This is a genomic window from Ruegeria sp. CDSC081 (assembly GCF_059610485.1).
The window spans coordinates 225,843-282,221 of record NZ_JBXWNS010000006.1 but is presented as its reverse complement, the minus strand read 5'-3'; the positions used below and the strand labels follow the sequence as shown (position 1 = coordinate 282,221).

Genomic DNA, 56,379 nt, shown 5'->3' with positions numbered 1-56,379 from the left:
TCCCACCTGGCAGATGCCACGGACGCCGTCCTGTCTCTTCATGCGGGACCGGAATTGAGTGTGGCAGCAACTAAGACCTTTGTGACGTCTCTGGTGGCGGGGCTGTGGTTGCTGGCGGAAATCGCGGATGAGGCAGAACTGAAGCAGGCCATATGGTCACTGCCCGGGTATCTTGGGAAGGCTGCCCAATGCGACTGGACCCCGGCCGCCAATGCGATTTCCGGCCGGTCCCTGTTTACCTTGGGTCGCGGTCCATCGCTGGCGATCTCGAATGAAGCGGCGCTGAAAATCAAAGAGACCTGCCAGATCCACGCCGAGAGCTATTCGACTGCCGAAGTTCTGCACGGGCCGGTCTCAATCGTTGAAGAAGGGTTTCCAACCATTGTGTTCGCCGCCGGTGATGCCGCTGAACAAACAACGGCAGAAGCGGCTGATGCGTTGGCGGCAAAAGGGGCTACCGTTTTTGCCGCAACCTCGGCGGTGAAACGGGCGCAGCCTCTGCCGGTCGTCAGAACGGACCATTGGCTGACCGATCCCATCAGCACCATCACATCGTTCTACAGCATGGTTGAATCGGTCGCCTGCAATCGCGGAATTGACCCTGATGCCCCGCGTCACCTTAAGAAAGTTACGGAAACTGTATGACCTCTCAGACGGTTGTATTCAGAAACGGCGCCTATTTCGACGGCACACACCTGCTGGAGGGGCAGGCGGTTGTGTTTCGCCAAGGTAATTTGTCCGAGATCACCCCGGCAGACGGAACCAAAATCGCCGGGCAGCAGGTCGATCTGAACGGTGATATTCTCTGCCCCGGATTTGTGGACCTACAGGTCAATGGCGGCGGAAGTGTCATGTTCAACGATGACCCTTCTGTCGAGACTATCCAGCGCATTTCTCAAGCGCATAGAAAGCTTGGCGTCGCATCCTTTTTGCCCACCCTGATTACCGACACTGCGGCCAAGACCCAGCAGGCAATAGAGGCCGCGATCAAGGCTGTGGATGTCGGTGTTCCCGGTGTCGCTGGACTGCATCTGGAGGGACCGCATCTTTCGTTGGCGCGAAAAGGGGCGCATGACGCGGCGCTGATCCGCCCGATGGATGAAGATGATCTGACCACCCTGATAGCCGCGGCCAGCCGATTGCCTTGCCTCAAAGTAACCCTGGCGCCAGAAGCTGTGTCTGAGCAACAGGTTACCTCTTTGGCTGAGGCCGGAATTCTGGTGTCTCTGGGTCATAGCGATGCGGATTTTGCGACCTGTCAACGTTATGCTGCGGCGGGCGCGCGCTGTGTCACACATCTGTTCAACGCCATGAGCCAGCTTGGAAACCGCGAGCCTGGTCTTGTGGGGGCGGCGCTGGCCAATGCGGGTTTGTCTGCGGGTCTGATTGCCGACAGTATACACGTACACCCTGAGGTCATGCGGGCGGCATGGGCGGCAAAGACCGGCCCGGCCCGGATATTTCTGGTCAGCGATGCCATGGCTGTTGCCGGAACAGAGGATGCCGAATTCAACCTTGAAGGGCGCCGTATTACCAGAACGGATGGCCGCCTGACGCTTGAAAATGGAACGCTGGCAGGGGCTGACCTGGATCTGACGACGGCTGTTCGCATACTTGTTAAAAATGTCGGTGTCCCGCTGAAGGATGCGCTGAGCGCCGCAACGACCTATCCTGCGAAGTTGATTGGTTTGGACGAATCTTCCAGTAAGAATCTGGCATCCATGATCCGTATTTCGGCGGATCTTGAATCTTGCGAATGGGCGAATGCCGCGCGTTGAATAAGCCGCGCGCTGCCGAAGCGACCCCTGGATTACCGATGCGCCGGGGTCCGTCCCCGGGTGTCATATGATTTTGAATTTCACGTGCGAACTGTGCTTGACGACACCTTGGGCATGGCATAAACCAGCCACCGCTGAGCGGGCGTCGTATACTGGCTATTACCTCAGCCTTCCAAGCTGATGAAGCGGGTTCGATTCCCGCCGCCCGCTCCAAATCAGCCCCAAAAGTCTGCGTCAAATAGCCTTTCGTTTGGGCCATTCGGCTGCACCGCTTGACCCGGCGGGTTGTAGACGCCAAGAAGCGGGATACCGGAATTCGAACACGAAGTAAGGGCCTGACATGGCAAAACCCGTCTCAGCCAGTCCAGCAGCAAAACCCGCACCCGGTGCGGCTGAAGAACGGGCCAGGTCCAGGAAGATCGGTGTTCTGGCTTCGCTCTGGCCATTCATGAAGCCTTATCGTTTGCAAATGATTGGGGCCTCTTTGGCCTTGGTTCTGACCGCGAGCATGACGCTGACATTGCCTTTGGCTGTCCGCCGTGTGGTCGACAACTTTCGGATCGAAGACGGAGAGCTACTGGATTGGTACTTTCTGGCGGCGCTGGGCATAGCCGCGATTCTGGCCGTCGGAACCGGCATCCGCTACGCGCTTGTTACGCGCCTGGGTGAACGCGTTGTCGCCGATATCCGCAAAGCCGTTTTTGATCGCGTCATCGGGATGAGCCCCGAATTCTATGAACGTATCATGACGGGTGAGGTGCTGAGCCGGATCACCACCGACACCACGCTGATTCAATCCGTGCTGGGCTCGTCAGTCTCGATCGCTCTACGCAATATGTTGATGTTTCTGGGCGGGCTTGTGCTGATGCTGCTGACCTCGGCCAAGCTGACCGGGATGGTCTTGCTGCTGATTCCGCTGGTTGTGGTTCCGATACTGGTATTGGGGCGGCGCCTGCGGGTTATTAGCCGGGAAAACCAAGACTGGATCGCAGCCTCATCGGGCAACGCCGGTGAAGCGCTGAGCGCAGTTCAAACCGTTCAGGCCTTTACCCATGAGCAGGCCAGCCGAACTCAATTCGGTGAGATGACCGAAACGTCCTATACTGTCTCGCTGCGCCGAATTCAGACCCGGGCCGTGCTGACCGTCATCGTTATATTCCTGGTGTTTTCCGGAATCGTGGGCGTGTTGTGGATGGGGGCGAATGATGTCCGCAACGGTGTCATGACCGAGGGCGTTCTGATCCAGTTCGTGATCTATTCGATCATCATGGCCGGTTCGGTTGCGGCCCTGTCCGAAATCTGGAGCGAATTGCAGCGTGCGGCCGGTGCGACCGAGCGGTTGGTCGAGCTGTTGAATGCTCAGGACACCGTGAACGATCCCGGCCAGGCGCAAGCTTTCCCCGCGCCCGTGCGCGGCGAGATTCAGTTCGACGATGTGACTTTCCGCTACCCGGCGCGTCCGGATGTCGTGGCGTTGAATGAACTGTCGCTGACAGTCAACCCCGGGGAAACCGTCGCATTTGTCGGCCCCTCGGGGGCCGGAAAAACAACCGTGATCCAGATGATTCAGCGATTCTATGATCCTGACTCGGGACGCGTTTGTTTGGATGGCATTGACCTGCGAGATTTGGATCGTTCCAATTTCCGCCGTCATATGGCACTTGTACCTCAGGATCCCACGATATTCGCAGCATCGGCGCGCGAAAATATCCGATTTGGGCGGCTCGATGCGACGGATGCCGAGGTTGAAGACGCAGCCCGCGCAGCTGCGGCCCACGAATTCATCTCGACGCTGCCCGAAGGCTATGACAGCTTTGTAGGAGAGCGAGGCGTCATGCTGTCCGGGGGACAAAAACAGCGGATCGCCATCGCCCGCGCCATTTTGCGCGATGCTCCGATCCTGTTGTTGGATGAGGCGACATCGGCATTGGACGCTGAAAGCGAGCGCGCTGTGCAAGGGGCTGTCGACAGGTTGCGTGCAGGGCGGACGACGCTGATTGTTGCGCACAGATTGGCAACTGTGAAAAAAGCCGACCGCATCATCGTCCTGGAGAACGGGCAGATCGTTGCGCAGGGAACGCATGACGATCTGGTATCGCAGGATGGGCTGTACGCGCGTTTGGCACGGTTGCAATTTACCGATGGTGTTGCAGCAGAGTAACCTGATGGCGAGATATTTTGTTTTGCGCCCCAGCGTCATTCTACATTCTGGGTTGTTCTGCCGTTAAGCCCTTACTTGCACATGAGCGGGTTTTACTTTCATCCTAGATGAGAGCCTGCGCGTGACGCAGTAAAAGTACAGGGAGGAACTAATGGCATTCGCGGGATTAGACGATAAGGCAAGAATTGAAAATGAAATGCCGTGGGAGGATCGAGACGTACCGGTAACCTTTCATCAGTTACTTTCTCGAACGGCGGCCAAGTTCCCCGACCACAAGGCCATTAGCTTTCAGCTGTTTTCCGGCCCAACCGATAAGGCCGAGACACTGACGTGGTCTGATCTGCTGGGTAAGGTCAATCAGGCCGCCAATCTTTTCAGATCTCTGGGTATCGGTGAAAACGATGTGGTGGCCTATGTGCTGCCCAACTGCAACGAAACTCTGGTGACCCTTATGGGAGGGGCCGTCGCAGGGATCGTGAACCCGATCAACCCGTTGTTGGAGCCCGAGCAAATCGCAGCAATTTTGCGCGAGACGAAAGCCAAGGTTGTTGTGACGCTAAAGTCATTTCCCAAAGCCGATGTTGCACAGAAGGTGGAAGAGGCCGTACGCCACGCGCCCGGTGTGAACACAATTCTGGAAATCGACCTGAATCGCTATCTGACGCCTCCGAAATCGTGGATCGTGCCCCTTGTGCGTCCCAAAATGGGCGACAAGGCTAAATTGGCTCATGCGGACTATTTGAATTTCAGCAAAGAGCTGGCGAAACAGCCCAAGACACTGACATTCGAAGACAGTAAATCAGACCGTGTTGCGTGCTATTTCCATACTGGTGGTACAACCGGCATGCCCAAGGTTGCACAACACAAATATTCCGGCCTGATCTATAATGGATGGTGTGGTGGCACCTTGTTGTTCGACGAAAACGATGTGGTCATGTGCCCACTGCCCATGTTCCACGTCTTTGCTGTGCATGTGATCGTCATGGCTGCGGTGAGTTCGGGTGCGCATGTGGTCTTCCCGACGCCTCAAGGATACCGCGGGGATGGCGTTTTCGACAATTTCTGGAAACTGATCGAGCGTTGGAAGGTCAGCTTTATCATCACGGTTCCGACAGCGATCTCTGCCAAAATGCAGCGCCCTGTCGACGCCGATATCTCGTCAGTGAAAACGGCCTTCTCAGGCTCGGCTCCTTTGCCGGTTGAACTGTTCCGTCGCTTTGAAGAGGCCACCGGCGTCACAATAGTCGAAGGCTATGGCCTGACCGAAGCCACCTGCCTTGTGTCGTGCAACCCGGTGGATGGCGAAAAGAAGATCGGTTCGATTGGCGTTCCGTTCCCTTATACGGATGTGAAAATCCTGCAGGATGGGCCCGACGGTCCGACCGAATGTGGCACTGATCAGATTGGTGAGATCTGTATCTCGAACCCCGGCGTATTTGCGGGCAACACGTATACAGAGGTCGAAAAGAACGTGGGCCTGTTCCACTATGACAAATATCTGCGCACCGGTGATTTGGGCCGGTTTGACGATGATGGCTATTTGTGGATCACCGGTCGTGCCAAGGATTTGATCATTCGCGGCGGGCACAATATCGACCCGGCCGAGATCGAAGAGGCGCTGTTGGGGCATGAGGCCGTGGCATTTGCCGGTGCGATCGGTCAACCAGACGCCCATGCGGGCGAAGTGCCCTGTGCCTTTGTCGAACTGGTCTCTGGGGCCAGTGTGACAGAGCAGGAGCTGATGGAATACTGCAGGGTTCACGTTCACGAGCGTGCCGCGCAACCTAAGCACATGACCATTCTGGACGAACTGCCCAAGACGGCAGTGGGTAAAGTCTTTAAGCCCGAGCTACGTAAGCAGGCGATCACACGCATCTACAATGGTGCGCTTGAAGACGCAGGCGTTGCTGCGCGTGTGGTTTCGGTTCTGGATGATAAAAAGCGCGGACTTGTCGCGCAGCTTGACGCCAACGGTTCCTCGGACGACGATGTCAGCAAAGTGCTGGGATCGTTCACCCGGCCATGGGAGTGGGCTGCCTGATCGCGGAGGGGCTATGGACTATGAACGTCTGATTGATGAAGAAACCTGGGCGTTCATAAGACGAACGGCTGAAAGCTATCCTGATGACGCGGTCGAATTGTCGATCGAAGATCAGCGCGGCGTCTATGACGTAATGTGCAAGGATTTTCGCCAGCCTCGCCCAATGGGTGTTGAAACAGAAGACAGGCGCGCCGATGGCGTGCCTGTTCGCATTTACACCGCAGGCAATCCAAGCCGGACGGTGATCTATTTCCACGGAGGCGGGTTTGTCGTCGGCGGACTGGACAGTCACGACGATGTCTGTGCCGAACTTTGTGCACAAACTGGGTATCGGGTGATTGCCGTGGATTACCGCCTGAGCCCCGAACATATTCATCCTGCCCAGTTTCACGATAGCTGGGCTGCAACCAACTGGGCGGTGCAAGAGTTCCAGGACCCTTTCGTTCTGGCGGGCGACAGCGCGGGTGGAAATCTGGCCGCCGCAGTTTCACAGCACGGACGGACGCAGTTCGACAATCTTCTTGGTCAGGTCCTCATCTATCCAGGCTTGGGCGGAGATTCATCCCGTGGTTCCTATAAGGAACATGCCCATGCGCCTTTGCTGACGCTGGAGGATGTAAGTATTTACGAGAAGATGCGCTGTGGTGGAGATGTGCCGGAAAACGACCCGACATTCGCTCCATTGCATGACACGGATTTCTCGGGGCTGCCCCCAACCGTGGTGGTAACTGCAGATTGTGATCCCTTACGTGATGATGGTGCGATCTATTGCGAGCAGATCAGGGCTGCAGGTGGGCAGGCTCATTGCATCAATGAACCCGGCCTTGTGCACGGCTATCTGCGGGCGCGCACCATGGTCAAACGTGCGGCGGACAGCTTCGAGAGGATCTCGGTGGCGATAGAGGCGTTGGGCCAGCAGATCTGGCCCTACGACTGATCCCCTACTTCAAGAAGGGCTGACCCTTCATGGTTTCGGCAACCGGGGCACCCAAACGGCCCAGAATCGTGGGCGCCAGTTGTAGCTGGTCGATCACAGCGTCCGCATCGGGGCCTTCGGCGTCACCGAAGTAATACAGCGCGGTTTCCTGCTGCAATGCGCCACGCCCACCGTGATGGCCACGATCGTCCTGGCCGTGATCTGCGGTGACGATGACGTCGTAACCCAACTGCCGCCAGCGCGGGATAAACGGGGCCAGCATTTCGTCCATCACGAAACAGGCATGGTCCATCTCTTCACATTCATGAAAGAACCTATGACCCATGCTGTCCAAAGTGCTGGTATGCAGCAATCCATAGTCCAAGCCATGGCGTAGGCAGAGATTTGTCAGCGTCGCGAACAGATCGACGTCACAGGGCGTCATCTGGTTGGCTTTGCCATAGCCTGTCATCGTGTGGAAGCGACCATGATTGATCGTTTTGCTGTTGGGCTCGTCATATTCAACATCGCGGACATAGTCGAATGGATGGCGATTAAAGAATTGCGACCAGAAGCTGTGGGCCACAGCCCCAGTCACGCCGCCGGCTTCGCGCACTTGGCTGAAGATGTCCTTCTGACTCAGGCGGAACACGTTGCCATTGCCGGTACAGCCATGCTCCTGCGGTGTAACACCGGTATGGATCGAGGCATAGCAGCTTGCCGAGATTGACGGCAGCACAGCGCGCTTCTTCCAAACGCGCGCCTCGCCGGTGTCGACCCAGCCTTCCAGATTGCCGAACAAACGACGGAAATTGCGCCATGGAACACCGTCCAGAATGATGAGGAGAAGTTTGCGGTCCATGCTCTGACCCTTTTTCAGATTGCTTCAGCCGACCCTAAAAGATTCGGTGCGGTCTGGCTGCCTGATCCCGCCCCGAATGGCAAAATCCCGACACCTTAATCGAATGGCGCCGGGATTTCATAAACTTACGGGAAAGGCCAGGATCAGTTCCCGGCGCTTTCCATTTTGCGGTGGGCGACGACCTCTTCCAGCCAGCCCAGATGCATTTCGGGGACAGAGCTGAGCAGTAGGTCGGTATAGTCATCAAACGGTGGGCTCAGCACCTGCGACTTGGGGCCGTAGCGGACGACTCGGCCCTGATACATCACCGCAATACTGTCGCTGATCGCGCGCACTGTTGCCAGATCGTGGGTGATGAACAGATAGGCCACATCCTCGATCTTTTGCAGGTCCAGCAGCAGTTTGAGGATACCATCCGCGACTAGCGGATCCAGCGCCGAGGTGACCTCGTCACAGATGATCATCTTGGGCTTGGCCGCCAATGAACGCGCAATGCAAACACGCTGTTTCTGGCCGCCAGACAGTTCCGCCGGATAGCGGTCCATGTATTTTTCGCCCAGCTCGATCTCATCCAGCAGTTCCACGATCCGCTTGCGTTTTTCCGCGCCGCGCATACCGAAGTAGAACTCCAGCGGGCGCCCGATGATAGTGCCGACGGTCTGACGCGGGTTCATCGCCACATCTGCCATCTGATAGATCATCTGCAACTCACGCAGGTCTTCTCGGCTGCGGCCCTTCAGATCGCCACTGAGCTTGCGTCCGGCGAAATTGATCTCGCCATCGCGCGGTGGAAGCAGCCCGGTGATCACCCGTGCCAGCGTGGACTTGCCGGAACCGGATTCGCCCACAACCGCTAATGTTTGGCCTGGATGGAGCTCGACATTGACGTTGTGCAGCACGTCGAAATTCAGCCCCTTATAGCGCGCAGTGATCCCGTCAACTGTCAGCACTGGTTCGGATGTTGGCTTCTTTTCTTCATGTTCGATGGAGCGGACCGAGACCAGCGCCTTGGTATACTCTTCCTGCGGGTTGTTGATGATCTGATCGGTGTTGCCGTACTCGACCGTGTTACCCATGCGCAGAACCATGATGTCGTCGCTGACTTGCGCAACGACTGCCAGATCGTGGGTGATATAGAGCGCGGCAACGCCGGTATCACGAATGGCTTCCTTAATGGCCATCAGAACATCGATCTGGGTGGTCACATCCAGCGCAGTTGTCGGTTCGTCGAACACCACCAGATCAGGCTCAGGACAAAGCGCCAGTGCTGTCATACACCGCTGTAGCTGACCGCCCGAAACTTGGTGCGGATAGCGATCACCAATATTGTCCGGATCGGGAAGCCCCAGCTTGTCGAATAGTTCCCGCGCGCGGGCTTCGGCCTCTTTACGCGAGAACTTCTTGTGCTCCACGGCGGCTTCGATCACCTGATCCATGATCTTCTTGGCTGGGTTGAACGATGCTGCGGCGGATTGCGAAACATATGCTACTTCGCCTCCGCGCAGATTGCGGATATCGCTATGCGGGGTTTTCAGGATATCGCGCCCGTTAACCCAAACCTCTCCGCCGGTGAGTTCAACACCACCACGGCCATAGGCCATTGAGGCCAGACCAATGGTGGATTTACCGGCCCCGGATTCACCGATCAGCCCCAACACCTTGCCGCGTTCAAGGTCAAAGCTGACCCCGTGCACGATTTCGATATCATGGGGTTTTTCACCCGGTGGATAGACGGTCGCGCCGATTTTGAGGTCGCGGACCTTGAGAAGGGTATCACTCATCCCCGGCCTCCTTTCAGCGATGTGGTACGGTTCAGGACCCAGTCAGCAACAAGGTTGACCGAGATGGCGAGGGTCGCGATGGCAACAGCCGGATATAGCGCCGCGCCGATGCCATAGACGATACCGTCTTTGTTTTCCTTCACGATTCCACCCCAATCCGCCAGCGGCGGTTGGACGCCCAGACCCAGGAACGAGAGGGTCGAGATAAACAGAACCATAAAGATGAACCGCAATCCGAACTCGGCCACCAGAGGCGACAGAGCATTGGGCAGGATTTCCCGGAAGATGATCCAGATACGACCCTCACCGCGCAGCTTGGCAGCCTCAACATAGTCCATCACATTGATATCCACAGCGACTGATCGCGACAGGCGATAGGGGCGTGTGGCATCCAGCAGGCCCATCACCAGGATCAGGATCGGGACAGTCACCGGGACAATCGCCAGAATGACCAGCGCCAGGATCAGTGTCGGGATTGACATGACCAGGTCAACCGCTCGGCTGAGGACCTGATCGGCCCAGCCACCAAGAACAGCGGCCAGCAAGCCCAGCGTGGTGCCGGTGGCAAAGCTGAGGATTGTGGCAGCAGCAGCGATAAAGATGGTCGTGCGCCCGCCATAGATCATGCGAGTTAGCAGATCGCGCCCGATATTGTCCGTACCCAACAGGTGTTTGGCACTGGACGGTTCCCAGACATCACCGACCACCTCAGCCATGCCGTAAGGAGCGATCAGGGGTGCCGCGAGCGCCACGAAAAAGTACAGCCCGGTGAAAAACAGACCGATCATGGCCGAAATAGGAAGATTCTTCATCATTTCGGGTGCCTCAGTCTTGGATTGGCAAGGATGGACACGATATCGGCAACCATGTTCAGCCCGATATAGACCGCAGCGAAGACAACTCCGCAGGCCAGAACCACAGGCACGTCACGCTTGGTCACCGAGTCCACAAGATATTGCCCCATGCCAGGGTAAACGAACACCACTTCGACCACGACGACGCCCACGACCAGATAGGCCAGGTTCAGCATAACAACGTTGACAATGGGCGAAATCGCGTTGGGGAAGGCATGTCGCGCGATGACCTGAAAACTGGACAAACCTTTCAGCTCAGCCGTTTCGATATAGGCCGACTGCATCAGGTTTAGGATTGCGGCGCGGGTCATCCGCATCATCTGTGCCAATACCACCAGCGTCAGCACAAAGGCCGGCAAGGCGATTGCATAGAGCTTTTCGCCGAAGGACATCGAATCGTTGATCATCGCAAGCGAGGAAAACCAGCCCAGTTTTACGGAAACGAAATAGATAATCACGTAGCCGATCAGGAATTCGGGGATCGAAACCGTGGTCAAGGTCACAGCCGAGATCAATTTGTCCGGCATACGGTTGCGATAGCGGACGGCCAACAAGCCAAGGAAGATAGCGAGTGGTACGGAGACGACGGCGGCGGCACAAGCCAGGAACAGCGTGTTGCCCAGGCGCTTGCCGATGCTTTCAGCGATATCCAGTTTGTTGGTCATCGATTGGCCCAGATCGCCTTGAACGATCCCGCCCAGCCATTCGGCGTATCGGGTCAGGGCAGGGCGGTTCAGCCCCATTTCCTCACGTAAGTTAGCAAGAGCCTCAGGAGTTGCGGACTGTCCCAGGACGGCTTGCGCGGCGTCTCCGGGCAGGGCTTCGGTCAGGCCAAAAATCAGGGCCGAAGCGCCAAACAGCAATAGGAGTCCCAGCGCAAGGCGCTGGGAAACCAATTTGATGATAGGATGCATGATCCGTGGTCCTTATCAGGAGAACCACATCTTGCGGGACATGTTGCCGTTCATCATCTCTTGGGTCGGGTCGCTTTCCCAACCTTCCAGCTGATTGCTGACACCTTCGACGAAATCATTGAACATCGGGCAGATTACGCCGCCTTCGTCGCGGACCATCATGCCCATCTGTTTGTAGATGTCCTTGCGCTTGTCATTGTCCAGCTCGGCGCGGGCTGCAAACAGCATCTCGTCAAAGGCCGGAACCTTGAACCGCGTGTCGTTCCAGTCTGCGGTCGACAGATACGCGGTCGAATACATCTGGTCCTGCACCGGACGGCCACCCCAGTACGAGGCGCAGAACGGCTGTACGTTCCAAACCTCGGACCAGTAACCATCGTTGGGTTCACGCTTGATTTCCAGCGGGATACCAGCCTGAGCCGCGGTCTGCTGGAACAGGGCGGCCGCGTCCACCGCACCAGGGAAGGCGCCATCAGCGACCTGCAGAATGATTGGCGAGCCGTCATGACCCGACTTCTTGTAATGCTCAGCTGCTTTTTCGATGCTGAATTCACGCTGCGGGATCGAACCGTCAAACAGCGGGTAGGCCGCGTTGATCGGCATGTCATTCCCAATCGAGCCATAGCCACGCAGAACCTTGTCGACCAGATCCTGACGGTTAATCGCGTGTTTCAGGGCCAAACGCAGTTCATTGTTATCAAACGGTGCCGTGTCGCAATGCATGATAAACACATAGTGGCCACGGCCTGCGGTTGAATGCACAGTCAGGTTCGGTGCGCGACCCAGCAGATCAGCAATCTTGGGCTCAACCCGGTTGATCGCGTGGACCTGACCGGATTGCAGCGCGGCGGTCCGGGCGGTTGCGTCATTGATAACAACCACTTCGACGCTGTCGAAATTGCCGTAATCGCTCCAGTGGTTGGCGAATTTCTTGAACACGTGGCGCACGCCGGGTTCGTTGACTTCCACTTGGTAAGGGCCGGTGCCAACCCCTGCGCCCGGATCTTCCATGCCGCCATCCGGCTGGATGATCAGGTGATAGTCCGCCATCAGATAGGGCAGGTCGGCATTTGGTTCATTCAGCGTAACCTGGAAATTGTCGCCATCAGCCTTCATCGATTCGATGCCGCGCATGATGCCCAGAGCACCGGACTGGGAATCCTCGTTCGAGTGACGCTCCATGGTTTTCAGCACGTCTTCGCTGGTCATGGTCTTGCCGTTGTGGAATTCCACGCCCTGACGCAGTTTGAAGGTCCAGACCCTGGCATCCGCGCTGCCTTCGACGCTTTCTGCAAGGCGCGGTTCGATCGATCCATCGGGCGCAACCTCGACCAGTTGGTCGCCGAACTGCTTGCCGTTCTGGAACGGAACCGAGCTGGCATAGGTGGCCGGGTCAAGCGAGTTGGTGGATTCCCCGCCCTGCAGGCCAAATTTCAGATCACCGCCCTTTTTCGGGCCAGCCGCGCGTGCAGCATCGGCAAACATTGTGCTGGCCATCGCAGCAGACACACCAAGTGCTGCAGCTTTCCCCATAAATTCGCGGCGGGTCAGCTTGCCAGCTGTAACCTGCTTGGCCATGTGAGTGATTTGTTCGTTCATTCAGATATCTCCCAGTGATTTATCTCGTCAGCCCCTGACGGGTTTTTTTATTGACGCGCCAGTCAAATTAGGCGCAATTCGGTTGGTCGAGCAAGAAAAAAGTCCGGCTCAGACCTGCTTGAATTTCACATATGATTACGCGGTACGGTATCCTCCTTAGTCTTTGAAAATACCAAACTGCCGTTTTCAAATGCCTTGAGTTCAGCACAGAGGTAGAAGTTTCCGGCGTCTGACCACATTTCGCAAGATGTTTCTGTACGCAGCTCTGTGCCGTCACGGATTATCTCTTGTGTCCAATGGCAATATCCGCGCGCAGATAACGGGTCATCAGGGCGAATCGACCAACGTTCAAAGGCTGTTCCGCCATGTGTCAGGCCGTGGTGGTTGTCTGTAACAAGGCCAAAGTCATCTTCTATAATCAGATGAGTTTCCCCCGAGTTCATGTCAGTTTCGACCTGTCGAGAGTTCCGGCTGTCTCGGACATTCGAGATGTCGTGTGCGGCCTCGGCATCCGGGGGAGGGAATACATATGCCTCGCTCGCCGCGTGACGGATGGGCAGCTTGATTTGGCCCTCGGTCAGATGCAGTTCTGCAGACTCGGGTGAAGGCCAGATCAGCGGCCAATAGGCGCTGGATACCGCAATCCGCAAGCGGTGTCCCCTTGGCACCCGATATGCGATATGGTCCAGATCCAGCGTGACCTCGTAAACCTTGCCGGGGACCAATTCGGTCGGTTGCGAATGGGTATCGCGATGGCACAGGTTAAGGACACCGTATGTTATGCGTGTTGTTGCCCCATCGGGATGGACGTGATTCAAGCGCACGGCCATCTGGGCATGGGGACGGTCGGCACTGATGTGCAGGCATATTTGCGGCGCGCCCACGATGTTCAAATCATTGGCCAGTGGGGCGCTGTCGAAGCAGGCCGAAAATGCATCATCCACACGCTGATCGCCCGGCATATCCGGCCCCAACCAGATGGCGCAGTATTCTCCGCCTTCCATCCCGCAGGTCTGGGGGGATCGGATGCACATGTCCAGCGGTCCGGGTTGGTCCAGCCCAGCATTAGAGATATTCAGAGTTTGAATAGGAAGATGCGAGGTCGCGCCTTTATCCTCGGTTATCCAGCAACCGGGCCGTTCCTTGTACCAGCGCTGGGGGCGTACCCCATCCATAAGATAGGCGCGATAGTCGGGTTCCTGGTCGATGCCAGTATCCTGGCCTTTCAACCAATGGTCCCACCAACGCAGGGCCTCTTGCAGAAATCCGATTCGGGGCTCGGGAACAGCAAAATGCGGATACTTGTGAACCCAAGGTCCGACGATCCCCTTGGCCGGAGAATCAAGCTGTTCAACCAATAAAGGCACCGTATTCTTATAGGCGTCACCCCAGCCGCCAACAGCCAAAGTCGCCGCCCGGATAGCGCTGAAATCCTCGCAGACTGACCCGTGACGCCAATAGTCATCTCGCGTCTGATGGCGCAACCAGACAGAGGGCAGAAAGGGCTCGTTCTCAAGGCGGTCCAGCCACAGCTCGCGCCAGTTCGGACGCAGGGCCGGATCGGGAGCGCGCGATGAATAAGACCACATGGTCGCACCCCAGCCGAGATTTTCGTTCAGCAGGCAGCCACCCTTGTAGTGGATGTCGTCCGCATACCGGTCGGCGGTCGAGCACAGCGTGATAATCGCCTTCAGCGCCTCTGGCTGTAGTGCCGCCACCTGCAAAGCATTGAAACCGCCCCAACTGATCCCCATCATTCCTACAGAACCAGAGCACCACGGTTGCTGCGCCAGCCACTCGATAGTTGCAACTGCATCGTCCAGTTCCTGCTGGGTATACTCATCCTCCATCAGCCCTTCGCTGTCACCATTGCCGCGCATGTCCACGCGGATGCAGGCATAGCCGCGCTTGGCAAACCAAGGATGGGTCAGGGCGTCTCGTGTCGCAGTGCCGTCGCGCTTGCGATAGGGCAGGAACTCCAGAATGGCAGGTACAGGGTGGCTTTCTGCATGCGACGGCTTCCATATCCGGGCTGAAAGCCGGCACCCATCCGGCATGTGAATGCCGACATCTGGCAGGTCTTCGATGTCGAGTAGCGAATTGTCGGCTGGATTCATTCGGTCAGTCTCGGGGCCAAAAGGGTTTTGGTGCAGGTGAAAATCGTCAAATCAGCTTCGGATTGCGACAATAAGGTCCATTACGTTGGTACCGGTCGGTCCGGTGACGAAAAGAGCATTTACGCGTTCCAGATAGCTGCCGCTGTCAGCATCCCGCAGCGCCTTTTCCGCACCATCGCCCCAGGTGGTCCCGTCAACAATCGCCCCCGCGGCCTGGGTCGGCCCGTCGGTGCCGTCGGTGCCCCCGACAAGCAGCGTCAGCCCAGCAATACCCGCGATTTCTCTGGCCAACGCTAAAGCGAGGGCCTGATTGCGCCCACCCTTGCCTGGATTTCTGGGCAGCACGACAGTTGGCTCTCCACCGAAAACCATGACGCCTTCGGGCATATTGCGCAGCTGTGGCCCCAAACGGGCTGTTATGCTTTTCAGGTCATCGTGCAGGCATTCCTCATTCGCTAGAACGGGTGCGCCCTCGGCCATGGCCTGTCGGACGGCGGCAGCACGGGCATGCTTGTTCGATGCAACGATGCGCGCAACTCCCTGAAAATCGCGCGGCTCAGGAAGTGCGCCAATGCCCGATCCGATAACGTTCAGGTCATCGCCGGGCACATCGGAAATCGCCAGTACAGTCGCCTTCGCTCCTTTGAACTGAGCCAACAGGCCAGACCCTTTGATCTGGGACAGTTTGCGCCGTTCGGCGTTCATTTCAGAGATATTCATCCCTTCCGACAGCAGTTTTCGGTTCAACTGCTCCAGATTCGCCAGCGTTTTGCCGGGTACAAGGTCCTCGGCCAAAGACGAGGCCCCACCCGAAGTCAGAAGTAGCAAATGCGAAGACGATCCCATCGACTGGACCATCTCACGCAGTGCGCGGCCCGCTTGCAGACTGCGAATATCTGGAACGGGATGAGAGGTCTCGATCACCTCTACATAGTCGGGCAGGGCGTCCCCGTGGCCATCTTTGGTGACAACCAAAGCGGGGAGGGGGCCGAAATGGTCCAGCGCTGCGCGGGTCATCGCCGCCGCAGCTTTGCCGACAGCTAAAATTTGGTCGGGCGCCTCGATATCATTCAGCGCCGTTAACGTCGCCGCATATCCACTAACCGCGTCAACTCCGGCCTGCCATATTCGGGTTGCCTTTTGCCTTTGCTCCATCAGCTTTCGACCCAGATCGTGACCGGGCCGTCATTGACCAGTTCGACGGCCATATCCGCCCCGAATTGACCGGTCTCGACGGGGACACCAAGGCCGCTCAGCCGTTGGGCGAAGGTCTCATACAAGCGCTTTCCAACCTCTGGCGGTGCCGCTTCAGAAAACCCCGGGCGGTTCCCGCGCGAGGTATCAGCGGCAAGGGTGAACTGACTGATCACAAGGGCCGAGCCGCCGATATCCAGAACTGACCGGTTCATCTTGCCGGCCTCATCCTTGAATATCCGCAGCTTTGAGACTTTGGCAGCTAGCTGTTCAGCCTTTTGGTCGTCATCCCCCTGCATCGCGCAAACCAGTATCAGCAGGCCCGGACCGGTTTGCCCGATCACCGCACCCTCGACCGAGACTTTTGCCTGCGAGACCCTCTGCAACAGCGCGCGCATCTGGTTCCTCCTGTTGATGTTCAGCCGATCCAGTCGACAAACGCGTCGGGCGCGGCGCGACTGGTTCTAAACCCGTTGGCCGGGTGGTCTTTGTCTGCATAGCCGAAAGAGATCGCACATAGGATCAGACGGTCATCCGGGATGTTGAAATATCGGTGCAGAAAAGGGCCATAGCTGGCCACTGCGGCCTGCGGAATTGTCGCTATGCCCAGAGCCTGCGCCGCCAGGGTGAAGGCCGTAACAAAGCCACCACAATCCATCGCGCCATAAGCGCCGAGTTCCGTTGGGCTGGATATGATTGCACAATGGGGCGCTCCGAAAAGGGCGAAATTCTCCATCATCTGCCGGGTGGACCCGGCGCGATCTCCGCGTTCAACGCCAACGGCTTCGTAAAGGGCCCAGCCGCATTCACGGCGGCGTTCCTGGTAGATGCCCGAATAGGAGGCAGGAAAGGGCAGGTCCGGGGATGGCGTGTCCGCGGTTACCTCATCCTGCAGAGCCTTCCGAAACTTATCGGTCTCTGGCCCGCTGGTGATGGTCACGTTCCAGGGCTGCGCATTGCACCAGCTTGGAACGCTGGCTGCGCTGGTCAGGATCTGATTAATCTGATCCTTTGGCACCGGGTCAGAAAGGAAGGCGCGGCAGGAATGCCGTTGATCCAGTAGATTGTTCAGAGCGGATAGTGTCACACAGGCCTCCCCATCGGCGTTGACAGGGCGCAGGATGAGGTCAGACTGGCGGATGTTCAAGTGCTGATGCGGTTAGCCGGTCACGTCATTGCTGACCGGTTGCCACCATGTAGCCAACACCGGCAGCTACCAAAAGGCCAAGGCACACGGCGACAGAGATCTTGAGCGCTGACCAGGGACGTTCCCCCTGAACGCGCCCGGTGCGGCCGTTTACTACAAACCTGTACGTCTGCCCCCGATATTTGTAGGCGGCCATCCAGATCGGCAGGAGGACATGCTTGAAGGTCACATCCCGCACATCGGTCTCAACCGCATGAACGCGCTGCCGGTCGCCACCAATATCAAAGCGTACATCCCGTTCGATCACGCGGGACATATGTGCGCGGGCCTCGGTGTAGCCGTCATTCAGTTCGACCGTATAGGCCTCGGCCCGGAAACCGGCGAGGTATTCAGGCTGGTATGGCTCCAACGCGGGTAAATCCCAGGGTTCCAGCGCGTCGGTATATTTCTTGGGCAAAGACTGAGAGGCCAGAACAAGAACGTCATCAAAGAACCGTGCGACCCGGCCCGATTTAGGAGACCACCTGACTTTGGCGACCCGTTGCTGAACTTGCTTGCCATCGCGCATGACGCTGCGCGTTTCATAGTAAACTATGCCGCGCTCACCCCGATAGTTAGATTTCGTGTCGGCATCAAAGGTCCAGTAGGGAACATAGATACCCTGCATCTTGCGCCCTTTGCGGGCGTAGTCCTTCAGGCCGTTTGGGGCGAACCATAACCGTCCCAGCCAGTCTCCCATCGCTTTATGCGCAGTGCGTTCATCCAGCGCAAAGGGCAGCACGCCGCGGGGTTTGATGTGACGGCTGATGCCGGTATCCGTTACTACTGGGGTTGCGCAAAAGGGGCATTCGGCTGCGTGCGTGGCCGGGTCGAATTCAACCTGAACCGCACAGTTGGGGCAGGTCAGAACACGCGTTTCCTCGATCTCATCGTCAGGCAGCTGATCCGAAAGCGCACTGTTGAAATCCAGCTCTTTCAGGCTGGCACCGCCCCACGGTCCGGCGCCAATTGCCTCTGAGTGACCGCAATGGTCACAGGTGAGCGTACCATCACCGGGATTGAACCGATAATCCGCCCCGCATTGATTGCAGGGAAAGCGGTGTTCGTCTACAATGTTAGGGTCGGTAGGGGCCATTGAAGCCTCGAATTTGCGTTATCGGCCAGAGGACAGGCGCATCCGGTGCAGCACCCCGTCCCGTTTGATGAAATGATGCCAGATGGCAAAGGCAGCGTGACCTAGTGCGACGAACAACAGGGCATTGCCCACGGTTTCGTGGACCTCACCAGCAACATGGATTCCCCCGAACCAGGCCAACATGCCGAAGATTGGCACCGCGACCATCAGCGCATAAAGCAAGAGATGTCCCAACTTTGCTGCAGTCGCTATCAGGGCCGAGCTCTCCTCAACCGGGGCAGGCGCGCCCTGTCGCCACCGAAGAAGGATGCGGACCAGGATCAGCGCAAAGACGATGCAGCCAAGCCAGACATGAGGGGTGGCCCCTTCTGTCCAGACCGTGTTGCCCTCTAGCCGGGCATGCAGGGCGCGTCCCATGCCATCGCTGCTGATCCATTCGCCGATGATGATCACAGCGATCAGCCAGTGCAATACAATTTGGGGCTTTGAGTAGCGGTCCAAAGTAGACATTCGTTTGCTCTTTCAGAGAGGTTGCGGATACGCGTTAAACGTTGCTGCCTAAGCTTTCCGTCACTTCAGGCTCCGGGCGGGGGCGGCGGGAGGATCGTGAACAACTGCGCCAGTTCCTGTACCTCACCCGCCTTTTTCCAGCCGTCCTGACCGGCGGTCCAGACATGGGTGTCACGGGTGATCTCTCCCTCTGTCGCCATGCGGCCCATCTTGGCCTTGGAAAATGGCCCGCTGGTTCGCCCGTCAACGGCGATATGCCAGACATGTTCCACTGGCGGTGGTGGCGGAGGCGCCGTATGCGCCGCAGGTTGCTGGGCAGCGGGGGCGGAACCGCCCCACGGGCCGCTCGGCTGACCCGCTGCCATGTTCGACATCTGCTGTGCCATGGCCATGCCCATTCCCATGCCAAGGCCGGCGCCCATGCCACCGCCCTGACCGGGATTGTTGGCCGCGGCTGTCATCGCCTCAGCGGCTGAATACTGGGTGAATTTACCCAGATCACCAGCCAGCCCCATCGATGTCCGCTTGTCCAGCGCCGCTTCAACTGCGGGTGGCAGTGAGATGTTCTCGATATAAAATTCAGGCATCTCCAGCCCGTACCCGTCCAAGACCGGGGTCACTTCTGCCGCGATCAACTTGCCCAGATCGGCGGTATTGGCGGCCATGTCCAGAACCGGAATGCCTGATCCTGCGATGACCCGGCTGAATTCCTGAACGATGATATTGCGCACCTGAAAGCTGATCTCGTCCATCGTGAACTCACCATCGGTGCCGACGATTTCGATCATGAATTTTGCAGGGTCTTTGACCCGGGTTGTATAAGTACCGAAAGCGCGAATGCGGGTCGGTCCGAATTCCGGATCGCGCAGCATGATCGGATTCTTGGTGCCCCATTTCAGGTCATTGAAGCGAGTCGTGTTGACGAAATAAATCTCGGATTTGAACGGAGACTGAAAGCCATGGTCCCAATGCTGCAGTGTCGTCAGGATCGGCATATTGTTGGTCTCAAGCATATAGAGACCGGGGGTGAAAACATCCGCCAGCTGCCCCTCATGCACGAAAACGGCCGCCTGGCCTTCGCGCACGGTCAGTTTGGCGCCGTATTTGATCGCATGGCCCTCGCGTTCGAACCGCCAGACCATCGTATCGCGGGTGTCGTCGACCCAGTGGATGACGTCGATGAACTCGCCGGTCAGAAAATCGAAAATACCCATTTGGGGTCTCCTTATCTTGGGCTCACAGCTGCTGGCCCATCAGTTCGCGCGCAATGATCCGCACCACGGGACGCGCGTCTTCGACAGCCACGCCAGGCTCAAGACGCGGGTCATAGAGCATTGTCAGTAATTTCTCGTCATGGCTGGTCAGCAGCGCAAATTCATCGTCATCATTAAAGATGGATGGTCGCGCAGCGTTGCTGTCATTGGAGAGTCCCAGCCCCTGCGCCATTTCTTCGTGGATGCAACTGCGCCGCAGCATATCAGGCAATTCAGCACGGATCAGCACCACCGCCCGAACAAATCGGTGCAGGGACCGGTTGGTCGGAGACGCGATGACAAAACAGTCAATATTTGAACGCGGGTTTGCAACCAGGTCAAGCAATGGCTGATCGATGCCAGGTACAAGCTGTTTCAGGCGGGAGACCACGTATGCACTGTCATCCTTTCCCGCGAAAAAGACATGGAAATTTGCCTTGCGGGTAACGACAGACATCGGATGACCGGTCACTTTGGACAGCCGCGCGGTAAAGGTCTCGACCTGTTCGGCATCCTTTGCCCGCATTTCGGGGGACACAGACGGGGCGAATTCTGTCTGAACACGGATGGGGGCGGACCATCGGCTAAGCTGGCCCTCGGTCGAGTATGTGGTCGCGGTGACGGCGTGATCTGGATACTCGTTGAAAAAGGCAATCGTCTCGAAATTGCGCTCCAGATCGCTGGCATCATAGGGTGTGTCCGGCCCGCCGCCATCGCTGCGCAGCATACCACGCGTTAGCAGGTCACGTTCTACCCGCTGATAGAACCGCGCCAGATCCTGACTGGCCGCAGATGGAGGTACATAGGCATTAGGGGCAGGCGCTGGGGGGACTACGGGGCGCGGTTGAGTGGCAACCGAAGACGTCAGGGCCTCGTCGCAGTTGGCCAACGCCAGCAATGCGACCAGACCCAATACGGGCTTCAGATATCCCAGTGACCGCACCTTCAATCCACCATTAGCCCGGAACAGCTGTTCCGGCGTTGTCACCGATACCGTCCTTGCGCGCTTTGGCTGCGGCCAAAGTGTCGCGCAGTTCGGTTTCCATCTTCTGCAGCTCTTGCTCGGCAGCGGCGCGTTTGGCCTTGCCTTCATCCGCAATCTCCAGGCTTTCATTGATGGTTCCGATCAGATCGGCATTGGCCTGTTTTACGGCCTCGATATCAAAGACACCGCGCTCCATTTCCTGACGGATCACCTTGTTCGACTCGCGCAGGTTGGCGGCATTCGCGGTCAGAAGGTCGTTGGTTAGGTCATTCGCATCGCGCACGGCGGCGGCGGCCTCGGCGCTGCGCTGAATGGTGACGGCTTGTGCCAGCTGGGTTTCCCAGAGCGGTACGGTGTTCACTAGGGTCGAGTTGATCTTGGTCACCAGGGATTTGTCATTTTCCTGAACCAGACGGATCGAGGGCAGCGACTGCATGGTTACCTGTCGCGTCAGCTTCAGATCATGCACCCGGCGTTCCAGATCATCGCGCGCAGCACGCAAATCGCGCAGCTCCTGCGCTTTCATCACCTGATCCTCTTCGGGCGCGGCCTGAACCTCGGCCTCTTTCTGAGGAATGTCCCGGCTGTCCAGTTCGTTCAATTTCTCTTCGCCGGCCGCGATGTAAAGCGCCAGCTCATCATAAAAGCCCAAGGTTTTTTCATACAGGATGTCCAGGGACTTGATGTCCTTCAACAGCGTATGTTCATGCGAAAGCAAGTCATCCGTGATCCGGTCGATCTGGCCTTGAACCTGTTCGTATTGGGCGGTGAACTTGGCGAACGGGGCGGCCTTGCCCAACAGTTTTTCCCACCAGCTACGCTCGCGCCGCACGTCGAGTTCGCTGACCGAGAATCCACGGATCGTGGTCACGATATTACGCAGGCTGTCACCTGCCGGACCGACATCCTTGTTGCGGACATCCGCCAGCATCGCCTGGCTGATTTCCTGCAACTCGGCCTGCGCACCCGAGCCGAAGGACACGATCGAGTTCGTGTTCCCCATGTCGATCTCGCCCATGCGTTTACGAATTTCAGCACCTACAGGCTCGTCGGCCTCTTTCAGAAGGACAACTTCCGCCGTGGGGTCGGGCAGGGCTACGGCGGTCACTTCCTGTACCAGCGTTTCGGCTTCGACCGCCTTGTTCTTTACTTCCTCGGACATGGGGTAATCCTCTCTGTATACTTTGGGCCGGTCAGTCCAACCGAACGCCTTCGCGCTGCAACCGTTCGCGCAGCACGTCAATTTCAACCGTCAGATCGCTGCGGTCATCCAATAGCATCTTACGGGTCCTGGCAGAGAAATTCTGTTCCAGGTCATCCAGTAGAGACGAGAAATTCTGCAGCGACTGTGCATCACGTGTTCTGGCATAAACATCCGAGAACTTGACCGTCGCGTCACGGGCACCCTGCAGATAGACGGTCAGGTATTTTCTTGCTCCGGCCAGATCGCGCGGGTCTTCTTCGACGGTGCGAAACAAATCGCGGGCAGTTTCCTGAAATCGCTCGACCCGCGCTTCGATCCGGCGGTCCCCAGCACGTTTGATGGCGTCGGTCATTTCGGTCAGATGCGCCTCAGCGTCTTCGACTACCCGTGCGACACGGTCCTGCTGAAATGTATCGATGCCTTCCATGCCTTTGTCTGACATTGGGTCCAAGCCGAAGGAAACAGAATGCAACACAGCAGCAGCGGTGCCGAATAAAATTGGGGCGATGAGGCTGGCGTCAGACACGGTTGCCGCATCGAGAAACTCGGATCGGTATGAGGCCAACCCGGCGCCAAGGCCGGTCAGAACGCTGGAAAATATCTTGCGGGGAATTGCCGGGCGCCGTGCGGTGCGCCGCGCGTTATAGGCCGCTTCGGCCCGCAACCCTTCGCGCAGCAGAAAGGCCGCCCCGGTCAGCAAACCAGCGGCAACAAGTCCAATGGTCATCCCGATTGCACCGTCGTTCAGCGACAGAAACACCAATGGAACAGCCGGGATAAACAGGATATTAGCCCGCGCGCCAGCCGGTTCTACGCGCGCGCCATCAAACTGACCGCGCGCCGGTTGATCTGTCGACGAATCTGAGTCGTTTGGGCTGTATTTGCCGCCAAAGCGTTTGGCCATGTGCTTACAGCCCTCCCAGTAACCCGGTGCAGACGCCGAACAACAGAACCAACAAGGCCACGTAAGCCAGTTTTTGTACTCCGGACCCGGACATGATGCTCCCTGAGTTTCTCTTTGCGGAAAACTTAGGGGATGCGCGGCCCCGGCGCTAGGGGGAAGGTTGCCTAACCCTTATCATTTGCGAGATTTCTTGCCGATCGGAGGCCGTTTGCGCTGTGGTCGTGCAGGGCGTTTGGCCGGAGCCTCTGGCTCAGCCTCAAGACCAAGCTGATCACGCATGACCCGGCGGCGAATTTCCTCGACCTCTCCGGGTTTCAGTTTGCCCAACTGAAACGGGCCGTACGAGACGCGCAGCAACCGGTTCACGGCAAAGCCGATATCCTCGATCGCGCGGCGGATTTCGCGGTTTTTACCTTCGCGCAGGCCAATGGTCAGCCAGGCGTTTGCGCCCTGTTGCCGATCGAGTGTTACGTCCATCGGTTGGAACCGTTCACCCTCGATCACCAGCCCCTTTCGGAGCGGCGCGAAATCCTCGTCTTTTGGACGCCCGTTTACACGGACGCGGTATCTGCGCAGCCATCCGGTGGCAGGCAGTTCCAGCTTGCGCTTGATGCCGCCATCATTTGTCAGCAACAGCAACCCTTCCGAGTTCAGGTCAAGCCGCCCGACGCTCATGACGCGGGGCATGTCCTCGGGCAACTTGTCGAAGATCGTCGCGCGGCCTTTTTCGTCCTTCGTCGTCGTAACCAGACCGGGTGGCTTGTGGTACAGCCAAAGACGTGACGGTTCCGGCTCGGACACCGGCTTGCCGTCGACGGTGATCTTGTCTTTGGCGGTAACGTTCAGCGCGGGGCTGTCGATGGTCTTGCCGTTCACAACCACACGACCTGCTTCGATCATGCGTTCCGCTTCCCGGCGCGAGGCGACGCCAGCGCGGGCAAGGACTTTGGCGATCCGGTCGCCTGGAGGAGGGGTATTAGTCATTTGCAGCCCATAGCGCATCCCGCCGCCTTGCGAAAGGCAGGTTTCTGATGCAGTCAGAGGCATGGAGTTCAAATCGTACATGGATATCGCGCTTGAGCAGGCGCGCGAAGCCGGTGAACGCGGCGAAGTTCCGGTAGGGGCTGCTATCGTGCTGGGCGACCGGGTTGTCGCCGTGGCAGGGAATCAGACACGCGAGTTGAACGACCCAACCGCACATGCCGAGATACTAGCCCTGCGCGCCGCCTGTGCTGCGACCGGATCGGAACGCCTGATTGACCACGACATCTATGTCACACTGGAACCCTGCGCGATGTGCGCCGCGGCTTTGGCCGCCGCTCGTGTTCGGCGGATCTATTACGGGGCCTCTGATCCCAAATCGGGTGGGGTAGCTCACGGGGCGCGGGTGTTTTCCCATCCACAGTCGCACCATAAACCCGAAGTGTTTGACGGTATTGCCGCCAAGGATTGCGAAGCCCTGCTGCGCGAATTCTTCACCAAAAAGAGGACCAGTAAATAATCTGGGTTGGGACCGGCCTGCGGTGCTAGGGTTTGGCCCAGTCCACGCGATAGACCGTCTGTGGCCCACCGAACCCCTTTAGTTGAGCGGAAATCGGAGCGCTGAACTGTAGCCCGGCGGTCGCGCCCAGCAGCAATCGGGTAACGTCGGTGACAAGAATTTCATTCGCGCCACAAAGGCCAGTCACCCGTGCGGCCTTATTGACCACTGATCCAAAGAAATCCTCGTCCCGCTGAATGACATCGCCGGTATGAATGCCAACCCGAAGACCCAAGGGTATATCCGACTGTAGGGCCGCATTTTCCCTCTGGAATTCGGTCGCCGCTTGGATCGCGTCGTGGACAGAGGAGAAGATCGACATCGTGCCATCCCCAAGTGATTTGACCAGTCGGCCGCCATGGGTGTGAATCAGGTTTTCAGCCAGATCGAAATGGCTGGATATGAGTGCGGTCCATTTGTGATCTCCGACCTGACGCGTGATTTCAGAAGAACCCGCGATATCAGTAAACATGACCGATGCCGCGCCCTCTTGTTGATCCTGAGTGAATTCCTGTCGAGCTGCCGCGATCAATGCGTTCAGCGCTTCATGCTCGATCCCGATTTTCTCCATGTTCGAAGTCGGGTTGGAGACATGCATCTGGATCATCTTCCAGACACTGTTTTCCAGATGCAATACAAAGGTGAACCTATGGAGTGTGGCTTTGCCGTTTGATGTGAATGCAAGTGTTGCTTCGCAATGGGCCCATCCTATGTCTCCGCATTCAAACGCCTCGAGCGAATGTTCGTCCCAGCTGAAATCCGGAATTTCGCGGGTGTGGTCGGCAAAGCCCTGGCGGAACACCTGTCCGGACCAGCTTTCGCCATCTGCCGACCCCTGATACCGCAGATGTTCAGATGACGAGAGCAGGTTCATCAGCGCGGCGCGATCCTTGAGGCGAACCGCATCATTCCAGCGCCGTATGACAGCGACCAGTTCTGGAGAGGGTGTTACCGCGTTACTCATCAAGCGGCTACAGCTTGATGGCTTGCATCAGCTGCGGTTCGATCACCTCGACACCCGGCAAACCGTCCGCCAGCACCTGCGCGGATTGTTCCAGAATCGGGAAGGTCTTGTAATGGCAGGGAATCACGGTTTTGAAATTGAAATAGCGCTTTGCAGCATACGCGGCGCCTCTCATGTCCATGGTAAAGTGGCCCCCTGCGGACAGGATACCAATATCGGGATTATAGTAATCCCCCATCCAGTCCATATCGGCCATGATATCGGTGTCGCCCGAAACATAGAGCATGTGCCCCTCGGATGAGATCATGAAACCGACCTCGCTGCCGCCGGTTCGCAGCCCGTCTGGGATCGAAAATGTCGAGCTGTGCGAGGCGGGTACCATCGAGACCATAACACCGTTCAGGTTGACCGTGCCGCCTTTGTTGAAGCCGACTGTTTCCAGACCCTCGGCTTCGCTCCAGTACCCCATTAGGTCATACTGACCGACCACGGGGACGTTCAGATGTTTGGCCAATGAGACAACGTCAACAACATGATCGAAATGCGTGTGTGTCAGCAGGATATGTGTCGCGTCTTCCAAAGCAGCGTCATGCTGATCTTCAGGCAAAACGGGGTTGCCGGTCAGCCAAGGGTCGATCAGAAGAACCTGTCCTGCTGTTTCAATGCGAAAGCTGCCATGCCCAAGCCAGATGATATTCATGAAAAGCACTCCCAAATGAACTGTTGGCTGCAGACTAGCATCGGGTATGTAAAATTTCATGGATTGGTTTCGGGAAATTGACAGTTATTGCGAGCGTTTATCGCCTGCCTATTGGGCAGAGCCGATAAATGCGGTTACGAATGCCGCCTTTTTGATTGCGGCTTTCATTATGTGGCGGCGGGTGCGCGGGCCGGGGATGCCATTGACAAAAATGCTTGTGGTTATCCTGGTCGGCATCGGAATTGGCAGTTATTTGTTTCACACCCATGCACAGGTCTGGTCCGCGTTGGCGGATACAGCACCCATCCTGCTTTTTATTCTGACCTATATTTTTGCAATGAATCGCGACGTCTGGCAGTTGCGGCCGCTTTACGCGGGGATCGGCGCGGCCCTGTTTGTGCCATATGCCGCTGTGACGATTCCGGTGTTCCAACTGATTCCGGGTCTGGGCGGATCGGCCGCCTATGCTCCGGTGCCGCTATTGATCCTGATTTACGCCGTCCTGTTGTCGAAACGCCGGCCTGATACCGCCCGCGGGCTGGCGACCGGCGCAGCGATCCTGATTGTGTCGATCACCTTTCGCGCTTTGGACGCACCGATTTGCACGCAGTTCCCGACTGGTACGCATTTTCTGTGGCACATCCTGAACGCCACGATGTTGGGCTGGATGATCGAAGTCTACCGCAGGCACCTAAGCCGTACGTCTCAGGCCTGAAACGCAGCAGCCAGTTCTGCGGGCAGGTCAAATTCGGCCAGAACCCTGGTGCGTGCATCGGATGACATCTTACGCGCGGTTTTCTCGACAATGCTGAGGATTTTTTCCTGCGAGTGCTTTTCGGCGAAGGGAGCGAAATACCATTTGAGGAACACAAAACAGGCCACATCTTCCAGCGCCTGCACCTCGATGTCACGTTTGATACCCTGCTTGCGCACCATGCGTCCGGCGTCTTGGATTTCGTTTTCTTCAAATCCGCACTGCTTCATCAAGGTCATGACGGTTTGCGCATGGTGTTCGCCCTGCGCCTTGCGCCAAGCCAGATACCCGGCGCGCCCTTCGGGATATTCACTTCGGGCCAGCTTCCAGCGTTCAACATGTTGCCCGCGTGCGGCGATCTCAAGCGAGTTCGATGCATCGGGAAAAAGCCTGGCCAGTTCAGCGCTCATGCGTTGTCCGTAAAGCAACGCTGCGGGTTGGCCGTTCTCTAAGGTTGGATCTTGGGTGTTGGCTGCGTCGATTGCGTCCAGGACTGCCTGTTTTCGCGCGCTCATTCTATGCTCCGTGGGCTTGCCGGAAATCCGGCGGTGTGTTCGGACGCATCGTAGCGAGTCGGCAAATCAAACGCAGCAGTCAAATGCGAAATTCCGGGTCGGAGAGGGGGGATCCGACCCGGACGAAGTTGTGGCGTCAGTTACCCAGCTTCGTTTTGTCCTGTGTAACTGGTTCGGAAACCTGATCGGGGAAAGACAGGTCGCGGGTTAGCGAACCCATGGTGGGTCCGAATGCCTGAGCTTGCGCAGCAAGAACAGTAGTGGCCAACACAAATGCGGTCATGAGCGTTTTCATCATCTTACTCCAGTTAGTGGCTGTGCCATGCTGTAAGAAGTGAACGGCGCGGTTCACTTTTTCAAGGCGGATTCTGAACTAATTGGTTTACTTTTGTGCATAGGCGCTATGCATTTTTGTATGGCTAAGCCACCTCCTTGCATAGAAGGGGCAGAACAACCGCCTGCTACCCTTGCGACCGAGGCATCAGACAGGTAAATGCCCCCTGACGCATATGAGGTTTTCCGATGTCGATTGACCAAAGCACCGCCGCAAAGGTGGCCAAACTGGCCCGGATCAAGGTCGAGGATGACGCGCTGCCTGCGCTGGCATCCGAGTTCAACACCATTCTTGGGTTCATCGAACAGTTGAATGAAGTGGATGTCGACGGTGTCGAGCCGATGGTTTCGGTCGAACCGATGCGCCTGAAGCGCCGCGAGGATGTGGTCACCGACGGCAACCAGCAGGACAAGGTTCTGGCCAATGCCCCCGACGCACGCGAAGGTTTTTTCGCAGTCCCCAAAGTGGTGGAGTAAGATATGAGCGATCTGAACAAACTGGGCCTGGCCGAGGCCCGCGACGCGCTGCGTGCCGGTGATGTCACCTCGGTTGAGCTTACCGAAGCCTGCTTGACCGCCATTGATGCCGCCGATGCGCTGAACGCTTTTGTCCACAAAACGCCAGAGCTTGCGCTGGAACGCGCCAAGGCTGCGGATACGCTCATCAAAGCAGGGGATGCCCCGTCGATGTGCGGTCTGCCGATCGGCATCAAGGATCTGTTCTGCACCAAGGGCGTACCCTCGCAGGCGGCCTCGAAGATTCTGGAAGGCTTCAAGCCGGAATATGAATCCACCGTTTCGCAGCAACTGGCCGACGCCGGTGCCGTGATGCTGGGCAAGCTGAACATGGACGAGTTTGCCATGGGCAGCAGCAACGAAACTTCGGTCTATGGCAATGCGGTCAGCCCGTGGCGCCGTGGAAATGACGACGCACAGCTGACACCGGGCGGGTCCTCCGGCGGGTCGGCTTCGGCGGTGTCGGCTGATCTGTGTCTGGCCGCCACTGGCACCGATACTGGCGGCTCGATCCGTCAACCAGCGGCTTTTGTCGGGATTACTGGCATCAAGCCGACCTACGGCCGGTGTTCGCGCTGGGGCATCGTGGCCTTTGCATCCTCACTGGATCAGGCCGGGCCGATGACCAAGAATGTCCGCGACGCGGCGATCATGCTGGAAACCATGTGCGGTCATGACCCCAAGGATTCCACCAGCGCCGAACTGGCCGTCCCGAATTTCGAGGCCATGCTGACCGGCGACATCAAGGGCAAGAAGATCGGTATCCCCAAGGAATACCGGATGGACGGCATGCCCGCCGAGATCGAAAAACTCTGGGCAGATGGCGCGGCGATGCTGAAGGACGCAGGGGCCGAGATCGTCGACATTTCGCTGCCGCATACCAAATACGCGCTGCCCGCCTATTACGTGATTGCGCCTGCCGAGGCGTCCTCGAACCTGGCACGCTATGATGGTGTCCGCTATGGCCGCCGCGCGCAGTTGGGGCAGGGCGACGGCATCACCGAGATGTACGAGAAAACCCGCGCCGAGGGCTTTGGTCACGAGGTTCAGCGCCGGGTTATGGTCGGGACATATGTTCTGTCGGCGGGTTTCTATGACGCCTATTACAACCGCGCCCGCAAGGTCCGCACGCTGATCAAGAAAGATTTCGAGGACGTTTTCGCCGCCGGTGTCGACGCCATCCTGACCCCGGCCACGCCGTCGGCGTCGTTCGGTCTGGGTGAAATGACCGAGGCGGATCCGGTTCAGATGTATCTGAACGACGTCTTTACCGTGACGGTCAACCTTGCTGGTTTGCCGGGCATTTCGGTTCCTGCAGGTCTTGATTCTCAGGGTTTGCCGCTTGGTCTGCAGCTGATTGGCCGTCCATGGGACGAAGGCGATTTGCTGAACACGGCCTATGCGCTGGAAAGCGCTGCGGGCTTTGTGGCCAAGCCGGGGAAATGGTGGTAATCCTCTAATCAACAAGACAACGTAGAACGGAGCAGCTGGATGCGCTTTTCGATTCTGATCCCCGCAATCGGGCTGATGGCCGCCTGTAACACGGTGGCTCCGGTTCAGGGTACAGGGTTCAACACCCCGACTTATCAGGCGCAAAGAGAAGCTGAGCTGGCAGGGCAGGGCGGCACTGGAAGCCCTCTACCGGAACCCTATGAGGTCTCGCAACAACCTCTGGGGTCGTCCACATCGGGCGCGGATGGCGCTGACCTGGCCACGGCCACTGCTGCAGCGCTTGCAAGCACCTCGACGCAGGCGACCGCCACTTCAGCATCGGTGCCGACTGCCAGCAACAGTGGCATCTCTGACGAACAGGATTTTGCTGCGGTTTCTGAACGTCGCAGTATCGAAACCGATGCTGCTCGAATCGAACAGAACAGCCAAACCTATGAGGTTGTCGCCCCAACCGCGGTTCCGCAACGCGGAGCGGATGGTCAGCCAAACATCGTCCAATACGCGCTGAGCACATCCAATCCGGTCGGTGCCCAGCTTTACAGCCGTGCGGGGTTCAACCTGCAGGCCAAGGCACAGCGGAATTGCGCGAAATTCCCATCGGCGGACCAGGCGCAGATCGAGTTCCTGTCAAATGGCGGTCCCCAGAAGGACCGCAAGGGGCTGGACCCTGATGGCGACGGATATGCTTGCGGCTGGGATCCCAGCCCGTTCCGCAGTGCCGTCAACAACTGATCCAAAGCCCATCTGGCACCCATCCCCCAATTTCGGAGATCGCCGGGATGGGCTGACGCCGTCATTGATCGTTTTGCACTACACCGCAATGGACAGTGCACAGGCTGCGCTGGATCGCTTGTGTGACCCGGCCTTCGAAGTCTCTGCGCATTACCTGATCGGTTCCGATGGCACGCTTTGGCAAATGGTGCGCGAAGAGGACCGGGCCTGGCACGCCGGGGCAGGAGAGTGGCGCGGGCGAACCGATATCAATTCGCGTTCGATTGGGATAGAACTGGACAATCTTGGCACCCATCCTTTTCCCGAACCTCAGATGACCACGCTTGAGTGGCTTCTGGCCCGTATCATGGCCCGATGGGCGATTGCACCGGACGGGGTTATCGGCCATTCCGACATGGCTCCGGGGCGCAAGGTCGACCCCGGCCCTCGCTTTCCCTGGCAACGGCTCGAACATCTCAATCTTGCTGGCCAACGTGGCCAGGATGACGGCCCGCAAGAGGCCTCGATGCCGCTGTTCCGTGCGTTGGCGCAACAGATGGGCTTTTCGCCCGAAACGGACGACGACACGCTGCTTGCCACCGTGCGTCTCAGATACCGCCCTTGGACCAAAGGCCCGTTGGAACCTGCGGATTTCACCCCGCTCGGCCATGCGGCGCTCTGGACCTGATCGGCTTTTCATCTGACCAAAAATATCTCGGGGCTGAATTGACCGCAGGCCAAGAAGGGGCTGCCCCTTAACGCCCTATCGGCCCTTGACGCGGCCTGACACTGCGCATACCCACGTCTCCGCGCGGAGGGCCGGATGGCTGCTGGGGCGTAAGCCCGAGAGGAAAGTCCGGACTCCACAAGACAACGGTGCCGGGTAACGCCCGGGCGGGGCAACCCGACGGAAAGCGCCACAGAAATCAGACCGCCATGCGTGCATGGTAAGGGTGAAACGGTGGGGTAAGAGCCCACCGCGCCCCTGGCAACAGGGGTGGCACGGCAAGCCCCACCGGGAGCAATGCCAAATAGGGTCCCCACGCGGGCAGGTCGGCGTCCGCCGATACCGCCGCTAAGTGCGTCTTGGCCGAGAGGGACCGGGTTGGCAGCTTGAGCCGTGCAGCAATGCACGGCCTAGAGGAATGGTCATCGAAGGGGGCAACCCTGGAACAAGATCCGGCTTACAGGCCCTCCGCGCGTTAATATTGCTAAGACGAATCGCGTTGTTCCACAGGTGGGTCACGGCTGGAGTCATCCTTTGATACAGGTCTTGCTGTGGCTGCTGAGCTGGCATCCCTTGTGGCCGAAATGGCCGCGTTAAGGTCTGCGATAAGCTGGGTGCAGGGACGATCTTGTGTTTTGATGAAATCTGCGCCGATCTACCCGAATTCAGGTTGACTCGGCTGCATGACCGGGTAAAAGCGCACGCTCATAGGAATTCAACCGAAAGGCCCCTGCCTTTTCGGACGCAGGAGATAACCATGGCGAAGCCGACGACAATCAAGATCCGTCTGAACTCGACCGCGGGCACGGGCCACTTCTATGTGACCAAAAAGAACGCGCGCACCATGACCGAGAAAATGACCGTTCGTAAATACGATCCGGTCGTTCGGAAGCATGTCGAGTACAAGGAAGGCAAGATCAAGTAATCTGCCGTCCAGCTTGGACAGAATAACAAGGGTCCTGTTTCGACAGGGCCTTTTTCGTTTGCGCGACGATGTTTCATACCTGAATCTATCGGGTCAAGGCAGCCGGAGCGCGCTTGGAGGCCGTTGCAGCGAAGCATCAGCAGCCGAGGCATTCGTTTGCCCGCTGGGTTGCTTTTTGGAATGTATTGCAACTACGCTTGAGCTAACCGTTCCAAAATGTTGGCCGTCATGAAAAAAATCTTGTTATCCACAGCAACTATTCTGGCTCTCGCAGCCTGTGAAGACCCCTATAACCGCGAGGGTGTTGGCTTTACGGGCATTGATGGTGAGCCGCGGAGCATCAGCGAAGTGCCGGGTGCGGCGGCGTTTGTTCCAGAGTCCACCAATGTTCCCGCAGAGTTGGCAGAGCTGCCCCCGGTCAGAGTTTCAACGGACGAGACCGATCCGGGTAAAATTGCACGTGTTGCAATAGAAAATGGCGCGCGCAGCGATACCAGCGCAGTAGTCGTTTCCGGCTCAGATACAAACCTGTTCCTGAGCACTGTTGAAGTGAACGGAACGCTTTTCGGCGTCGTGCGTACCGAAAATAGCCGCACCAGGGTTCCGAATACGATTGGTGCAAACTTTGGTACTGGCGCTGAACAATTCACTGGCTGCTTGCCTGTCGGCGACGTTTATCGCAAAGGTTCAGAAAAGCGCAGCTCCGGATTTGCTGTTCAGTTGAACTGCAGCTAAATTCATATTGCTGTGGAATTGAAGGGCCTCTCATCGTCAGGATGAGAGGCCTTTTTTGTTGCGGCATTCGAGCCTAAAGCCAGTGCGCTAACCAGAAAGAACAAAGGCGGACCAATCGGCCCGCCTTTGACATTTTCAAAATGGTTGGTGGTCCGGACTATTCACGGCTTCCAAACAACTGCAGCAGGAACATGAACATGTTGATAAAGTCCAGATACAGGCTCAGCGCGCCCATGATTGCGGCTTTACCCAACCATTCCTGGTCGCCCGAATGAGCCATCTGCAGGTAGGTGGTTTTGATCTTTTGCGTGTCATAGGCGGTCAGACCAGCAAAGATCAGAACGCCGATCACCGAGATCGCGTACATCATCGCGGGTGACTGCAGGAAGATGTTTACAACCATCGCCACGATCAGGCCAATAAGACCCATGATCAGGAATGTACCCATTCCGGACAGGTCTTTCTTGGTGACGTAACCGTACAAGGATAGTCCTGCGAAAGCGATCGACGTGATCAGGAACACCTGAATGATCGACATGCCGGTAAAGGCAATGAAAATCCAACTGATCGACAGGCCCATCACTGCTGCGAATGCATAGAACACCAGCTGTGCAGCTGCGGCGGACAAGCGGTTGATACCGGCGCTAAAGCCAAAGATGAACGCCAGCGGTGCAAACATGATCACCCAGCGCAGAGGCGATGTATAGATCGCGGCACCCAGCGACGTCAGATAGGTGCCCGAGTTTATTTGCCCGGCTGCCGCCGATGGGTCGGTTGTGGTAGCTAGCCCGGAAACGGCCCAAGCCGCCATGAATGTAATCAGCATGCCCACGGACATTGTGCCGTAGACTTTGTTCATATGGGCGCGCAGGCCCTCGTCAATCTGGGCAGCGCGCGTACCGGTCGCCGTCCGGATCGTGTCAAATTGTGCCATTAAAAGGTCTCCCTCCACATATTCTTTTTGCGTCCCGATGTCAGGCCGCGCTCCTCGCAAATATCGGCAAGTGCGGGCTGTGTTTCAAGGGTTTAACGCGGGAAACAGGCTAAAACACGCAACAAAAATGGCGGCTTCGAGGTGTCAGCCGCCATTCAGTGGTAAAAGTAGTGGATTAGGTTCATTTTTGCCAGAATTCCGGAGCATCCCATATGCGGCGTTTTGCTTCGGCTTCGGCCTCTTCACGGGTAATGCCGATATCGAGAAGGGCGCGGTCGTCCAATCTGGCGAGCTGACAGCGTTGGCGCCGTAGCGATAGCGCATCCAGAACAGAAGTGAGCTTAAAGCGCTGCCGTGGCTTGCAATATGTTGAAGCTGTGATTTGCGTCATAGCCTTGTCCTTTCGGTTTTGCTGATGTGTTGTGCCTATTGCATCAACTTCCTTGATTTATATGGAGGGCTGTGACACATTTTGAAAATGAATATTATTGAACACATCCATAAGGAATCGTGAAGATGCGAAATCTGGACATCACCACTCTCCGCTCCTTTGTGGCAGTTGCCGATCAGGGTGGCGTGACGCGGGCAGCCGGTTTCCTGCACCTGACACAATCTGCCGTATCGATGCAGCTAAAGCGGTTGGAGGAGCTTTTAGGTCTGGAGCTGCTGGACCGAAGTGGCAGAACCATCGCGCTGACAGCGTCGGGCGAACAGCTTTTGGCCTATGCCAGACGCATGATCTCGTTGAATGACGAGGTGATGTCCAAGCTGACGGATCAGGCCTATGAGGGCGAGGTCGTTCTTGGTGTGCCGCATGATATCGTCTATCCGGCGATCCCCCGGGTGCTGCAGCGGTTCAACGCGGATTTCCCACGCGTCCGTGTGCAGCTTATCTCCTCCTATTCGCTGCAACTGAAGGATATGTTTAAGCGCGGAGACTGCGATTTGATCCTAACGACCGAGGCGACAGTGGGGCAAGGGGCCGAGACGATTGCCGAGCTTCCTTTGCGCTGGATTGGTGCGCCGGGCGGGTCTGCCTGGCGAAAACGGCCCATTCCGCTAGCGCTTGGGCGTCGGTGTCTGTTCAGGCCGCAGGTCATTGCTGCGCTGGACGCGGCTGGAATTCCCTGGGAGCTTTCGGTGGAAACCGAAAATGACCGTACTATCGAGGCAACGGTCAGCGCCGATTTGGCGGTTCATGCCATGCTCGAAGGGACAGAGGCCGCACATCTTGCCCAGATCGATTCAGGTGGCGTCCTGCCAGAGCTTCCCGCGCATATGATAAATTTATATGGCGGCGAAACCGGTCGCGGAGCCGTGGTTGAGGCGTTGGCGACGCTGGTGCGCCAGAACTTTCGTTTGCTTGGGGGGGTGCCGCTCAAAGCCGTTGTCGGTTGATCATCCCTCAGGGGGTTATGACGACTTTCCCGGTGGCCGTCCTGTCGCGCAGCATGGCCAGTCCGCGTTCGGCTTCGGACAGGGGCAGAACATGGCTGATATGCGGTTTGATGCGGCCCTCGCTATGCCAGCGAAACAGCGTTTCAAAGCTGTCCGTCACAATCTGAGGTCGAAACTTCAAGTAGCCTCCGATGTAGAGCCCGATAACTGTCAGGTTCTTGACCAGTAGGTGGTTGGCCGGAATTTGAGGCACCTCACCGCCCGCAAAGCCAATGGGCAAGATGCGACCTTCGGGGTTGGTCGCGCGAAAGGCGGCTTTAAACACATCGCCGCCGATCGCGTCATATACGACATCCGCGCCTCCTAATGCCTGGACACGGGCGCGGAGATCTTCGGATGCGTCGATCAGATGATCGGCCCCGGCCCTCTGTGCCACCTTGAGTTTCTCACTGCCGCGCGCCTGCGCAATAACCGTGGCGCCCATAAGCTTGCCGATCTCTACCGCCGTCAGGCCGACGCCACCTGCCGCACCGGTCACCAGCAGGGTTTCGCCGGGCCTGAGCCGCGCACGATGATCCAAAGCAATATGGCTGGTGCCATATGTGATCTGAATTGCGGCGGCGTCTTCAAAGCTCATAGAGTCAGGGATTGCGATTGCACGATCGGCGTCGAACACTCCGAATTCAGCAAGGCCGCCCTGGCCGGAATAGACAGCGACGCGGTCACCCGGGTTCAGGTGGCGTACATTGTTTCCAATTTCTCGAACAATCCCTGCGACTTCCATGCCCAAGGAAAAGGGCGCCACCGGGGTGTCCTGATACGTCTCCTTCTGCATAAGGAGATCCGCAAAATTCAAACCGCAGGCTTTGATTTGAATGCAGACCTGGCTGTCGCCGGGTTCTGGCGGGTCAATATTGCAAAGCTGGGCCTTGGCCCCGTTGGTCTGGATATGAAACGCCAGCATGATTTGGCTCCGTCTTTTCGGGCATAGGTCAGTGCTGTCGTGGTCTTGTCAATCTGTTACCCTGCTGAAGACCCCGTTAATCCGGTGTTGATCGGGTGATTGTTTCTAGATTGGAAGCAACGTGTGCGCGGTATTCACAACACAACTATAAACCATTGTTTGTGGAAACAGATTCAACCTTCTTGAAAAAAGCGCCAAAAAACGTAATAGTGCGCTATGGTGCTGATTTGGGGGGCATGTTCCAAATTAGGGAGTGGTTAAGTCGGGCTCGCTAATGTTGCGGTAACAAAGCATGTTGCGCACCCGTTTCAGTTGTGTGTGTAAGGGAGGATAGTACCAATGACCCATCACGTCGATGTCCATGTGGGCAAACGCGTCAGGCATCGCCGCTGGCTGATTGGCATGACCCAACAGCAGTTGGCACAGCAAGTTGGTATCAAGTTTCAGCAAATCCAGAAATATGAAACCGGTGCCAATCGAATCAGCGCGTCTCGTCTTTGGGACATTGCCGAGGCATTGGATGTTCCCGTCAGTTTCTTCTTTGAAGGCCTGGAAGAGGTCGAGAAAGGAAGCTCGGATAAGAAATCGGTACCTGCAGACCTTATGGGCGACAAAGAGGCCCTGGATCTCGTCCGCTCTTACTATGCCATACCGGAAAACCAGCGTCGCCGCTTGTTCGAGCTTGCGCGCGTTCTGAGTGATGTTGCCTGATTTCGCGGGTTGACTCTGATCCTGACGGAACGCACGGGTAGCGTATGGATAAGATGTCGCTGAGTGATCTTGAAGTAGCTGAAGAAATGGCCGACGCGGCGCGTGCGGCCATTCTTCCTTTTTTCAGGCAGTCTAATCTTGAGACTTCGAATAAGCTGGATCAGGGATTTGATCCGGTCACTGTCGCCGACCGCGCAGCTGAAAAAGCTATGCGCGCGGTTTTGGCCCGACATCGGCCCCAAGATGGAATCTTTGGCGAGGAATATGGGCAGCACGAGGGGCAAAGTGGCCGAACCTGGGTTCTGGATCCGATCGACGGCACCCGAGGGTTTATCAGCGGGACACCGACATGGGGGGTTCTGATTGCGCTTAGCACGCAGGACGGGCCAATCATGGGGATCATCGACCAGCCGTATATCGGGGAACGCTTCATCGGCTCGGCGGATATCGCGCGAAGCCATGGTCCTACGGGCGATATGTCCCTGAAGACCCGTTCAACACTTTCTCTGGACCAGGCAATTCTGTTCACGACCTTCCCCGAGGTCGGCGCGTCGGAAGATCGTGCCGGGTTTGAGGCTGTGTCACAGCACGTACGCCTGACCCGCTATGGGATGGATTGCTATGCTTATGCTCTGCTTGCAGCGGGTCAGGTGGATTTGGTGATCGAAGCAGGTCTGAACGCCTATGACATTCAGGCGCCAATCGCCGTGATTCATGCGGCTGGCGGTATCGTCACAGACTGGCAAGGCGGCCCCGCCCATAATGGCGGTCGGGCTCTGGCGGCGGCAAACCCGCAGATCCACGCGGCGGCGCTGGAAATTCTGCGCAACTTCTGAAAACTGTTGCGGCGACCCGGCGAGCGGATTAGCCTTAATCCGGCTGGTTCTTGTGCCCGTTTTCCGCCAGCTTTTGCACTCCATGCATGAAACGGGCGATGCAAGGAGAGCACGATGACCGATATCCTCATCAAAAATGCAGACACGATCCTGACCATGGATGACCAGCGCCGTGAGCTTTCTGGCGCGGATATTCTGATCCGAGATGGACAGATTGAACAGATCGGCCATGGGTTGCAGGCGAGCGCTGAGATCCATGATGCAAGCGGATGTGTGGTTACGCCCGGCCTCGTGAACACGCACCACCATCTGTACCAGACCCTGACCCGCGCCGTTCCTGGCGGGCAGGATGCGCTTTTGTTCGGATGGCTGAAAACGCTCTATCCGATCTGGTCGCGATTTGGCCCCGAAGAGATGTTCGTATCCGCCCAGATCGGTTTAGCCGAGCTGGCGTTGACGGGATGCACGCTCAGTTCCGACCACTTATATTTATATCCGAACGGTGCGCGTCTGGATGACACTATTGCTGCGGCTGCCGAGGTTGGCCTGCGGTTCCACCCAACACGCGGCGCGATGAGTATTGGCGAAAGCGATGGCGGCCTGCCACCGGATGCTCTGGTCGAGGCCGAAGCAGATATTCTCGACGACATGATCCGCGTGGTTGACGCGTTTCACGACCCTTCCGAGGGTGCAATGTGCCGCGTCGGGCTGGCCCCGTGTTCGCCGTTCTCGGTCAGTCGCGATTTGATGCGGGACACGGCCATTCTGGCCCGCGACAAGGGCGTCATGCTGCATACCCATCTGGCCGAGAATGACGAGGATATCGCCTATTCGCAGGAACAATTCGGCTGCCGCCCCGGTCAATATGCCGAGGATTTGGGCTGGACCGGCTCAGATGTCTGGCACGCCCATTGCGTGAAACTGGACGGGGCAGAGATTGATCTGTTTGCACGGTCCCGCACAGGCGTGGCGCACTGTCCCTGTTCGAACTGCCGGTTGGGCTCGGGGATAGCACCGGTAAGGTCGATGCGAGATAGTGGCGTGCCTGTGGGTCTTGGCGTCGATGGGTCGGCCAGCAATGACAGTGGCAATCTGATCCTCGAGGCGCGGCAGGCTATGTTGTTGCAGCGTGTCGCCAGCGGTGCCGATGCCATGTCCTCTCGCGAGGCGCTTGAAATTGCCACGCGGGGTGGGGCGGATGTCTTGAACCGACCTGATTGCGGCCGTCTGGCTGTCGGAAAGCGTGCCGATATAGCCATTTGGGATACGCGCGGCATCGAAAGCGCGGGCAGTTGGGATCCGGCAGCCCTGTTACTTGCCGGTCCGACGAGGGTAAAGCACCTGTTTGTCGAAGGCCGTCAGATCGTGCGGGACGGGCAGATCGCAACGCTGGATCTGCCCCGGGTGATTGAACGGCAGAACCGATTGGCCCTTGCCTTGCAATCCTAGGTCCTGACAGGTTGACCTGCGATCCAAACCTCGGCAATCGCCCTGTCATCGCCCATCATGATGGTGGGAAAGAGGGCCTCCCACAGGTCATCGGCGCAGGCCTCGCGCTGAGCTATGGCCGGGGTGGAGGCGAGATCGAGCACGATCAGGTCGGCCTCCATTCCCGGGGCGATATTGCCGATGCTGTCATCCAGCCTCAGCGTTCGGGCCGACCCTATGGTGCCCAGCCACAGCAGTTGCGCGGCGTGCAGCGGCGTTCCGCGCAGTTGTCCGATCTCATAGGCCGATGCCATCGTGCGCAGCATCGAGAAACTTGAACCGCCACCAGTATCCGTTGCCAGACCAACCCGGTGTCCGTCGCGCATCAACCCTGCCATGTCGAACAGGCCTGACCCGATAAAGGTGTTTGAGGTCGGACAATGGATCAACGCAGCGTCGACCTCACGCAGTCGGTCGCGTTCACGTGCCTCAAGGTGGATGACGTGGCCATACAGGCCGTTGGGGCCCAGCAGGCCGAACTTTTCATAGGTGTCCAGATAATCGCGGGCGTCGGGAAACAGCTCGCGTACCCAGGCAATTTCATCAGTCTGTTCGCTGAGATGGGTTTGCATCAGGCAATGGGGATGCTCTGCCCATAATGCGCCCATGGCCTCTAGTTGTTCGGGTGTGGAGGTGGGTGAGAAACGCGGCGTAATCGCATAGGACAGGCGGTCGATCCCGTGCCATTTCTCAAGCAAAGTCTGGGATTGGTCATAGGCAGTTTGCACGGTATCTCTCAGGCCATCGGGTGCGTTGCGATCCATGCAGGTTTTGCCCGCAACCACACGTTGACCGCGTTGTTTGGCCGCAAGGAAAAAGGCATCAACACTCTCGGGATGGATGGTGCAATAGCTGCACATCGTGGTGGTGCCGTGTGCCGCTGTCAGGTCCAGATACCGGTTGGCAATCTCAGAGGCATAGGCTGCATCCCCGAATTTCATCTCTTCGGGGAAGGTATAGGTGTTCAGCCAGTCGATCAGGCGTTTGCCCCAACTGGCGATCATGGCGGTCTGCGGATAATGCACATGCGCATCAACAAATCCTGCAAGGATCACGTGCTGACCATGATCCACGACTTTTGCCTCGGGGTGGGCATTGTGCAGACTGTCGGCATCCGATACGCTGGAAATCCGACCGTTTTCGATCAGAACCGCTTCGCTGATTTTGACAGCCTCGGTCGGTTCGCCCTCGAACGGGGTGCCAGTGAAACTCAGGACACGCCCTTTCAGCAGCGTTTTTTGCGCCATACTCATTCATCTCCGCCTGTCTGGGACTGCGAAACAGCATAGGGGCAGGAAAGTTGTCGGTAAATCGGCGCATTGTCATTGTTTTCCGGTAGCTGCTTCTTCTATTTAGGGGCCAATGGGCGAACAGAGCGGGGGCAGATATGACAACAGGTATTAACGAACCCGTAAGTGAGCCGACTTCTGATGATGACGCTTATGCACTGGATCGTCGAACGGTAGCATCCATTCTGTATGCAGTTGATGTTGATGACCGCGACAAGCTGGTCGAATTGATGGACCCGCTGCACGCTGCCGACATCGCCGACCTTCTGGAACAGATCAACCCCTATGACCGCGCCCGGTTGATCCGTCTGTATGACAAAGAGTTCGACGGCGATATTCTGTCTGAACTGGACGAAGGTGTCAGGGAAGAAGTTATTGAAGTCCTGCGTCCCGATGTTCTGGCGGATGCCGTACGCGACATGGAAAGCGACGATGTCGTCGATCTGCTGGAAGACCTTGAAGAGCCGCAGCAAGAAGCCATCCTGGGTGCGCTGGAGGATTCCGAACGGATCGCGGCCGAACAGGCGTTATCCTACCCGGAAAACTCGGCCGGACGGCTTATGCAACGCGAAGTCGTCATGGCGCCCGAGCATTGGACAGTTGGGCAGGCCATTGACTTTATGCGTGCCAATGACGGACTGCCAGAACAATTCTACCATTTGGTTCTTGTTGATCCGCGGCTGAAGCCAACAGCACAGGTAACACTGGGCAAACTCATGGCCACCCGGCGCGAGGTGCCTCTGCACGAAATTGCCGAAGAAGAGTTCTATACCATTCCCGTCGATCAGGATGAAGAGGACGTGGCCTATGCGTTCAATCAGTATCACCTGATCTCGGCCCCGGTGGTGGATGGTGACGGACGGCTGGTCGGGGTGATCACCATTGATGACGCGATGGTGGTTCTGGATGAGGAATACGAAGAGGACATGTTGCGTCTTGCCGGCGTCAGCAACGAAAGCTCGCTGTCCGACAGTGTGGCCGCGACCAGCAGGCGACGCCTGCCGTGGTTGGCGGTCAACCTGTGTACTTCGATCTGCGCCTCGCTGGTGATTTCCCAGTTCGAGGCGGCGATTGATCAGTTGGTGGCATTGGCCATTCTGATGCCGATTGTGGCCTCGATGGGGGGCAATGCGGGGACACAATCGCTGACCGTCGCAGTGCGAGCCCTGGCAACGCGCGACCTGACAGGTGCGAACGTAATGCGGGTGATCCGACGGGAACTGCTGGTGGGCATGTTGAACGGGCTGTGTTTTGCCACCGTTCTGGGCGTGGTGGGAATGTATTGGTTCGGCTCGCCGTTGCTGGGTGTCGTGATTGGCTCCGCTCTGGTCGTGAACATGGTGATCGCAGGCTTTGCAGGTACGGTAGTACCGGTCGTGCTGGACCGGATGGGTATTGACCCGGCGCTGGCGTCAGGAACCTTTGTGACGACAACGACGGATGTCATGGGATTCTTTATCTTTCTTGGGCTTGCCAGCGTGGTGCTATTGTGACCGATCTGAACGAAATCAAAGCTGCCGCGCGCAAGGCGGCCTTTGCCCGGCGCAAATCTGCGTTTGATGCAAATCCGCCCGGTGCCGCCGGGCGACTGTCTGAAATTCTGGCCGGGCACCGCGGAGTACCCCTGTCGGGTTATATGCCCATCCGGACCGAGAGTGACCCGCTGCCCGCCATGGCCGAGGCGTCCGCTTATGGCCCGGTTGGCGTACCAGTTATTCAGGCGGCCGGGCAGCCGCTGAAATTCTCTCGCTGGACGCCCGAAGGCAGGCTGAAGGATGGTCCATTTGGCGCCAAAGTGCCCGAGGCCGATGACTATTTCGATCCCGAAATTCTGATCGTGCCACTGGTGGCATTCGATGCAAATGGAGGGCGTCTGGGTTATGGGGGTGGGTTCTATGACCGGACATTGGAAGGGCTGCGCGCGAAACGCCCGACTCTGGCCATCGGTTTTGCCTTCGATGCGCAAGAAGCAGACGGGCTGCCGCTGGAAACGACGGATCAGCCGCTTGATATGGTAGTAACTGAAAGCCGTGTGTTGACCTTTTAACGAAGGTATCAGCCCTGGTTTTTAGCGCGAAAATATTCCCAGGCATTTTTTTCGGTGCCATCAGGCAATATGCACACGCCGGTCTGGCCATTCTCACCGTCCCGAATTTCATACCGCCCACCGCTGTCGATGCAATAGATGGCCGAGGGGTTTGGCAGCTGTGGGTTTGAGTTGACCGCTTGCTCTTCCGAGCAGGCAGCAAGCGTGGCACAGACACCAAAGGTCAGACCGATCCGAAACATAAAGAATCTCCTAAATAAAGAGTTTTGCCGTTCATTGGGTCAGCTTAACGGCTTGTACTTGCGAATTGCCACACTTAGACGGTTTCTATGAGGATACTTTTTCTGGGTGACGTTATGGGCCGCGCTGGACGCGCGGCTGTTCAGCAACATCTGCCACGTCTGCGCGACGAATGGCGGCTGGATTTCGTGGTGATCAATGGTGAGAACGCCTCGAACGGAATGGGTTTGACCGGGGATCATGCCAAGCTGCTGTTAGATGCAGGGGCGGATTGCCTGACGCTGGGCGACCACGCTTTCGACCAGAAGGACATGTTGCAATTCATCGAGAGCGAACCGCGCATTGTGCGCCCTGTTAACTTTGCCAAGGGTGCTCCGGGGCGCGGGCATCGTCTCTATACCGCCCCTGGCGGGCGCAAGGTTCTGGTCGTACAGGTGCTGGGGCAGGTCTTTATGAAGCGGCCCTTCGATGATCCGTTTTCGGCGATCGAGCCAATTCTGAAGTCGCACCCGCGCGGTGGGCAGGCGCAGGCGATCATCGTCGACATGCATTGCGAAGCCACATCCGAGAAGATGGCGATGGGGCATTACTGCGACAAGCGCGCCAGCCTGGTGGTTGGGACCCATACGCATGTTCCGACCGCGGATGCTCAGATACTTCCGGGGGGAACAGCCTATCTGACCGATGCTGGGATGTGCGGAGACTACGATTCTGTCATTGGGATGGACAAGCTGGAACCGATGCGCCGGTTCATCACCGGGATGCCCAAGGCGCGGTTTACGCCTGCAAATGGCGAAGCAACGCTGAGCGGTGTGTTCGTGGAAACCGATGATCGCAATGGTCAGGCAAAATCCGTGCAAATGGTGCGCGTTGGGGGTCGCTTGCAACAAGCCGGGCAGCAATAGCGCGACGTTGGGCTTGCCCTGCTGCCCGCAATACGGGAAACTGCCCGACGGGCGCGCAAGCTGGGCCAGGGTTCGGACTGAATACCACGAATGCAATTTCTTCAACTGACAGAAACGGGCAGCGCGATCGTGGCGCTATTGGTTGTCGCAGGCATGTTTGTCATGTTCCTGCGCGAGGCTTACCCGACCGAGGTTGTCGCCATCGCGGGCGTTGCCCTGATGCTGGTGACCGGTATCCTGCCCTATCAAAGCGCGTTGGCAGTTCTGTCCAATCCTGCGCCATGGACGATTGCGGCGATGTTCATCGTCATGGGGGCTCTGGTCAGAACCGGGGCATTGGATTCCTTTACCGCAACTGCGCAGAAACAGGCACAGGTTAACCCGCGTATCGCGATTGCCATGCTGATGGGGTTTGTGGTTCTGGCCTCGGCGGTGGTGTCAAACACACCCGTGGTCGTCGTGATGATCCCGGTTTTTGTACAGATTGCCCGCACGTTGAACGTGCCGGCCTCGAAATTGCTGATCCCGCTCAGCTACGCTGCCATCATGGGGGGGACGCTGACACTGATCGGCACCTCGACCAACCTGCTTGTGGATGGTGTCGCGCGATCTCAGGGTCTGGCTGCATTCACGATTTTCGAAGTCACGCCCTTGGGCATCGCAGTAGTGATCTACGGCATGATCTATCTGCGCTTTGTTGCGCCGCGCCTGCTGCCGGAACGCGACAGCATGGCCTCGCTTCTCAGTGATCGCTCTAAGATGAAGTTCTTCACCGAGGCCGTCATTCCGCCCGACAGCAACCTGATCGGGCGCGAGGTGACAGGGGTGCAACTGTTCAAACGCCCCGGCGTACGCCTGATTGACGTGGTCCGCGGGGACGAGTCTTTGCGGCGCAACCTCAAAGGGGTGACGCTTGAGGTTGGGGATCGCGTGGTCCTGCGGACCGAGATGACCGAGTTGCTGAGCCTGCAAAGCAACAAAGAGTTAAAGCGTGTTGATCAGGTTTCTGCGGTCGAGACCAAAACGGTCGAGGTGCTGATCACACCGGGGTGCCGTATGGTTGGGCGAACGCTGGGCGTGATGCGCCTGCGCCGCCGCTATGGTGTCTACGTTCTGGCGGTACATCGGCGGAACCAGAATATCGGTCGTCAACTAGACGACCTCGTGGTGCGAGTCGGGGATACTCTGCTGTTGGAGGGATCACCTGCCGATATCCAGAAGCTTGCCGCTGATATGGATATGGTCGACGTGACACAGCCCTCGGCGCGGGCGTTCCGCCGCAATCACGCTCCGGTGGCGATTGGCGCACTTATCGGGATCGTCGTATTGGCTGCTTTAGGTGTGGCGCCAATTCTGCTGCTGTCCATTCTTGCGGTCGCTCTGGTTCTGGTCACCCGCTGCATAGACGCGGATGAGGCGTTTTCCTTTATCGAAGGGCGACTTCTGGCATTGATATTCTCGATGCTGGCCATCGGGGCCGCGCTTGATAAGTCCGGGGCGGTTTCCCTGATCGTCGATGCAATCGCACCTGGGCTTAGTGCGCTGCCACCGTTCCTGATCGTTTGGGCCATCTATGTTTTGACCTCGGTGCTTACCGAACTCGTCTCCAACAACGCCGTTGCGGTAGTGGTCACGCCGATCGCAATCGGGTTGGCGCAGGCCGTCGGCGTAGACCCAAGGCCGCTGGTAGTTGCGGTGATGTTGGCGGCATCTGCATCCTTTGCGACACCAATCGGATATCAGACCAACATGATGGTCTATGGTCCGGGGGGATATCGGTTTGTCGATTTCATGAAGGTTGGCATCCCCTTGAACCTGACGGTAGGGCTGCTTGCTTCGTTGCTTATTCCGATCATCTGGCCGTTGTAACACCGGCGCGAACCCGCCGGTTTTGCGCTGACGGTCTTGTAAAGGCTGATCCAGACACAATCTTTTCCTCTAGAACTTGGACGAAAGGACGGGATTATGCCTTTTCCAAAATTTGGTCAATTGATCGTGATGGGTGCGATTATGGTGGCGCTGATTGGCAGCGATGTATCGGCCGGTTCGGTGACCGGTACCGCCTCCTATCGCGAACGGATTGCCGTACCTGAAGACGCGACGCTTTATATCGAGCTGCAGGATATATCGCTTGCGGATGCGCCAGCGGTAACGCTGGCTGCGCAGCGCTACGTGCTGAGCGGGGTGCCTGCCGAGTTTGAACTGACCTATGATGATGCTCTGATCCGTGACGGGATGACCTATGCGGTGCGGGGGGCAATATATCGTGGGTCACAACTGCTGTTTACGACCGACACGGTGTATCCGGTCCTGACCAATGGTGCGCCGGATACAGCCGACCTTTTGTTGGTCAAGACGGGCGGCCCCACGTCGGCGGGGCTGGAAAACACAAGCTGGACGGCGATTGGTGTGGATGGGGCCGTGCTGAACAGCGAACGCGCACCGCAACTTGATTTTGCGCAAGGCGGTGCCTTTAGCGGCTCAGGCGGTTGCAACCGGTTCACCGGGCAGGCCGAGATATCGGGCACTTCGCTGACGTTTCCAGACAATATTGCGGCCACTTTGATGGCCTGCCCGCCCGAGATGGAGCAGGTGGAGGATCAGTTCTTTGCCGCCCTGCAAAACGTGGTGTCCTATGCGGTGGCGGGCGATAGCCTTGCGCTGTTGGACAGTGCAGGCGACCCGGTTCTGAAATTCATACGCACGCAGTAATCAGGCCACAGCGCGCGACCGTCCTGCGTTGCGCCCGGAAAAGATGCAGCCGCCCAGAAATGTGCCTTCCAGCGCGTTGTATCCGTGATAGCCGCCGCCGCCGAAACCGGCGACCTCTCCTGCGGCGAACAGCCCGGGAACGACCTGACCGTTTGCACCGATCATCTGACTGTCGAGGTTAGTCTGCAAACCGCCCAGCGTTTTGCGCGTCAGCATGTGAAGTTTGACCGCGATTAGCGGCCCATTGGCAGGATCAAGGAACTTGTGTGGTTTGGCGGTGCGGATCAACCTGTCACCCCGATAGTTGCGGGCCGCCAGAATAGCCGCCATCTGCGCGTCCTTGGTAAACGGGTTGTCGACCTGTGAGTCCCGCGCTTCGATCTGGGCGCGCAAATGCGCCTCATTGATCAGATCGCCACCCAGTTGGTTCATGCCGCTGACCAGTTCGGTCAGAGTGTTGGCAACGATGAAATCTTCCCCGTGCTGTTTGAAGGCCTCGACCGGCGCGGTGGCTTGCGATCCTGACAAAATGCGCTGACGGATAACCTCTTTCCAGCTGCCCGAGGTGAAATCCGGGTTCTGTTCCGACCCCGATAGCGCAAATTCCTTTTTGATCACCTTTTGGGTCAGCACAAACCAGCTGTATTCATAACCGGTCTTCAGGATCTCTTTCAACGTGCCCAACGTGTCGAACCCCGGCAAACAAGGGGGCAACAGACGATTGCCGCGCGCGTCAAACCACATAGAGCTTGGGCCGGGCAGGATACGAATTCCGTGCGATGGCCAGATCGGGTTCCAGTTTTTGACGCCCTCGGTGTAATGCCACATCCGGTCGCCGTTGATCACATGCCCACCGGCCTTTTCGCTGATAGGGATCATCCGACCGTCAACGTGGAACGGCACGCCCGCAATCATGTCCTTGGGTGGTTCGCCAAGGCGGTCCCGCGGCCAGTTCTTGCGCACCATTTCGAAATTGCCACCAATACCGCCCGAACTGACGATGACCGAAGGAGCATAGACCTCGAATTCCCCAACCTCTTCCCGGTTGGTCTTGGCGCCATGCGCGGCTGCGTCCTCAGCCAAGACCTCTCCCGAGACGCCTTTGGTACAGCCGTTTTGCATAATGATATGGCTGACTTGGTGGCGGAACTTCAGCTGGATCAGTCCTGTGCTGACATGTTCGCGCACGCGACGGATGAAATGTTCCAGAACACCAGGGCCGGTGCCCCATGTGATGTGGAACCGAGGTACCGAATTGCCATGCCCATCGGCATAAGAACCGCCACGTTCGGCCCATCCAACCACAGGAAACCATCGCAGCCCCATATCGTGCAGCCAGGGCCGCATTTCACCGGCGGCGAATTCGACATAGGCCTCGGCCCATTTGCGGGGCCAAGCGTCTTCTTCGCGGTCAAACTGCGCGCTGCCCTGCCAGTCACGCAAGGCCAGTTCGTGGCTGTCCCTGATGCCCATCCTGCGCTGTTCTGGCGTGTCGACCATGAACAGTCCACCGAGGCTCCAGAATGCCTGACCGCCGAGGAAATGACCGGGTTCCTGATCCAGTATGATCACCTTTTTTCCGCGGTCGCCTAGCTCGGCCGCGGCCGCAAGCCCGGCCAGCCCAGCCCCAACGACAATGGCATCTGCGGTGTTATTGGTCATGTTTTTTCCTCTCAGCTGCGGCGCAGCCAGGCGATAAATGGCAGGGCGACGACATACATCAAGATACCATAGACGGCCGATGGCAGAGCAAGAGGGCTTAGCCCGTTTTCCGTGCTGGTAATCAGCGCTGCCAATGTGATGCCAAGAGTCGAGTTTTGGATGCCAGTTTCGATTGAGATCGTCTTGCTCTCGTTCCATGACAGGTTCACAGCGCGGGCCAGTCCCAGCCCGATCAGCAGCAGCGCAATGTTCAGGGTGATCAACGCCGACCCCATCAGCCCCAAATTTTCGACGAACATTTCCCAGTTCCCGGCCAGCGCGGCGAGAACGATCAGGACGAAAAGAATCGAAGCCAGTTTGGACAATGGGGCATCGACCCGCTCTGCGAATCCTTTTGCGAAATGCCGTATACTGACGCCGATAGCGACGGGCAGGGTGGTGATCAGGAACATCGCTATGGCCAGCCCGGTGATCGAAACCTCGGGTGCGTCCTCGCCCATGAAGTGATTGATCGACCATGCGGCCAATACGGGTACCGTCACCATCGACAACAAGCTGATGATGGCTGTCAGGCTGACGGAAAGAGCGACATCACCCTTGGCCAGTTTAGTCAGGATATTGCTGGTAACACCGCCGGGGCAAAAGCTGAGGAGCATAACACCGACTGCTATTTCCGGTGGCAGTGCAAAGAGTTTGACCGTCGTAAATGCCGCAATGGGAAGCAAGATCACCTGGCAGAACGCCCCTATCGCAAAAGGGTATCGTCTGCTGACAACCCGGCGGAAATCGGCGATCTCAAGCCCGACACCCAAGGACAGCATGATTATGGCCAACGATAGTGGCAGGCCGACATTAATAAGCAGATCCAACTACAACTCCTCCCAAAGCCGTTCGGACCAGCGTAAGCGAGGGTCAAAGCCGCAGGCAACCGCGCCGTAGGGTCAGCCGTAGCGTTGGGCGAACCTGCGCAGGATTTCACCGGGCAGAGTGACATTGGCGGCGTGGCAAATGTCGATCAGACGCTGCGCATCTTCGGGCGGGAAATAGCCGTGGTGTTTGTAGATGGTGATGCGCTCTTCAAAGTCGCGGGCATCCGCCTCGGGGTGGAACTGTGTGGCATAGACATTCTGACCCCAGCGGATCATCTGGAACGGGCAAGGGTCCGAGGCAAGCAGATGCACGCACCCATCTGGCAGGGATTGCACAGCCTCTTTATGGCCCACAAAAGCATCAAAACTCTGACCCAGCCCCGAGATCAGTGGATCGGTCGCACCGTCCTCTGTCACGTGGCAGGTTGAGGGGCCGACGGGCTCTCCGAACTGGTCCTTGCTGACATCGCCCTCCAGATGTGCGGTCAGAATACCCAGCCCATAGCAGCACCCCATGAACGGATGATCGCGCGCGGTGATCTGCGGCATCAGGCCCATGATGGCGGCTTCGGTGCGGGCATCCGTCGGCGATTTTGTCGCCGGATCATCGCTGACACAGCCGGGGCCACCGCCGACGATCACCCCGGCATAGTCGGTCACGTCCAGACCGTCGGGCAGGTCTTCGCAGTCCAGCCGGATGCGGTGGGTCTGTTCGGGGCTCAAGCCGGTTTTGTCCAGAATCGAGGCATATTCGGCATCGGACGCATCGGTTTCCGGGCGTAACTGCAGGATCAGAAATCGTTTCATGAAACGGCTCTTACCCGTCACAGCGGCCAGAACACAAGGATGGCGGGTATCGAAACCGCAATGATCAGGATTTCCAGCGGCAGGCCCATGCGCCAGTAGTCTCCGAACCGATAGCCACCCGGACCCAGAACCAGCGTGTTGTTCTTATGCCCGATAGGTGTCAGGAACGCGGCCGAGGCTGCAACGGCGACCGTCATCAGAAACGGGTCGGGGGAAACCTCAAGCGTGCGGGCCATCTGAATGCCGACCGGGGCCGCCACAATCGCCGTAGCGGTGTTGTTCAACACGTCCGACAGGGTCATGGTGACCACCATCAGAACGGTCAGAATAGCCCATGCAGGCAGGCCGTTAGTTAACTGGATCAGCGCATTGGCGATCAGTTCGGTGCCGCCCGAGGTTTCCAGTGCGCTGCCCAGGGGGATCATCGAGCCCAGCAAAACGACCACCGGCCATTCGATGTGAGTATAGAGATCCGCGATTGGCATGATCTTGGTCAGCACATAGGCAACCACAACAAGCCCCAATGCGACCGGCAGGTAGATCAGCCCAACACTGGCCGCCAGCACCGCGGTGGCAAACAGGCCAATCGCAAGCCACGCCTTTTCATTGGCGGTGACGTTCAGACCGCGTTGGGCCAGCGGTAGGCATCCCAGCCATTCGGTCACATCGGCGCTGCGATCACGCGGGCACAGCAACAACAGGATGTCGCCAGCCTCAACCTCGGTTTTGCGGACCTGTTCGGTGATGCTGCGGCCCTGGCGCGAAATGCCCATCAAAACGGTGCTCTGCCGCCATGCCAATCCCAACCCCTGCGCCGTACGCCCGGTGATGCGGGCGTTTTCGGTCACGACAACCTCGACGACTTCCAGCCCGTCGCCTTCAGCGGTCAGAAGCTCCTGTCGACGTGTGTCCGAAAAATCCAGCTTCAGCGCCGCGCGGAATTCATCCAGCGCCTCGGGGCGGGCCTCAAGCACCAGCGCGTCACCCTGATTCAGTGTTGCATGGGCCGACCGGCCATAGCGGCGCTTGCCGTCGCGGATCAGGCCGATGATGGCGACGTCGGATTTCTCGGCATCTTCATAAAGCTCGCTGACCCGTTTGCCGATCAACGGCGATTCCGGTGGGACGGTCAGTTCTGCGATATATTCGGCCAGCGCCTCAGAGGTTTCGGTTTGCGGTCCCCGGTTCGGGATCAATCGCCAGCCCACCAGTGAGACAAAGGCAAGCCCGGCAATCGCAGCAATGCCACCCACAGGGGCGAAATCGAACATACGAAAGGGCTCGCCCAGAGTTTCTGCGCGGATTGAGGCGATGATGATGTTCGGTGGCGTGCCAATCAGGGTCGCCATCCCACCCAGAATTGTTGCAAAGCTGAGCGGCATTAGGGTCAGGCCGACGGCTCGTCCGGCTTTTCGTGCGGTCTGAATGTCGACCGGCATCAACAGGGCCAAGGCAGCGACGTTATTCATGAAGGCGGACAGAACAGCCCCGATACCGCCCATCAAGGCGATATGGGCCCCAAGGCCGCGTGACGCGTCAACCAGGGATCGCGTGATCAGGAATACCGCACCGGACCGGACCAGCCCGGCCGAAACGACCAGAACCAGCGCGACGATGATGGTTGCCGAGTGACCAAAACCGGCAAAAGCGTCATCGACGGGTACGACACCCAACACCACTCCGATCAGAAGCGCGGAAAACGCAACAAGATCATAGCGAAACCGCCCCCAAAGCAGCATTCCGAATACAGTGGCAAAGAGAGCGAAAAGTATGATCTGATCTGTCGTCATACCGCCAACATACTCGCAGAAGAAGCCGTCGCAAGCCGGTCTCTTGATCCCATGGCCCGCAAACGTCTATATGGGCGCCAAATACGCAATCACTATCACGAGGACGCACCATGGCAGGCCACTCCAAATGGGCCAATATCCAGCACCGCAAGGGACGTCAGGACGCCGCGCGGTCCAAACTGTTTTCCAAGCTGTCAAAAGAGATCACTGTTGCCGCTAAGATGGGCGACCCCGATCCCGACAAGAACCCGCGTCTGCGTCTGGCGGTGAAAGAGGCCAAGTCAAACTCGGTCCCCAAAGACGTGATCGACCGGGCGATCAAGAAATCGCAGGCGGGCGATGGCGACGAATACGAAGAAATCCGGTATGAGGGCTATGGCCCCAACGGCGTGGCCGTCATCGTCGAGACGATGACCGACAACCGGAACCGGACCGCATCGACCGTGCGCTCGACCTTTTCCAAGAATGGTGGCAATCTTGGCGAGACCGGTTCCGTCGGCTTTATGTTCGAACGCAAGGGTGAAGTGGTCTATCCGGATACGGTTGGTGATGCCGACACCGTGTTCGAAGCGGCCATTGAGGCAGGCGCGGAAGATGTTGAAAGCTCGGACGAAGGTCATATCATCTGGTGCGCCGACACCGATCTGAACGACGTCTCGAACGCGCTCGAGGCCGCGCTGGGTGAAACGGAATCCACCAAACTGGTTTGGAAGCCAAGCACCACGACCGAGCTGGGGCTTGAGGATATGCAAAAGCTGATGAAGTTGGTCGATGCGCTGGAAGATGATGATGACGTTCAGCGCGTCACAACCAATTTCGAAGCATCGGATGAGGTGATGGCGCAGCTTTGATCTGCCCCGCATCCTGAGATTTGGAAACCCGGCCCTCAGGCCGGGTTTTTTTGTTGGTTGGAGGATAGGGCTATTGGCCGATCAGGTTCGAACTCATAGGCTGGGTCGAATAGCTGGAGCAGCGAGTCAAAGTGCAGATGACCGAACCCCAATCTGAATTGGCCAAACGTAATGTGCCCGTCCTGACCGGGCAGAGCATTCTGTCCCAGGTCGCCTGGACCCTTGGCAGCCCGTCCATTGTCTTGCCGTTTCTTGCCGTTTCGCTGGAACTTCCGATGTTCATCGCCGGCGCGCTGGTTTCAATCCGCATGGTCGGCAGCATGATCGCCGACGTGTTTCTGGCCCAGGTCATTGCGCTGCGCGAACAGAAGAAACGCAGTATCGCGATGACCGAAGTATTGATCGGGGCCTGCCTTGTCATGGCTCTGGCGGCGGCCGCGACGGGCAGTCTCGTGTTCACGGCCACAGCCTTTATCACCGCATTTTTTTTGATCGGTCTTGTGGGTGAGATCCAGACATTGCTGCTTACTGACCTGCTGGGCGCGCACGTTCAGTCCAGGTCACGTATGATCATGCGATATCTGCAGTTAGGCGCCGGCGGATTGGGCGCAATCGGTCTTGTTCTGTTGGTCCATCAAATCACGCTGGGCAACCCTCCGTTTGCGCGCCATTCGGTTGTGATCGGAGTTGCAGTGGTGTTTTTTCTGTTGTCTGGCCTATCAATCCTGGCGATGTCCGAAGTTCCGCATCAGAAAATTTCCACAGCGCCTGAGGACGAAAACAAAAGGCATTGGTCCGAATATTTCACCGATATTCTGGCGATGTTCAACCAGACCTGGTTCCGGCGCTATATGGTCATGCGCCTTCCGATTGTGGTTGTCAGTCTATCGGTTCCGTTCTTTGCCCTGATGGCGGCCGAGGCACATCACAGTTCGGCCAAAGGCCTTACCGCAATGATCATTTCGTCGGCCTCTGGATATCTGGTCTCTGCGCCTTTGTGGCAGTTTGTTAACCTGAAATCCCACCGGGCGGTCATGGTATCCGGAACTTTGATGGTGGCCTTGACCGGAGCAGGGCTGCTGGCGGTCCATTACCTCCATATCGGTCATCAGGTGCACACTCATGCGGTTGCCCTGTTTGTGGTGACCGTGGCGGTTACAGGCATCAGCAGTGCCCGAAAGTTGTATTTTCTGGATATCGCCCCGTTTGATCAGCGGGTCAAAGGGGCGGCTGCGGTGAAAAGCATCTCGCGGATTGTTGCGGTCATCGTGTCGGCGGCGCTGGCTGGTCTGGCACATATGCACGAGGTCTCGGCGGCGGTTTTGATCGTTGTCTTGGTGAGCCTGATCGCAGCTTTTGCCTGTTACCGGGTGGTCACGCCAATTCCTAAAGCGCCCGAGCCATCCTGATCGGCCAATCCTGTCTATCGTTGAATAAGCGCGTCGACAGCCGCGCGCTTTACAGCGGCGGTCAGCGGCGAAAGGGCCGAGGATAAGACACGCCCGACCTGCCAGGTCAGCGGAACATCAAGGGGCGTGTCTGGTATCAAGGGGCACAACAGGCCATCTGCCAAAGGCTTTTGTACCAGCTCAATCGGGTTCATTCCCCACCCGATGCCGGCGATCGCTGCATCCACAAACCCGTGTGAGGATGGCAGAAAATGCGATGGCGGGGAAATGTGGTGCCCAAACTCTCTCGCAAACCAGGCTTTCTGAAGACCGTCCTTTTGATTGAAGGTCAGGCACGGTGCTATGGCAAGGCTGCTTTTGGTTACACCGTCCCGGAACCATTTTTGCATAAAACCTGGGCTGGCCGTTGGAATATACCTGAAATCCCCAAGTGGATGGGCATCGCAGCCAGAGACCGGTTGCCCTCCGGTGGTAACAGCCGCGCTGACCTCACCGCGGCGCAGCCAATCGGCCGAATGGTCCTGGTCATCAATTACCAGATCGAACAGCAACTCATCTGTTTGGGCCATCGCAGCGATGAACCATGTGGCCAAACTGTCTGCAGGAATTGCAATGCGCACCTGGGTCGGGCCAGAGGTTCCCTCCAACGCCAGTTCACGGGCCAACTGTGCCTCAAGCAGCCCGATATCCTCGGCGTATCTGGCAATGCGCAGGCCGGCGGGTGTCGCTGTGCAGGGCGCACCACGAGTGATCAGAGCGGCGCCTATCCGATCCTCTAATGACTTGATCCGCTGCGATATCGCCGAAGGCGTCACCGACAGCTCTGTGGCGGCGGCGTCAAAGCTTCCGTGGCGTAGAATGGCCGAAAGTGCGGCAAGGTGATTGGGATCCAGCAACATTAGCAGAGCTTAACCAGGTGTAACTTCTTTAATTTGATAAGTCGACTGACTGGCTCTAGTCAATCAAATCGAACACAGGAGGTTTCATGTCCGCATCTCTGATTTCCGGATTCGCTCTGGGCTTTAGTCTGATTTTGGCCATTGGTGCGCAGAACGCCTTTGTCCTGCGTCAAGGGCTGCGCCGCGAACATGTTTTTGCCCTATGCCTGACCTGCGCCGTATCGGATGCCATTCTGATTGCGGCAGGGGTTGCCGGGTTCGGAACGCTTGCTCAGACTGCTCCTTGGTTCGAGCCGGTCATGCGCTATGGCGGGGCTGTGTTTCTGACCTGGTACGGGTTGCGCAGCCTGCTATCGGCCTGGCGCGGCGGGTCTTCCATGGATGTCAGCGAAGGGACACGTTCTAGTCTGAGGTCTGTCCTGCTGACCGTGCTGGCATTCACCTGGTTGAACCCGCATGTCTATCTGGACACGGTGGTTCTGATCGGGTCGATATCTGCACAATATGATGACCGGTTGGCCTTTGCTATTGGAGCGATGCTGTCCAGCTTTGTCTTCTTCTTCTCGTTGGGCTACGGGGCAAGGATTCTGTCGCCGGTCTTTGCCCGCCCAAGGGCATGGCAGGTGCTGGATGTTGTTATCGGTTTTGTCATGCTGGCGATTGCGGCCAAGCTGGTGGCGATCTGAGGTCTTGTTCCCGCCTGTGTTTCGGTGTTGAACCGTTAACATGACAACTCGACCTAACACCTATCGGCCATTGGCGGGAATGTTCTGGATGTTTTCCGCCGGTCTGTCCTTTGTTGTCATGACTGCGCTCGTCAAATCTCTGGGCACCTCCATGGACCCGATACAGGCCGCATTTCTGCGCTTTGTCTTTGGGTTGGTGTTCCTACTGCCAGCGTTAAGGCTGATCGTTACGACACCTCTGACACGTAGGCATCTGACACTGTTCGGCATCCGCGGGGTGGTTCACGCCATTGCCGTGATGCTGTGGTTTTTTTCCATGACCCGAATTCCGTTGGCCGAAGTCACGGCCATGAACTACATGACGCCAGTCTATGTCACATTGGGTGCTGTGCTGTTTCTAGGCGAGAAACTAGCCTTCCGCCGGATTGCCGCCATTGGTGTCGCATTGATCGGTGTCGCAATTATTCTCCGACCTGGGTTTCGGGATATCTCGGTTGGTCACGTGACCATGTTGGGGACTTCGTTGACGCTTGGTGCATCCTACCTGCTGGCCAAGATGCTGGTGCGAGATCTGCCGCCCTCGGTCGTGGTTGCACATATGTCCATATGGGTGACGATGGCGCTGATACCTTTCGCCATTGCCGTGTGGTCCCCG

General features: G+C 57.7%; 55 protein-coding genes, 1 tRNA gene, 1 other RNA gene and 1 pseudogene (2 of these 58 running past the window's edge). 28 read left to right on the top strand and 30 right to left on the bottom strand.

Annotated elements, in window-relative coordinates; all coding sequences use genetic code 11:
- From AC2FH9_RS13365 to AC2FH9_RS13340, 6 genes are all read left to right on the top strand, one after another.
- A protein-coding gene (locus AC2FH9_RS13365) for an SIS domain-containing protein (RefSeq protein WP_496694748.1) crosses the window boundary here: on the top strand, nt 1-645 show its 3' portion. It extends 384 nt beyond the left edge of the window; 645 of the gene's 1,029 nt are visible here — the last part of the coding sequence; the start codon falls outside the window, past its left edge; its stop codon occupies nt 643-645.
- The gene (nagA, locus tag AC2FH9_RS13360) at nt 642-1,778 is read left to right on the top strand and encodes an N-acetylglucosamine-6-phosphate deacetylase (protein ID WP_496694749.1); all 1,137 of its coding nucleotides are present in this window, start codon (nt 642-644) and stop codon (nt 1,776-1,778) included. The genes AC2FH9_RS13365 and nagA overlap by 4 nt, the downstream gene beginning before the upstream one ends.
- Before the next feature lie 138 nt (nt 1,779-1,916).
- Nucleotides 1,917-1,991 (top strand) — tRNA-Gly (locus tag AC2FH9_RS13355).
- 127 nt (nt 1,992-2,118) lie between these two features.
- Entirely contained in the window at nt 2,119-3,939 is a 1,821-nt protein-coding gene (locus tag AC2FH9_RS13350) for an ABC transporter transmembrane domain-containing protein (protein WP_496701969.1), read from the top strand.
- A gap of 151 nt (nt 3,940-4,090) precedes the next feature.
- The gene (locus tag AC2FH9_RS13345; RefSeq protein WP_142636690.1) at nt 4,091-5,980 is read left to right on the top strand and encodes an acyl-CoA synthetase; all 1,890 of its coding nucleotides are present in this window, start codon (nt 4,091-4,093) and stop codon (nt 5,978-5,980) included.
- A gap of 13 nt (nt 5,981-5,993) precedes the next feature.
- Nucleotides 5,994-6,917, top strand: coding sequence for an alpha/beta hydrolase (locus AC2FH9_RS13340; RefSeq protein ID WP_496708732.1), 924 nt, complete (start codon nt 5,994-5,996; stop codon nt 6,915-6,917).
- A 4-nt stretch (nt 6,918-6,921) separates the two neighbouring features.
- Here the strand turns inward: AC2FH9_RS13340 and AC2FH9_RS13335 are convergent, their stop codons facing one another.
- The 16 genes and pseudogenes from AC2FH9_RS13335 to AC2FH9_RS13260 form a co-directional block, all read right to left on the bottom strand.
- Nucleotides 6,922-7,758, bottom strand: a complete 837-nt coding sequence (locus AC2FH9_RS13335) for an alkaline phosphatase family protein (RefSeq protein ID WP_496690969.1) — start codon at nt 7,756-7,758, stop codon at nt 6,922-6,924.
- Nucleotides 7,759-7,901: 143 nt separating this feature from the next.
- Nucleotides 7,902-9,539 carry an ABC transporter ATP-binding protein gene (locus AC2FH9_RS13330; RefSeq protein ID WP_496694753.1) on the bottom strand — a complete coding sequence of 546 codons (1,638 nt, stop codon included), beginning with the start codon at nt 9,537-9,539 and terminating at the stop codon, nt 7,902-7,904.
- Complete coding sequence (locus AC2FH9_RS13325) at nt 9,536-10,351, bottom strand: ABC transporter permease (RefSeq protein ID WP_142636698.1); 816 nt, start codon at nt 10,349-10,351, stop codon at nt 9,536-9,538. The genes AC2FH9_RS13330 and AC2FH9_RS13325 overlap by 4 nt, the downstream gene beginning before the upstream one ends.
- The gene (locus tag AC2FH9_RS13320) at nt 10,351-11,307 is read right to left on the bottom strand and encodes an ABC transporter permease (RefSeq protein WP_142636701.1); all 957 of its coding nucleotides are present in this window, start codon (nt 11,305-11,307) and stop codon (nt 10,351-10,353) included. The genes AC2FH9_RS13325 and AC2FH9_RS13320 overlap by 1 nt, the downstream gene beginning before the upstream one ends.
- Nucleotides 11,308-11,322: 15 nt before the next feature.
- Nucleotides 11,323-12,906: an ABC transporter substrate-binding protein gene (locus tag AC2FH9_RS13315; RefSeq protein ID WP_142636703.1), complete on the bottom strand. Its 1,584-nt coding sequence runs from the start codon at nt 12,904-12,906 to the stop codon at nt 11,323-11,325.
- A gap of 125 nt (nt 12,907-13,031) precedes the next feature.
- Nucleotides 13,032-15,023, bottom strand: coding sequence for a CocE/NonD family hydrolase (locus AC2FH9_RS13310; RefSeq protein WP_496871848.1), 1,992 nt, complete (start codon nt 15,021-15,023; stop codon nt 13,032-13,034).
- 51 nt (nt 15,024-15,074) lie between these two features.
- Nucleotides 15,075-16,178, bottom strand: coding sequence for a DUF4147 domain-containing protein (locus tag AC2FH9_RS13305; protein ID WP_496708735.1), 1,104 nt, complete (start codon nt 16,176-16,178; stop codon nt 15,075-15,077).
- Nucleotides 16,178-16,615: a D-aminoacyl-tRNA deacylase gene (gene dtd / locus AC2FH9_RS13300; RefSeq protein WP_496871846.1), complete on the bottom strand. Its 438-nt coding sequence runs from the start codon at nt 16,613-16,615 to the stop codon at nt 16,178-16,180. Before dtd ends, AC2FH9_RS13305 begins: the two co-directional genes overlap by 1 nt.
- 20 nt (nt 16,616-16,635) lie before the next feature.
- A complete protein-coding gene (locus tag AC2FH9_RS13295) occupies nt 16,636-17,304 on the bottom strand; it encodes a nitroreductase (protein WP_496701567.1) in 669 nt (222 codons plus the stop codon).
- An 85-nt stretch (nt 17,305-17,389) separates the two neighbouring features.
- Nucleotides 17,390-18,499, bottom strand: a complete 1,110-nt coding sequence (locus tag AC2FH9_RS13290; RefSeq protein ID WP_496871844.1) for a TFIIB-type zinc finger domain-containing protein — start codon at nt 18,497-18,499, stop codon at nt 17,390-17,392.
- Between the two features lie 18 nt (nt 18,500-18,517).
- The gene (locus AC2FH9_RS13285) at nt 18,518-19,009 is read right to left on the bottom strand and encodes a cytochrome b (RefSeq protein ID WP_496871843.1); all 492 of its coding nucleotides are present in this window, start codon (nt 19,007-19,009) and stop codon (nt 18,518-18,520) included.
- Nucleotides 19,010-19,074: 65 nt separating this feature from the next.
- Complete coding sequence (locus AC2FH9_RS13280) at nt 19,075-20,223, bottom strand: SPFH domain-containing protein (protein WP_496871842.1); 1,149 nt, start codon at nt 20,221-20,223, stop codon at nt 19,075-19,077.
- Nucleotides 20,224-20,245: 22 nt separating this feature from the next.
- A complete protein-coding gene (locus AC2FH9_RS13275) occupies nt 20,246-21,250 on the bottom strand; it encodes a DUF2927 domain-containing protein (protein WP_496701987.1) in 1,005 nt (334 codons plus the stop codon).
- Nucleotides 21,219-22,409 carry a toxic anion resistance protein gene (locus AC2FH9_RS13270; RefSeq protein WP_281994942.1) on the bottom strand — a complete coding sequence of 397 codons (1,191 nt, stop codon included), beginning with the start codon at nt 22,407-22,409 and terminating at the stop codon, nt 21,219-21,221. Before AC2FH9_RS13270 ends, AC2FH9_RS13275 begins: the two co-directional genes overlap by 32 nt.
- A gap of 31 nt (nt 22,410-22,440) precedes the next feature.
- Complete coding sequence (locus AC2FH9_RS13265; protein ID WP_496871840.1) at nt 22,441-23,355, bottom strand: 5-bromo-4-chloroindolyl phosphate hydrolysis family protein; 915 nt, start codon at nt 23,353-23,355, stop codon at nt 22,441-22,443.
- Between the two features lie 177 nt (nt 23,356-23,532).
- Nucleotides 23,533-24,339: pseudogene (locus AC2FH9_RS13260) on the bottom strand (pseudouridine synthase); the annotation flags it as partial.
- 61 nt (nt 24,340-24,400) lie between these two features.
- Here AC2FH9_RS13260 and AC2FH9_RS13255 point away from each other — a divergent pair.
- The gene (locus AC2FH9_RS13255) at nt 24,401-24,856 is read left to right on the top strand and encodes a nucleoside deaminase (protein ID WP_496871839.1); all 456 of its coding nucleotides are present in this window, start codon (nt 24,401-24,403) and stop codon (nt 24,854-24,856) included.
- A 25-nt stretch (nt 24,857-24,881) separates the two neighbouring features.
- On the opposite strand, the gene AC2FH9_RS13250 is transcribed toward AC2FH9_RS13255, so the two are convergent.
- A complete protein-coding gene (locus tag AC2FH9_RS13250) occupies nt 24,882-25,859 on the bottom strand; it encodes a nuclear transport factor 2 family protein (RefSeq protein ID WP_496871837.1) in 978 nt (325 codons plus the stop codon).
- A gap of 7 nt (nt 25,860-25,866) precedes the next feature.
- Nucleotides 25,867-26,559: a metal-dependent hydrolase gene (locus AC2FH9_RS13245; RefSeq protein ID WP_496871834.1), complete on the bottom strand. Its 693-nt coding sequence runs from the start codon at nt 26,557-26,559 to the stop codon at nt 25,867-25,869.
- Between the two features lie 58 nt (nt 26,560-26,617).
- On the opposite strand from AC2FH9_RS13245, the gene AC2FH9_RS13240 reads away from it, so the two are divergent.
- Entirely contained in the window at nt 26,618-27,274 is a 657-nt protein-coding gene (locus tag AC2FH9_RS13240; protein ID WP_496871832.1) for a ceramidase domain-containing protein, read from the top strand.
- On the opposite strand, the gene AC2FH9_RS13235 is transcribed toward AC2FH9_RS13240, so the two are convergent.
- Nucleotides 27,265-27,828 (bottom strand): DUF4202 domain-containing protein, encoded by a 564-nt coding sequence (locus AC2FH9_RS13235; protein ID WP_496677713.1) that lies wholly within the window; start codon nt 27,826-27,828, stop codon nt 27,265-27,267. The two genes, AC2FH9_RS13240 and AC2FH9_RS13235, sit on opposite strands and share 10 nt — an antisense overlap.
- A 136-nt stretch (nt 27,829-27,964) precedes the next feature.
- On the bottom strand, nt 27,965-28,123 hold the full coding sequence (locus AC2FH9_RS13230) for a hypothetical protein (protein WP_496677714.1): 159 nt from the start codon (nt 28,121-28,123) through the stop codon (nt 27,965-27,967).
- A 227-nt stretch (nt 28,124-28,350) separates the two neighbouring features.
- Here AC2FH9_RS13230 and gatC point away from each other — a divergent pair, with 227 nt between their 5' ends.
- The 7 genes from gatC (at nt 28,351) to AC2FH9_RS13195 (ending at nt 33,227) form a co-directional block, all read left to right on the top strand.
- The gene (gatC, locus tag AC2FH9_RS13225) at nt 28,351-28,638 is read left to right on the top strand and encodes an Asp-tRNA(Asn)/Glu-tRNA(Gln) amidotransferase subunit GatC (RefSeq protein WP_039536649.1); all 288 of its coding nucleotides are present in this window, start codon (nt 28,351-28,353) and stop codon (nt 28,636-28,638) included.
- Nucleotides 28,639-28,641: 3 nt separating this feature from the next.
- The gene (gene gatA / locus AC2FH9_RS13220; RefSeq protein WP_496750249.1) at nt 28,642-30,129 is read left to right on the top strand and encodes an Asp-tRNA(Asn)/Glu-tRNA(Gln) amidotransferase subunit GatA; all 1,488 of its coding nucleotides are present in this window, start codon (nt 28,642-28,644) and stop codon (nt 30,127-30,129) included.
- Between the two features lie 39 nt (nt 30,130-30,168).
- A complete protein-coding gene (locus AC2FH9_RS13215) occupies nt 30,169-30,861 on the top strand; it encodes a hypothetical protein (protein WP_496694768.1) in 693 nt (230 codons plus the stop codon).
- On the top strand, nt 30,812-31,528 hold the full coding sequence (locus AC2FH9_RS13210; protein ID WP_496750316.1) for an N-acetylmuramoyl-L-alanine amidase: 717 nt from the start codon (nt 30,812-30,814) through the stop codon (nt 31,526-31,528). Before AC2FH9_RS13215 ends, AC2FH9_RS13210 begins: the two co-directional genes overlap by 50 nt.
- 123 nt (nt 31,529-31,651) lie before the next feature.
- Nucleotides 31,652-32,043, top strand: an RNA gene (gene rnpB / locus AC2FH9_RS13205) — RNase P RNA component class A.
- A gap of 281 nt (nt 32,044-32,324) precedes the next feature.
- Entirely contained in the window at nt 32,325-32,492 is a 168-nt protein-coding gene (rpmG, locus tag AC2FH9_RS13200; protein ID WP_007799108.1) for a 50S ribosomal protein L33, read from the top strand.
- A gap of 228 nt (nt 32,493-32,720) precedes the next feature.
- Nucleotides 32,721-33,227: a hypothetical protein gene (locus AC2FH9_RS13195; RefSeq protein WP_185956682.1), complete on the top strand. Its 507-nt coding sequence runs from the start codon at nt 32,721-32,723 to the stop codon at nt 33,225-33,227.
- 157 nt (nt 33,228-33,384) lie between these two features.
- Here the strand turns inward: AC2FH9_RS13195 and AC2FH9_RS13190 are convergent, their stop codons facing one another.
- Both AC2FH9_RS13190 and AC2FH9_RS13185 read right to left on the bottom strand, forming a co-directional pair.
- A complete protein-coding gene (locus AC2FH9_RS13190; RefSeq protein ID WP_496694770.1) occupies nt 33,385-34,161 on the bottom strand; it encodes a Bax inhibitor-1/YccA family protein in 777 nt (258 codons plus the stop codon).
- Between the two features lie 181 nt (nt 34,162-34,342).
- Nucleotides 34,343-34,552, bottom strand: coding sequence for a DUF1127 domain-containing protein (locus AC2FH9_RS13185; RefSeq protein WP_142636743.1), 210 nt, complete (start codon nt 34,550-34,552; stop codon nt 34,343-34,345).
- Nucleotides 34,553-34,677: 125 nt separating this feature from the next.
- Here AC2FH9_RS13185 and AC2FH9_RS13180 point away from each other — a divergent pair, with 125 nt between their 5' ends.
- Nucleotides 34,678-35,559 (top strand): LysR family transcriptional regulator, encoded by an 882-nt coding sequence (locus AC2FH9_RS13180; RefSeq protein ID WP_142636745.1) that lies wholly within the window; start codon nt 34,678-34,680, stop codon nt 35,557-35,559.
- Nucleotides 35,560-35,566: 7 nt separating this feature from the next.
- On the opposite strand, the gene AC2FH9_RS13175 is transcribed toward AC2FH9_RS13180, so the two are convergent.
- A complete protein-coding gene (locus tag AC2FH9_RS13175) occupies nt 35,567-36,523 on the bottom strand; it encodes an NADPH:quinone oxidoreductase family protein (protein ID WP_496750248.1) in 957 nt (318 codons plus the stop codon).
- A gap of 339 nt (nt 36,524-36,862) precedes the next feature.
- Here AC2FH9_RS13175 and AC2FH9_RS13170 point away from each other — a divergent pair, with 339 nt between their 5' ends.
- From AC2FH9_RS13170 to AC2FH9_RS13160, 3 genes are all read left to right on the top strand, one after another.
- Nucleotides 36,863-37,234: a helix-turn-helix domain-containing protein gene (locus tag AC2FH9_RS13170; RefSeq protein ID WP_142636749.1), complete on the top strand. Its 372-nt coding sequence runs from the start codon at nt 36,863-36,865 to the stop codon at nt 37,232-37,234.
- Between the two features lie 44 nt (nt 37,235-37,278).
- Nucleotides 37,279-38,070 (top strand): histidinol-phosphatase, encoded by a 792-nt coding sequence (hisN, locus tag AC2FH9_RS13165; RefSeq protein WP_496785640.1) that lies wholly within the window; start codon nt 37,279-37,281, stop codon nt 38,068-38,070.
- Between the two features lie 114 nt (nt 38,071-38,184).
- Nucleotides 38,185-39,519, top strand: coding sequence for an 8-oxoguanine deaminase (locus tag AC2FH9_RS13160; RefSeq protein ID WP_496871828.1), 1,335 nt, complete (start codon nt 38,185-38,187; stop codon nt 39,517-39,519).
- Here the strand turns inward: AC2FH9_RS13160 and guaD are convergent.
- The gene (guaD, locus tag AC2FH9_RS13155) at nt 39,516-40,805 is read right to left on the bottom strand and encodes a guanine deaminase (RefSeq protein ID WP_496701812.1); all 1,290 of its coding nucleotides are present in this window, start codon (nt 40,803-40,805) and stop codon (nt 39,516-39,518) included. The two genes, AC2FH9_RS13160 and guaD, sit on opposite strands and share 4 nt — an antisense overlap.
- 140 nt (nt 40,806-40,945) lie before the next feature.
- Here guaD and mgtE point away from each other — a divergent pair, with 140 nt between their 5' ends.
- Entirely contained in the window at nt 40,946-42,340 is a 1,395-nt protein-coding gene (gene mgtE, locus AC2FH9_RS13150) for a magnesium transporter (RefSeq protein ID WP_142636755.1), read from the top strand.
- Entirely contained in the window at nt 42,337-42,894 is a 558-nt protein-coding gene (locus AC2FH9_RS13145) for a 5-formyltetrahydrofolate cyclo-ligase (RefSeq protein ID WP_496871827.1), read from the top strand. The genes mgtE and AC2FH9_RS13145 overlap by 4 nt, the downstream gene beginning before the upstream one ends.
- An 8-nt stretch (nt 42,895-42,902) precedes the next feature.
- On the opposite strand, the gene AC2FH9_RS13140 is transcribed toward AC2FH9_RS13145, so the two are convergent.
- Entirely contained in the window at nt 42,903-43,136 is a 234-nt protein-coding gene (locus AC2FH9_RS13140; protein WP_142636759.1) for a putative hemolysin, read from the bottom strand.
- Between the two features lie 87 nt (nt 43,137-43,223).
- Between AC2FH9_RS13140 and AC2FH9_RS13135 the strand changes: the two genes are divergently transcribed.
- From AC2FH9_RS13135 to AC2FH9_RS13125, 3 genes are all read left to right on the top strand, one after another.
- Entirely contained in the window at nt 43,224-44,039 is an 816-nt protein-coding gene (locus AC2FH9_RS13135) for a TIGR00282 family metallophosphoesterase (RefSeq protein ID WP_496871825.1), read from the top strand.
- Nucleotides 44,040-44,129: 90 nt separating this feature from the next.
- Entirely contained in the window at nt 44,130-45,908 is a 1,779-nt protein-coding gene (locus AC2FH9_RS13130; protein ID WP_496689672.1) for an SLC13 family permease, read from the top strand.
- Between the two features lie 96 nt (nt 45,909-46,004).
- Complete coding sequence (locus AC2FH9_RS13125; RefSeq protein ID WP_496694776.1) at nt 46,005-46,751, top strand: YbaY family lipoprotein; 747 nt, start codon at nt 46,005-46,007, stop codon at nt 46,749-46,751.
- Here AC2FH9_RS13125 and AC2FH9_RS13120 read toward each other — a convergent pair whose 3' ends face one another.
- From AC2FH9_RS13120 to AC2FH9_RS13105, 4 genes are all read right to left on the bottom strand, one after another.
- Nucleotides 46,752-48,413 carry an FAD-binding dehydrogenase gene (locus AC2FH9_RS13120; protein ID WP_496871823.1) on the bottom strand — a complete coding sequence of 554 codons (1,662 nt, stop codon included), beginning with the start codon at nt 48,411-48,413 and terminating at the stop codon, nt 46,752-46,754. It lies immediately after the preceding gene.
- 11 nt (nt 48,414-48,424) lie between these two features.
- Nucleotides 48,425-49,282, bottom strand: a complete 858-nt coding sequence (locus AC2FH9_RS13115) for a bile acid:sodium symporter family protein (protein ID WP_496690945.1) — start codon at nt 49,280-49,282, stop codon at nt 48,425-48,427.
- Between the two features lie 72 nt (nt 49,283-49,354).
- A complete protein-coding gene (locus tag AC2FH9_RS13110; RefSeq protein ID WP_496690944.1) occupies nt 49,355-50,089 on the bottom strand; it encodes a glutamine amidotransferase in 735 nt (244 codons plus the stop codon).
- 17 nt (nt 50,090-50,106) lie between these two features.
- Nucleotides 50,107-51,879 (bottom strand): SLC13 family permease, encoded by a 1,773-nt coding sequence (locus tag AC2FH9_RS13105; RefSeq protein ID WP_142636773.1) that lies wholly within the window; start codon nt 51,877-51,879, stop codon nt 50,107-50,109.
- A gap of 110 nt (nt 51,880-51,989) precedes the next feature.
- Here AC2FH9_RS13105 and AC2FH9_RS13100 point away from each other — a divergent pair, with 110 nt between their 5' ends.
- Nucleotides 51,990-52,730 carry a YebC/PmpR family DNA-binding transcriptional regulator gene (locus tag AC2FH9_RS13100; protein WP_142636775.1) on the top strand — a complete coding sequence of 247 codons (741 nt, stop codon included), beginning with the start codon at nt 51,990-51,992 and terminating at the stop codon, nt 52,728-52,730.
- Between the two features lie 137 nt (nt 52,731-52,867).
- Nucleotides 52,868-54,139, top strand: a complete 1,272-nt coding sequence (locus AC2FH9_RS13095; RefSeq protein WP_496750240.1) for a permease — start codon at nt 52,868-52,870, stop codon at nt 54,137-54,139.
- Between the two features lie 14 nt (nt 54,140-54,153).
- Here AC2FH9_RS13095 and AC2FH9_RS13090 read toward each other — a convergent pair whose 3' ends face one another.
- Nucleotides 54,154-55,038: a LysR family transcriptional regulator ArgP gene (locus tag AC2FH9_RS13090; protein WP_496693833.1), complete on the bottom strand. Its 885-nt coding sequence runs from the start codon at nt 55,036-55,038 to the stop codon at nt 54,154-54,156.
- An 86-nt stretch (nt 55,039-55,124) separates the two neighbouring features.
- Between AC2FH9_RS13090 and AC2FH9_RS13085 the strand changes: the two genes are divergently transcribed.
- Both AC2FH9_RS13085 and AC2FH9_RS13080 read left to right on the top strand, forming a co-directional pair.
- Nucleotides 55,125-55,724 (top strand): LysE/ArgO family amino acid transporter, encoded by a 600-nt coding sequence (locus AC2FH9_RS13085; RefSeq protein WP_281972730.1) that lies wholly within the window; start codon nt 55,125-55,127, stop codon nt 55,722-55,724.
- Nucleotides 55,725-55,764: 40 nt separating this feature from the next.
- A protein-coding gene (locus AC2FH9_RS13080) for a DMT family transporter (RefSeq protein WP_496871820.1) crosses the window boundary here: on the top strand, nt 55,765-56,379 show its 5' portion. The gene runs 294 nt beyond the window's last position; the window shows 615 of its 909 coding nt (coding positions 1-615); it begins with the start codon at nt 55,765-55,767; its stop codon lies off the right edge, out of view.

Bases quoted from the DNA above. Each gene is read 5' to 3' on its own strand.
- nagA (WP_496694749.1), top strand. From the start codon at position 642: ATGACCTCTCAGACGGTTGTATTCAGAAACGGCGCCTATTTCGACGGC.
- AC2FH9_RS13350 (WP_496701969.1), top strand. From the start codon at position 2,119: ATGGCAAAACCCGTCTCAGCCAGTCCAGCAGCAAAACCCGCACCCGGT.
- AC2FH9_RS13345 (WP_142636690.1), top strand. From the start codon at position 4,091: ATGGCATTCGCGGGATTAGACGATAAGGCAAGAATTGAAAATGAAATG.
- AC2FH9_RS13340 (WP_496708732.1), top strand. From the start codon at position 5,994: ATGGACTATGAACGTCTGATTGATGAAGAAACCTGGGCGTTCATAAGA.
- AC2FH9_RS13335 (WP_496690969.1), bottom strand. From the start codon at position 7,758: ATGGACCGCAAACTTCTCCTCATCATTCTGGACGGTGTTCCATGGCGC.
- AC2FH9_RS13330 (WP_496694753.1), bottom strand. From the start codon at position 9,539: ATGAGTGATACCCTTCTCAAGGTCCGCGACCTCAAAATCGGCGCGACC.
- AC2FH9_RS13325 (WP_142636698.1), bottom strand. From the start codon at position 10,351: ATGAAGAATCTTCCTATTTCGGCCATGATCGGTCTGTTTTTCACCGGG.
- AC2FH9_RS13320 (WP_142636701.1), bottom strand. From the start codon at position 11,307: ATGCATCCTATCATCAAATTGGTTTCCCAGCGCCTTGCGCTGGGACTC.
- AC2FH9_RS13315 (WP_142636703.1), bottom strand. From the start codon at position 12,906: ATGAACGAACAAATCACTCACATGGCCAAGCAGGTTACAGCTGGCAAG.
- AC2FH9_RS13310 (WP_496871848.1), bottom strand. From the start codon at position 15,023: ATGAATCCAGCCGACAATTCGCTACTCGACATCGAAGACCTGCCAGAT.
- AC2FH9_RS13305 (WP_496708735.1), bottom strand. From the start codon at position 16,178: ATGGAGCAAAGGCAAAAGGCAACCCGAATATGGCAGGCCGGAGTTGAC.
- dtd (WP_496871846.1), bottom strand. From the start codon at position 16,615: ATGCGCGCGCTGTTGCAGAGGGTCTCGCAGGCAAAAGTCTCGGTCGAG.
- AC2FH9_RS13290 (WP_496871844.1), bottom strand. From the start codon at position 18,499: ATGGCCCCTACCGACCCTAACATTGTAGACGAACACCGCTTTCCCTGC.
- AC2FH9_RS13285 (WP_496871843.1), bottom strand. From the start codon at position 19,009: ATGTCTACTTTGGACCGCTACTCAAAGCCCCAAATTGTATTGCACTGG.
- AC2FH9_RS13280 (WP_496871842.1), bottom strand. From the start codon at position 20,223: ATGGGTATTTTCGATTTTCTGACCGGCGAGTTCATCGACGTCATCCAC.
- AC2FH9_RS13270 (WP_281994942.1), bottom strand. From the start codon at position 22,409: ATGTCCGAGGAAGTAAAGAACAAGGCGGTCGAAGCCGAAACGCTGGTA.
- AC2FH9_RS13265 (WP_496871840.1), bottom strand. From the start codon at position 23,355: ATGGCCAAACGCTTTGGCGGCAAATACAGCCCAAACGACTCAGATTCG.
- AC2FH9_RS13255 (WP_496871839.1), top strand. From the start codon at position 24,401: ATGGAGTTCAAATCGTACATGGATATCGCGCTTGAGCAGGCGCGCGAA.
- AC2FH9_RS13250 (WP_496871837.1), bottom strand. From the start codon at position 25,859: ATGAGTAACGCGGTAACACCCTCTCCAGAACTGGTCGCTGTCATACGG.
- AC2FH9_RS13245 (WP_496871834.1), bottom strand. From the start codon at position 26,559: ATGAATATCATCTGGCTTGGGCATGGCAGCTTTCGCATTGAAACAGCA.
- AC2FH9_RS13240 (WP_496871832.1), top strand. From the start codon at position 26,618: ATGGATTGGTTTCGGGAAATTGACAGTTATTGCGAGCGTTTATCGCCT.
- AC2FH9_RS13235 (WP_496677713.1), bottom strand. From the start codon at position 27,828: ATGAGCGCGCGAAAACAGGCAGTCCTGGACGCAATCGACGCAGCCAAC.
- AC2FH9_RS13230 (WP_496677714.1), bottom strand. From the start codon at position 28,123: ATGAAAACGCTCATGACCGCATTTGTGTTGGCCACTACTGTTCTTGCT.
- gatC (WP_039536649.1), top strand. From the start codon at position 28,351: ATGTCGATTGACCAAAGCACCGCCGCAAAGGTGGCCAAACTGGCCCGG.
- gatA (WP_496750249.1), top strand. From the start codon at position 28,642: ATGAGCGATCTGAACAAACTGGGCCTGGCCGAGGCCCGCGACGCGCTG.
- AC2FH9_RS13215 (WP_496694768.1), top strand. From the start codon at position 30,169: ATGCGCTTTTCGATTCTGATCCCCGCAATCGGGCTGATGGCCGCCTGT.
- AC2FH9_RS13210 (WP_496750316.1), top strand. From the start codon at position 30,812: ATGCTTGCGGCTGGGATCCCAGCCCGTTCCGCAGTGCCGTCAACAACT.
- rpmG (WP_007799108.1), top strand. From the start codon at position 32,325: ATGGCGAAGCCGACGACAATCAAGATCCGTCTGAACTCGACCGCGGGC.
- AC2FH9_RS13195 (WP_185956682.1), top strand. From the start codon at position 32,721: ATGAAAAAAATCTTGTTATCCACAGCAACTATTCTGGCTCTCGCAGCC.
- AC2FH9_RS13190 (WP_496694770.1), bottom strand. From the start codon at position 34,161: ATGGCACAATTTGACACGATCCGGACGGCGACCGGTACGCGCGCTGCC.
- AC2FH9_RS13185 (WP_142636743.1), bottom strand. From the start codon at position 34,552: ATGACGCAAATCACAGCTTCAACATATTGCAAGCCACGGCAGCGCTTT.
- AC2FH9_RS13180 (WP_142636745.1), top strand. From the start codon at position 34,678: ATGCGAAATCTGGACATCACCACTCTCCGCTCCTTTGTGGCAGTTGCC.
- AC2FH9_RS13175 (WP_496750248.1), bottom strand. From the start codon at position 36,523: ATGCTGGCGTTTCATATCCAGACCAACGGGGCCAAGGCCCAGCTTTGC.
- AC2FH9_RS13170 (WP_142636749.1), top strand. From the start codon at position 36,863: ATGACCCATCACGTCGATGTCCATGTGGGCAAACGCGTCAGGCATCGC.
- hisN (WP_496785640.1), top strand. From the start codon at position 37,279: ATGGATAAGATGTCGCTGAGTGATCTTGAAGTAGCTGAAGAAATGGCC.
- AC2FH9_RS13160 (WP_496871828.1), top strand. From the start codon at position 38,185: ATGACCGATATCCTCATCAAAAATGCAGACACGATCCTGACCATGGAT.
- guaD (WP_496701812.1), bottom strand. From the start codon at position 40,805: ATGGCGCAAAAAACGCTGCTGAAAGGGCGTGTCCTGAGTTTCACTGGC.
- mgtE (WP_142636755.1), top strand. From the start codon at position 40,946: ATGACAACAGGTATTAACGAACCCGTAAGTGAGCCGACTTCTGATGAT.
- AC2FH9_RS13140 (WP_142636759.1), bottom strand. From the start codon at position 43,136: ATGTTTCGGATCGGTCTGACCTTTGGTGTCTGTGCCACGCTTGCTGCC.
- AC2FH9_RS13135 (WP_496871825.1), top strand. From the start codon at position 43,224: ATGAGGATACTTTTTCTGGGTGACGTTATGGGCCGCGCTGGACGCGCG.
- AC2FH9_RS13130 (WP_496689672.1), top strand. From the start codon at position 44,130: ATGCAATTTCTTCAACTGACAGAAACGGGCAGCGCGATCGTGGCGCTA.
- AC2FH9_RS13125 (WP_496694776.1), top strand. From the start codon at position 46,005: ATGCCTTTTCCAAAATTTGGTCAATTGATCGTGATGGGTGCGATTATG.
- AC2FH9_RS13120 (WP_496871823.1), bottom strand. From the start codon at position 48,413: ATGACCAATAACACCGCAGATGCCATTGTCGTTGGGGCTGGGCTGGCC.
- AC2FH9_RS13110 (WP_496690944.1), bottom strand. From the start codon at position 50,089: ATGAAACGATTTCTGATCCTGCAGTTACGCCCGGAAACCGATGCGTCC.
- AC2FH9_RS13105 (WP_142636773.1), bottom strand. From the start codon at position 51,879: ATGACGACAGATCAGATCATACTTTTCGCTCTCTTTGCCACTGTATTC.
- AC2FH9_RS13100 (WP_142636775.1), top strand. From the start codon at position 51,990: ATGGCAGGCCACTCCAAATGGGCCAATATCCAGCACCGCAAGGGACGT.
- AC2FH9_RS13095 (WP_496750240.1), top strand. From the start codon at position 52,868: ATGACCGAACCCCAATCTGAATTGGCCAAACGTAATGTGCCCGTCCTG.
- AC2FH9_RS13090 (WP_496693833.1), bottom strand. From the start codon at position 55,038: ATGTTGCTGGATCCCAATCACCTTGCCGCACTTTCGGCCATTCTACGC.
- AC2FH9_RS13085 (WP_281972730.1), top strand. From the start codon at position 55,125: ATGTCCGCATCTCTGATTTCCGGATTCGCTCTGGGCTTTAGTCTGATT.